This is a genomic window from Streptomyces sp. NPDC091972 (genome assembly GCF_044756385.1).
Classification (GTDB): domain Bacteria; phylum Actinomycetota; class Actinomycetes; order Streptomycetales; family Streptomycetaceae; genus Streptomyces.
Window position 1 is genome coordinate 1 of record NZ_JBIVSV010000011.1, and the last position, 55,983, is coordinate 55,983.

The window sequence follows — 55,983 nt, forward strand, 5'->3', positions numbered from 1 at the left end:
GAGGGGACGGGGTGGGGGGTGTCCGCCCGCAGCGGCCGGCGTCCGTCACCGAGCCCTGCTCAAGAGACCGAGCCGCCGGACCGAGGACGGACACCCCCCACCCCGGCACCGACCCCAACCGCGCCGCACGCGCTGCACAAACCCCCACCAGAGCCGGGCAGGCCGCCGCAGGCATTCAGGGGCGCGGGGAACTGCGCGAAAACGCCCGCCCCCACCCACCCCGCAGACGACCGACAACGAGAGGCTGACCGAACCGTGCGAGACGATCTCACCGCCCGGGCCAGGACCTGGCTCGCCGAGGACCCCGACCCGGACACCCGCGACGAGCTCGCCAGGCTCATCGAGGCCGGGGACGTCACCGAGCTCACCGCCCGCTTCAGCGGCACCCTCCAGTTCGGCACCGCAGGCCTGCGCGGCGAACTCGGCGCGGGCCCGATGCGCATGAACCGCGCGGTCGTCATCCGGGCCGCCGCCGGCCTCGCCGCGTACCTGAAGAAGCACGGCAGCACCGACGGCCTCGTCGTCATCGGCTACGACGCCCGCCACAAGTCCGAGGACTTCGCCCGCGACACCGCGGCCGTGATGACCGGCGCCGGCCTGAGGGCGGCCGTCCTCCCCCGCCCCCTCCCCACCCCCGTCCTCGCGTACGCGATAAGGCACCTCGGCGCGGTGGCCGGCGTGGAGGTCACGGCCAGCCACAACCCGCCCCGCGACAACGGCTACAAGGTGTACCTCGGCGACGGCTCCCAGATCGTCCCGCCCGCCGACGCGGACATCGCGGCGGAGATCGACGCGATCACGTCCCTCAACGACGTCCCCCGCCCCGACTCCGGCTGGCAGACCCTCGACGACAGCGTCCTCGACGCCTACCTCGCCCGCACGGACGCCGTACTGGCCGCCGACTCCCCCCGCACCGCCCGCACGGTGTACACCGCGATGCACGGCGTCGGCAAGGACACCCTCCTCGCCGCGTTCGAACGGGCCGGCTTCCCCACCCCGGACCTGGTCGCGGAACAGGCCGACCCGGACCCCGACTTCCCGACCGTCGCCTTCCCCAACCCGGAGGAGCCCGGCGCGATGGACCTGGCCTTCGCGAAGGCAGCCGAGACGAACCCGGACCTGATCATCGCCAACGACCCCGACGCGGACCGCTGCGCGGTGGCCGTGAAGGAGGACGGCGCCTGGCGCATGCTGAGGGGCGACGAGGTGGGCGCCCTCCTCGCCGCCCACCTGGTGGCCCGCGGAGCGCGCGGCACGTTCGCCGAGTCGATCGTCTCGTCCTCCCTGCTCGGCAGGATCGCCGAGCAGGCGGGCCTCCCCTACGAGGAGACCCTCACCGGCTTCAAGTGGATCGCCCGCGTGGAGGGCCTGCGCTACGGCTACGAGGAGGCCCTCGGCTACTGCGTGGACCCCGAGGGCGTACGGGACAAGGACGGCATCACCGCGGCCCTCCTCGTCACGGAGCTGGCCTCCGGACTGAAGGAACAGAACCGCACCCTCACCGACCTCCTGGACGACCTCGCGGTGACCCACGGCCTGCACGCCACGGACCAGCTCTCGGTCCGCGTGGAGGACCTGTCGGTCATCGCCCGGGCGATGAAGCAGCTGCGCGAACACCCGCCGACCGATCTCGCGGGCCTCGCGATCACCAGGGCCGAGGACCTCACGCAGGGCACGGACAAGCTCCCGCCCACCGACGGTCTGCGGTACACGCTGGACGGCGCCCGGGTCATCGTCCGCCCGAGCGGCACCGAGCCCAAGCTGAAGTGCTACCTGGAGGTGGTCGTCCCGGTCGCCACCCACGCCGACCTCCCGGCGGCCCGCGCCAAGGCAACCGACCTGCTGACCGCGATCAAGCACGACCTGTCGGCCGCGGCCGGCATCTGAGCAGGAGCGGCCGCCGAGCGCCCCCTTCGCCGGCGGCCGCCACCCGAATGAACCGCCCGCTCACCGCGGCCTGCCCAGCGGCCCGGAGAACCTCCGCCGCCCCCACCGGCCCGCCCTGACCGCTGCGCCGCACACCCCGGACGGCGGAACAAACCGCCCGCCCGCACAAAGACCACACCCCAAGACGCGCACACCGCCGAAGACCAGCTGCGTGCGGTGGGGCAGGCCCGATCCCGCTGCTGTCGCTCCTCGCCGGCGCGTGGGTGGACGGACCGCGCACCCACACGGTGATGATCGTGTCGGACGCCGGCCGGGCCCTGGCCCTGGACGCCGCCACCCGCGCTCCTGGGCGCCGAGGCGCAGCGCGAGGTCGGCCTCCCCAAGACGCGCACCCCTACCGCCGCAGACCACGCCCCGAGGCACACACACCGCACCACCAAAGACCACACCCCAAGACGCGCACCCCCACCGTCAGATGCCGCACCCAGAAGCGCGCCCCCCACAGCCAAAAGAGACGCGCACCCCCACCGCCCCCGAACCCCCGCTACCCCACCGCCACCAGGATCGCCAGCAGCACCGCCCCGGCCACCGCCGGTCCCACGATCTCGTACGCCCACCGCACGGAGACCTCGCCCTGGGAGGTCTTCGCCTTCCCCCGGGCCTCCAGCATCTCGCGCAGTTCGTCCATGATCTTGTCGGTCTCGGCGCGGGTGGGCCCCTCGGGGACGGGCGTACGACCGCCGAAGCCGTCCGCCTGCATCCCGCCGCCGAACAGGCCGAGGCCCCTGCCGGAACGGCGGCCGTCGGACGGCCGGGCCGCCTGCTGGGCCGTCTGGCGGGCCGCCTTCTTGCGGCCGCGCAGGGAGACCGGGATCGCCCAGAGCTGGTACTTGGCGCCCGACTCGACGAACACCTCGTTCGAGTAGCCGGAGCGGAACATCTCGACCTGGCCCCACGGCACGACGATCACGCGGAACGGGTTGCGGATGCGCAGCCGGTCGTCGTTGGCGAAGACGGCCGGGCGCAGCGTGAACGCGACCACCAGCGGCACGACGAGGATCAGGACGGCGAGGGCGAGCCACGGGGTGCGGCCGGTGCCGGAGAGGACGGCGTCGACACCGAGCCAGCCGATGATGACGAGGAGGAGGAAGCCGCCGATCAGCGCCATGGGTGAGCGGTAGATGCGGTCCCTGGACTCGGGGGGTGCGGTCGTCATGAGGCCGATCCTAAGCGCCGTCCCGGTTCGCGACCGGGTGCGGGTGCCCGCAGAACCCGTTCTCCGGGGTGTACAGCCGCTACGCGCGTAGATATGCTCGTCTGGTGACCATGCCCACCACTGCATCAGCCGCACACCCGCTCACGGACGTGACCGCGTCCGACAGCACGCTGCGCCGGTTCCTCCACGGGCTGCCCGGCGTCGACGCGGTCGGCCTGGAGGCGCGCGCCGCCTCCCTCGGCACCCGTTCCATCAAGACGACCGCGAAGGCGTACGCGATCGACCTCGCCATCTCGATGGTCGACCTCACGACGCTGGAAGGCGCGGACACCCCGGGCAAGGTCCGGGCGCTCGGCGCCAAGGCGGTCCGCCCCGACCCGACCGACCGGACGACCCCCGCCACGGCCGCGGTCTGCGTCTATCCCGACATGGTGGCCGTCGCCAAGGAGGCCGTCGCCGGTTCCGGCGTGAAGGTCGCCTCGGTCGCCACCGCGTTCCCGGCCGGCCGCGCCGCCCTCGACGTGAAGCTGGCCGACGTGCGCGACGCCGTGGCGGCCGGTGCCGACGAGGTCGACATGGTCATCGACCGCGGGGCGTTCCTCGCGGGCAGGTACCTGAAGGTGTACGACGAGATCGTCGCCGTGCGCGAGGTCTGCGGGACCGACGCCCGGCTCAAGGTCATCTTCGAGACCGGCGAGCTGTCGACGTACGACAACATCCGCCGCGCGAGCTGGCTCGGCATGCTGGCGGGGGCGGACTTCATCAAGACGTCCACCGGCAAGGTCGCGGTGAACGCCACTCCCGCCAACACCCTGCTGATGCTGGAGGCGGTGCGCGACTTCCGTGCGCAGACCGGCGTCCAGGTGGGTGTGAAGCCGGCCGGCGGCATCCGTACGACCAAGGACGCGATCAAGTTTCTCGTCCTGGTCAACGAGACCGTCGGCGAGGACTGGCTGGACAACCACTGGTTCCGCTTCGGCGCCTCCTCGCTCCTGAACGACCTGCTGATGCAGCGTCAGAAGCTGGCCACCGGCCGCTACTCCGGCCCCGACTACGTGACGGTGGACTGATCACCATGACACCCGCATCCGCATTCGAGTACGCACCCGCACCCGAGTCCCGCTCGGTCGTCGACATCGCCCCCTCCTACGGGCTCTTCATCGACGGCGAGTTCGTGGAAGCCGCCGACGGCAAGGTCTTCAAGACCGTCTCGCCGTCCACGGAAGAGGTCCTGTCCGAGATCGCCCGGGCGGGCGAGGCGGACGTCGACCGCGCGGTGGCGGCCGCCCGCAAGGCCTTCGAGAAGTGGTCGGCGCTGCCCGGCTCCGAGCGCGCCAAGTACCTCTTCCGGATCGCCCGGATCATCCAGGAGCGCAGCCGTGAGCTCGCGGTCCTGGAGACCCTGGACAACGGCAAGCCGATCAAGGAGACCCGCGACGCCGACCTGCCCCTGGTCGCCGCGCACTTCTTCTACTACGCGGGCTGGGCCGACAAGCTGGAGCACGCCGGGTTCGGCGCGGCGCCGAGGCCGCTCGGCGTGGCCGGCCAGGTCATCCCGTGGAACTTCCCGCTCCTGATGCTGGCGTGGAAGATCGCCCCGGCGCTGGCGACCGGCAACACGGTCGTGCTGAAGCCCGCCGAGACGACCCCGCTGTCCGCCCTGTTCTTCGCGGACGTCTGCCGCCAGGCCGGCCTGCCCAAGGGGGTCGTCAACATCCTTCCCGGGTACGGCGACACGGGCGCCGCGCTCGTCGCGCACTCCGACGTGAACAAGGTCGCCTTCACCGGCTCCACCGCCGTCGGCAAGGAGATCGCACGGACGGTCGCAGGCACCCGCAAGAAGCTCACCCTCGAACTGGGCGGCAAGGGCGCCAACATCGTCTTCGACGACGCCCCGATCGACCAGGCCGTCGAGGGGATCGTCAACGGCATCTTCTTCAACCAGGGCCAGGTCTGCTGCGCGGGCTCCCGGCTCCTCGTCCAGGAGTCGATCCAGGACGAGCTCCTTGACTCGCTCAAGCGCCGGCTGTCCACCCTGCGCCTCGGCGACCCGCTCGACAAGAACACGGACATCGGCGCGATCAACTCCGCCGAGCAGCTCGCGCGGATCACCTCGCTCGTCGACCAGGGCAGGGCCGAGGGCGCCGAGCCCTGGTCCCCGGAGTGCGAACTGCCCTCCTCCGGCTACTGGTTCGCCCCGACGCTCTTCACGAACGTCACCCAGGCGCACACCATCGCCCGCGACGAGATCTTCGGCCCGGTGCTGTCGGTCCTGACCTTCCGCACCCCGGACGAGGCTGTCGCCAAGGCCAACAACACGCAGTACGGCCTGTCGGCGGGCATCTGGACGGAGAAGGGCTCGCGGATCCTGGCCGTGGCCAACAAGCTCCGGGCCGGTGTCGTCTGGTCCAACACGTTCAACAAGTTCGACCCGACCTCGCCGTTCGGCGGGTACAAGGAGTCGGGCTTCGGCCGCGAGGGCGGCCGCCACGGCCTGGAGGCGTACCTCGATGTCTGACCGACTTTCCGTGCTCAAGACCTACAAGCTGTACGTCGGCGGGAAGTTCCCGCGTTCCGAGAGCGGCCGGGTGTACGAGGTGACGGACTCCAAGGGCAAGTGGCTGGCGAACGCACCGCAGTCGAGCCGCAAGGACGCCCGTGACGCGGTTGTGGCCGCGCGCAAGGCGTTCGGCGGCTGGGCCGGCGCGACGGCGTACAACCGCGGCCAGGTCCTCTACCGCGTGGCGGAGATGCTGGAGGGCCGCAGGGCGCAGTTCGTCCACGAGGTGGCCGACGCCGAGGGCCTGTCGAAGTCGAAGGCGGCCGAGCAGGTCGAGGCGACGATCGACCGCTGGGTCTGGTACGCGGGCTGGACCGACAAGATCGCCCAGGTGGTGGGCGGCGGGAACCCGGTCGCCGGCCCGTACTTCAATCTGTCGTCCCCCGAGCCGACGGGCGTGGTGGCCGTGCTGGCCCCGCAGGAGTCGTCGTTCCTGGGCCTGGTGAGCGTCGTCGCCCCGGTGATCGCCACGGGCAACACCGCGGTCGTGGTGGCGAGCGAGAGGTCCCCGCTCCCGGCGCTGTCCCTGGGCGAGGTCCTGGCCACCTCCGACGTCCCCGGAGGCGTGGTCAACGTCCTGTCGGGCCGTACGGCGGAGATCGCGACCCCGCTCGCCTCCCACCAGGACGTCAACGCGATCGATCTGGCGGGCGCGGACGAGGTCCTCGCGAAGGAGCTGGAGATCGCGGCGGCGGACAACCTGAAGCGGGTCCTGCGTCCACAGCCTGTGGACGACTGGACGGCGACACCGGGCATCGACCGCATGACGGCGTTCCTGGAGACGAAGACGGTGTGGCACCCGACGGGCTCGCTGGGCGCGTCCGGCTCGGCGTACTGACACCGGGCCGCGACACCGCGGAGCCGCGCCCTCCCTCCGTCCGGGGAAGGCGCGGCTCCGTGCCGAAGGGGCCGCGGGTCCGGCTCAGTTGCCGGTCAGCCCCGTGACCAGCCCGACCACCGGCATGCTCCCGAACGACTGCGCCTGCGCGATCGGCCCGGTCACCGCCTGGGACGTCAGCGGCTGGAAGTCCGCCAACTGGGTTCCCAGCCCGTTGTCCAGCGGGTCCACGCCCGTCCCCGCGAGCGGGTTCGGCTTGAGTCCCGCGACCGGGCCGGTGACGTAGCCGACCGTGCCGGTGAGGGAGCGGAGCCCGGCCTGGGGGTCGATGTTGCCGAGCGAGGTGGGCCGGGTGTGCAGCACGTCGACGAGCGGCTCACTGTCCGCGGCGGCCGCCCCGGCAGCTGCGCCGAGTGCGACACCGGCGGCGGCGAGGGCGGTGAGCGTGCGCTGGGCGGTCGGGTTCGCTTGTCGGGCCATCGTTTCTGCCACCTTTTCCGTGCACTGGGTAATCGTGTCGGCACGAAGGGTAGTTGAGGTGTGACGCGCGCTTCAAAGCCAACCCGCGGGGTCGATGAACGGCGGGTGAATGCCTCACACTGGTGTCCCGTGAGTTCCCAACCTCCCCCGTCGACGCGAGTCGTGCTGCTCTGCGGCCCCTCCGGCTCCGGCAAGTCCCTGCTCTCGGCCCGCTCCGGACTTCCGGTCCTCCGGCTCGACGACTTCTACAAGGAGGGCGACGACCCGACGCTGCCGTTGGTCGAGGGGAGCTCCGACATCGACTGGGACCACCCCGGTTCGTGGGACGCGGACACCGCGGTGGCGGCGATCGTCGAACTGTGCCGCACGGGCCGTACGAAGATCCCGGTCTACGACATCTCGCTGAGCGCCCGCACCGGCGAGGAGTCCGTCGAGATGGACGGGACCCCGCTGTTCATAGCGGAGGGCATCTTCGCCGCCGAGATCGTCACCCGCTGCCGGGAGCTCGGGGTGCTGGCCGACGCGCTGTGCCTGAGCCGCGGGCCGGTGCGCACGTTCCGGCGCCGGTTCCTGCGGGATCTGCGCGAGGGCCGCAAGTCGGTGCCCTTCCTGCTGCGCCGCGGCTGGCGCCTGATGCGCCAGGAACGCACGATCGTCGCCCGCCAGACCGCCCTCGGCGCCCACCCGTGCGACAAGGACGAGGCCCTCGGCCGCCTCACCGCGGCGGCGGCGGGCTCCCGGCCGGCGACGACTCCGGCGGCCTGAACGCCGACGGCTGAACGCTGACGGCGCCTTCTCCGTCGTAGGAAGGGACCGCGCCGAGGCCGTCGGCGTCGGTGCCACGCCCTCCGGAGCGCGGCTCATGGAGGTCCGCCGGGAACATGAAGAAGCGGGACTGGACGGACCCCCCGGCCCTCCAGTCCCGCTTCTCGGTGCTCCCCCGTGATCCCCGTCGGTCCCCCCCCACGGGTACCCGCCCCCCAGCCGGTACCCCTGGTCCCCCGTTCCCTTGCCTTCCCCCCGGCCCTCAGGCGACGAGCTCCCCGAAGGCGTTCTCCTCGTCACGGCCGAAGCTGAGGACCTCGTCCTCGCGCAGGCGGCGCAGGGAGCGCCAGATGCTGGACTTCACCGTGCCGACACTGATGTCGAGGATCTCCGCGATCTCCGGGTCGGTGCGGCCCTCGTAGTAACGCAGGACCAGCATCGTGCGCTGGAGTTCGGGGAGCCGGGCGAGCGCCTGCCACAGGACCGCGCGCAGCTCGGTGCCGCGCATCGCGTCCGTGTCGCCGGGCGTCTCCGGCAGTTCCTCGGTCGGGTATTCGTTCAGCTTGCGGCGGCGCCACGCGCTGATGTGCAGGTTGGTCATGGTGCGGCGGAGGTAGCCCCCGACCGCGGCCTTGTCGCTGATCCGGTCCCACGCCCGGTACGTCGAGAACAGCGCGCTCTGCAACAGGTCCTCGGCCTCGAAGCGGTCACCGGTCAGGTGGTAGGCGGTGGCGTACAGGGAGGCGCGGCGCTCCTGGACGTAGGCGGTGAACTCCGCCTCCGACAGCGAGCGACGCTCCCCCGTGTCCTCCCTGTACGACGATCCCCCGTGCGTTTCCCCCGTGATGGTGTCAACCACCGACATGTACGCGGTGTGCTGACGCCCGGTGCCGCGAGCGCACCCCCGCCCGCTCACGGCACCGGACTTCTCGGAACCCCGGGTCACGTCGTGCAGCCGCGTGACCACTGCGCTGGTGCTGATGCTGTGCAGCGTGTTCATCTCGCGCCCCCCGTCGTGGACTTCCGGTGTTCGGTCTGCTCGGGCGGTGCTGCCTTGCCCGTGCCGAAAAGCTTGCCTCCGCACCTTCATGGCCGTGTCCGCCGACTGTCACAGACCTGTCACAGGGCCCGGTCCCAGGAATTGCACAGCGGGCCCACGGACGAGTGCCGTACGGACTGCCGTGTCCCCACAGGTCGAACCGCACCCCCTCCATGGGCCAGAATGAGCCCGTGCCTTCCCTGTTGCTGATCGAGGACGACGACGCCATCCGTACGGCCCTGGAGCTGAGCCTCACGCGCCAGGGCCACCGGGTCGCCACCGCTGCCACCGGTGAGGACGGCCTCAAACTGCTCCGTGAGCAGCGGCCGGACCTGATCGTGCTGGACGTGATGCTGCCCGGCATCGACGGGTTCGAGGTGTGCCGGCGCATCCGGCGCACCGACCAGTTGCCGATCATCCTGCTGACCGCGCGCAACGACGACATCGACGTGGTGGTCGGTCTGGAGTCCGGTGCCGACGACTACGTCGTCAAGCCGGTGCAGGGCCGGGTCCTGGACGCCCGGATCCGGGCCGTGCTGCGGCGCGGGGAGCGGGAGTCGAACGACTCGGCGTCCTTCGGCTCGCTCGTCATCGACCGCGCGGCCATGACCGTGACGAAGAACGGCGAGGACCTCCAGCTCACCCCGACCGAGCTCAGGCTGCTCCTGGAGCTGAGCCGGAGGCCCGGCCAGGCGCTGTCCCGCCAGCAGTTGCTGCGACTGGTGTGGGAGCACGACTACCTCGGCGACTCGCGCCTGGTGGACGCCTGCGTGCAGCGGCTGCGCGCCAAGGTCGAGGACGTGCCGTCGTCCCCGACGCTGATCCGTACCGTGCGGGGTGTGGGCTACCGGCTGGACACGCCTCAGTGACCGAAGCGCAAGGGGGGCTCCGCGGCTGGTTCGCGGCTCGCAAGGGAGTGTGGTCACGGCTGCGTTTCACCAGCCTGCGGCTGCGTCTCGTCGTCGTCTTCGGCCTGGTGGCGCTGACCGCCGCCGTGTCCGCGTCCGGCATCGCCTACTGGCTCAACCGCGAGGCGGTGCTCACCCGCGCCCAGGACGCGGTGCTGCGGGACTTCCAGCAGGAGATGCAGAACCGCGCCGGCGCCCTGCCCGAGGACCCCACGCAGGACGAACTCCAGCAGGCGGCGGGCCAGATGGCCGGCAGCAGCCAGCGCTTCAGCGTGCTGCTCGTGGCCTCCGACGCCAAGGGCCGCACGGTGTACGGCAATTCGGGCGCCCTGGACGGCTTCACTCTCCAGGACGTGCCCGTGTCGCTGCGCGAGGCGGTGAACGAGAAGCAGGAGGTCGACTCCGCCAACAAGTCCGCCTACCACCTGTACTGGCAGCGGACCGTCGACCACGACACCCCGTATCTGGTCGCCGGCACCCGTGTGATCGGCGGCGGCCCCACCGGGTACATGCTCAAGTCCCTGGAGCCCGAGGCAAAGGACCTCAACTCCCTCGCCTGGTCGCTGGGGATCGCCACCGGGCTCGCCCTGATCGGCTCCGCGCTGCTCGCGCAGGCCGCCGCGACGACCGTACTGAAGCCGGTGCACCGGCTGGGGGTCGCCGCCCGGCGGCTCGGCGAGGGCCGGCTGGACACCCGGCTCAGGGTGTCGGGCACCGACGAACTCGCGGACCTGTCACGGACGTTCAACTACGCGGCCGAGGCGCTGGAGAAGCGCGTCGAGGACATGGCCGCCCGCGACGACGCCTCCCGGCGGTTCGTGGCGGACATGAGCCACGAACTGCGGACCCCGCTCACCGCGATCACCGCCGTCACGGAGATCCTGGAGGAGGAGCTGGAGGCCGAGTCCGGTTCGATGGACCCGATGATCGAGCCGGCCGTGCGGCTGGTGGTCAGCGAGACCCGCCGGCTCAACGACCTGGTCGAGAACCTGATGGAGGTCACCCGCTTCGACGCGGGCACCGCCCGGCTGGTCCTCGACGACGTCGACGTGGCCGACCAGATCACCGCGTGCATCGACGCGCGGGCGTGGCTGGACGCGGTGGAGCTGGACGCCGAGCGCGGCATCCACGCCCGCCTCGACCCGCGGCGCCTCGACGTGATCCTGGCCAACCTGATCGGCAACGCCCTCAAGCACGGCGGCTCCCCGGTGCGGGTGGCGGTGCGCGCCGCGGACGACGAGGTGGTCATCGGGGTCCGCGACCACGGCCCCGGCATCCCCGAGGACGTCCTGCCGCATGTCTTCGACCGCTTCTACAAGGCCAGCGCCTCCCGCCCCCGCTCCGAGGGCAGCGGCCTCGGCCTGTCCATCGCGCTGGAGAACGCCCACATCCACGGCGGCGGGATCACCGCGGCGAACTCACCGGACGGGGGTGCCGTCTTCACCCTGCGGCTGCCACGGGACGCCTCGGCGCTGGCGGAACAGCTCACGGAGGCCAAGAAGGACGACGACGGGGCGAAGAAGGGGGAGGCGTGATGCACCGGGACGGACGACGCGCGCGCGGGGCCCGGATGGCGCGCGCCGGGCTGAAGGCGCGGCGGCTGCTGCCGCTCCCCCTGCTCGGTCTGCTGGTCGCCGGGTGCGGGATCCGGCCCACCGAGGTGCCCACCGACTTCGGCCCGGCGCCCTCCCGGGTGCTGTGTTCGCTGTCCGAGCCGGACGCCTCGCAGGAGGCCTCGCACGGTCTCGCCGTGCAGGTGTTCCTGCTGTGCGGGGCGTCGCTGGTGGCGGTCGACCGCAGTCTCAGGGTCCCGGACGGGACCGCCGACTCCGAGCGTCGGGTGCTGGTCGCACAGGGGCTCCTCGACCAGCTCGCCGAGACGCCGTCGACCGCCGAGCGCGAGGCCGGCTACCAGACGTACGTGCGGGGCGGCACGACCGTCAGCGGTCCGCGCCCGGGGGACCCCGAGGACACGCTCCGGCTGAGCACCCCGCCCACCGAGCTCTCCGCCTACGCCCTCGCCCAGGTCGTGTGCACCTTCTCCGACTCGGCCGCGGCCGAGGGCGACGGCTCCGTCATCCTCGGCGGCCCCTCGACCGCACCGCTGCGCCGCTACGACTGCACGGACGAGGTGCGCTCCCAGCCGGGCAGCCACCAGCCGCCGTCGACCGAGGTGACGGGCGGCTGACACGGGGGCGTCCACCGCGTGTGGCGCAGGCCTCACCCAGGTACCTCGGGGGGTTCCGGAACCGACCGTGCCGAGCGGGGCGTCTAGGGGATCGTGCAGCGTCAAGGCTTCGTGGGCGGCAATGCCGCCCTTCGCGTCCGTGTGGCAGGAGGTGCCCTCCTGGTCGCACACCTCGCGTTCGTCGCCTGGCTGACGCTGCGTCCGCTGGACGTGCCCTGGGTCGTCCCCGCCAACCTGCACCCCTTCGCCGGTATCCGCGCCGACCTCGCCCTCGGCGGGCGGGAGGCCGCCCGCCGGATCGGTGAGGGGCTCGCGCTCCTGGCCCCGCTCGGCTTACTGCTCCCGATGGTGCACGGCCGCCTGTGGGCCTCCCCGCTCGGCTCCCTCGTCCGCACCTGCGCCGCGGGCGCGCTGATCTCCCTCGGCATAGAGCTGCTCCAGACCGGCGTCCCCGGCCAGGTCGTCGACATCGACTCGCTGTTCCTGAACACCGCGGGCGTCGCGCTCGTCCACCTCGCGGTCGTGCCGGCGGTGCGCCACTCGCTCCGCCGCAGAACCGAGCGCCGAGGGCGTACGGCCGTCCGCCAGGAGGAGCCGGCTCAGGGTCGGACCCCGACGATTCCCAGGGTCGGGATCGCACCGTAGAGCGACGCTTTGTGCTGTTCGTCTCCGTAGCGTTGAAGACAGCTGGAAAGGGTCACTCGGACCCGGACCGTCGACGCTCACGAAGGAGCCGCAATGTCCCGCCTCGCCCGCCCCACCAACGGCCGCATGATCGGCGGAGTGTGTGCCGCGCTGGCACGGCGCTTCGGCACCTCCGCGACCACGATGCGCGTGATCTTCCTGGTGTCCTGTCTGCTGCCGGGCCCGCAGTTCCTGCTCTACATCGCGCTGTGGATCCTGTTCCCCTCGGAGGAGAAGGCGCAGACCGCCTGGTGACACCCCGGTGCACGTACGCCGGTGGGGCGCACCCCGTGATCTCGGGGTGCGCCCCACCGGCGCGTGCGGGAGGCGGCGGGTCTCAGCCGAGCGGCAGACCGTTCAGGCCGGTGCCGCTGCCGGGCAGGACCTGGCCGATCGGCAGGCCGCCGAGGAGGCCGGCGACGGGGCCGGTCGGGCCGTCGGCGAGGACCTTCTCGACGGCGGGCTGCGCGGCCGAGAGGCCGGTGCCCACCGCCGGCTGGGCCTGCGCCAGCGCCTCACCGGCGCCCGGCAGCGCCTTGGTGACGTTCTCGGTGGGGAGCCCCTGGGAGACGGAGCCGAGCGCCTGGCTCGCGTCCGGCATCGCCGGCGCGGCGTTCGCGGCACCCGCGCCGGCGGCGGCGAAGGCGGCACCGAGGGCGGCGACACCGAGGGTCTTGGCAGCAGACTGCTTCATGAAATGCGTCCTCGAAATGGGTTTACGGGATGTCAGCGGTCCACGACCGTAAACACGGGAACCCGCCCGCCGCAAACATCGAAATGCGGACGGATTGTGAACACCCGCCCGCACTCCGTACCCGAGGTTTTCCCCGGTCAGCCCTCTTCGTCCACAGAACCGCTGGTGGAGGCGGTCTGCTGGAACAGCCATTCGGACTTCAGCTCGGCATATCCGGGCTTGATGACGTCATTGATCATCGCGAGTCGTTCATCGAAAGGAATGAACGCTGATTTCATCGCATTGACGGAGAACCACTGCATGTCGTCGAGCGAATAACCGAACGCGTCGACAAGGTGCTCGAATTCCCGGCTCATGCTGGTGCCGGACATCAGCCGGTTGTCGGTGTTCACGGTGGCCCGGAAGTGCAGGCGCCGCAGCAGCCCGATCGGGTGCTCGGCGTACGAGGAGGCGGCCCCGGTCTGGAGGTTGGAGCTGGGGCACAGCTCCAGCGGGATCCGCTTGTCCCGGACGTAGGAGGCGAGCCGGCCGAGCTTGACCGTGCCGTCCTCGTGGACCTGGATGTCGTCGATGATGCGCACGCCGTGCCCGAGCCGGTCGGCGCCGCACCACTGGAGGGCCTGCCAGATGGACGGCAGCCCGAAGGCCTCGCCGGCGTGGATGGTGAAGTGGTTGTTCTCGCGCTTCAGGTACTCGAAGGCGTCGAGGTGCCGGGTGGGCGGGTAGCCGGCCTCCGCGCCCGCGATGTCGAACCCGACGACGCCCAGGTCGCGGTAGCGGTTGGCGAGTTCGGCGATCTCCAGGGCGCGGGCCGCGTGCCGCATGGCGGTGAGCAGGGCGCCGACGCGGATGCGGCGGCCGCCCGCCCTGGCCCGGCGCTCGCCTTCCCGGAAGCCCTCGTTGACGGCCTCGACGACCTCCTCGAGGGTCAGCCCCTTCTCCAGGTGCTGCTCGGGGGCGTACCGCACCTCGGCGTAGACGACACCGTCCTCGGCGAGGTCCTCGGCGCACTCGGCGGCCACCCGCACCAGCGCCTCACGGGTCTGCATGACGCCGACGGTGTGCGAGAAGGTCTCCAAGTAGCGTTCCAGCGAGCCGGAGTCGGCGGCCTCCCGGAACCAGACGCCCAGCCGGTCCGCGTCGTCCTCGGGAAGCGCGGTGTACCCGGTCTCCCGGGCGAGGTCGACGACCGTGCCGGGGCGCAGCCCGCCGTCGAGGTGATCGTGCAGCAGAACCTTGGGTGCCCGGCGGATCTGGTCCGGGCTCGGGGAGTTCCTCATCCGGTCAGTCTGGCTCGTCATCCTGGCACTGTAACTCCTACGCGCGTAGAGAGCGCGCTGTACGAATCCGCCGATACGTAACGGTGACCGCCCCGCCCCGTGTCGTACACCCCGGCTTCTGACACTGTTCTGTCATGGCACAGCAAGCGACGCCGGTGCGCAGCGCCCGACTGGGCAGGACCCTCGGCCGGGAGCCGGCGGCGGTGAGCGGAGTGGTGCTGCTCCTTCCAAGCGGCGACGAGACCTCTCTGCGCAGACCCGCCTCCATGCGACTGCCCTCCGCCGTACGGGCGTTGGGACGACGGCTCGCCCGCGCGGGGCACGCCGAGGGGCTCGCGGCCCATCTGGTGCACTACCGCTACCGCGGGTGGAACGGCGGCGAGGCGCATCTCGCGCACGACGCGACCTGGGCCGCCGACGAGGTCGTACGGCGTTACGGCGACGTCCCCGTGTCCCTGGTCGGCGTGGGCATGGGCGGGCGGGCGGCGCTGCGCGCGGGCGGGCACGAGGCCGTCAACTCCGTGGTGGCCGTCGCCCCTTGGCTGCCCGAGGAGGACGTGGCGGCCGCCCCCGAGCCGGTCAGGCAGCTCGTGGGGCGCCGGGTGCTGATCGTGCACGGGACCAACGACCGGCAAGTCGACCCCGAGTTGTCGTTCCGGCTCGCGACCCGGGCGAAGAAGGCGAACCGGGAGGTGTGCCGGTTCGAGGTGCATGCCGACGGGCACGGGTTGCACCAGTACCGGGCCGAAGTACAGGCGCTGGCCGAGGACTTCGTGATGGGGGCGCTGTTCGGGCGGGTGCTGTCCCGGCCGGTCCAGGACGCGCTGGCCGCGCCTCCGCCGCTGGGGCTGCGGATGCCGCTCGCCTCCGGGTTCGGGCGGCGGCGGTAGCTCAGGGCAGCAGGTTGCCCCTGCGCGACAGCAGGAACTTCTTGAAGGCGGCCACCGGCGGGGTGTCCGGGTGGCCGTCGAGCCAGGCGACGCCGATCTCGCGGGCGGCCCGGGGAGCCGTGACCGTCAGTTCGACCACCCCCGGCCGGGGGAAGGCCGGCGGCGGGAGCAGGGCCACGCCCAGGCCCGCCGCGACGAGGCCCCGCAACGTCTCCGCCTCCTCCCCCTCGAAGGCGATCCGGGGCTTGAAGCCGGCCTCCTGGCAGAGGTCGTCGGTGATGCGGCGCAGGCCGTAGCCGGGCTCCAGGGTGACGAAGGACTCCTCGGCGGCCTCGGCCAGGCGGACGCGCTTGCGGCCCGCGAGGGGGTGGTCGGCGGGCACCACGAGCCGCAGCTTCTGTTCGTCGAGGCGGCGGGCGACGAGGTCGGGGGCGTCCGGTACCGGGGAGGTCAGGCACAGGTCCAGCTCGCCCGCGCGCAGGCGTTCGATCATCGCCTCGCCGTAGTTCTGGACCAGGCTGAACCGGACGCGGGGGTGGTCGGCGCGGAAGGCCCGCAACAGACCGGGGACCGTCTCGGAGCCCATGGTGTGCAGGAAGCCGAAGGCGACCTTGCCGGTGGCCGGGTCGGCGTCGGCACGGACCTCGTCGGCGGCCCGCCGGATCTCGGCGAGGGCGCGTTCCACGGAGGCGTGGAAGGTGCGGCCGGCGGGGGTGAGGGAGACCGTGCGGCCGATGCGGGCGAACAGGTCGACGCCGAGGTCCTGTTCGAGGCGGACCATGGCCCGCGACAGCGTCGACTGGGGTACGTCCATCTCCTGCGCGGCACGGGTGACGTGCTCGGTGCGGGCGACCCCGGCGAAGTGGGCGAGCCGCGGCGCGAGGAGCGGGACGATGTCTTCTGTGTCACTGGACGGTGACAGGTGAGCCTGTGACCTCTGCTGATGCACCATGGGAACGATTATGGCGAATCCGTGCATTGGACGGATGAGCGGAGCCGTACGTAACTTCGAGGGCATGCCTGCCAGTACCGAGGCGTCCACCCGCGTGGGCGCCGTCTCCCCCGTCCCCGCCCCCGACGCGCGTATGGCCCCGGGCGGCCCCGGCTACCGCCGGATGAGCCTCGCCCTCTTCCTCGCCGGTGTCGCGACCTTCGCGCTGCTGTACTCCACCCAGGCCCTCCTCCCGCTGATCTCGGGCGAGTTCGGGGTCGCGGCGAGCGAGGCGAGCTGGACCGTGGCGGCGGCGACCGGCGGTCTGGCGCTGTTCGTGCTGCCGATGAGCGCCCTCTCCGAGCGCTTCGGCCACCGTACGGTCATGACGGCCTCGCTGGCGGTCGCGGTGACGGTCGGTCTGCTGGTCCCCTTCGCGCCCTCGCTGACCGCGCTGGTCGCACTGCGGGCGGTGCAGGGGGCGGCCCTGGCCGGACTGCCGGCGTCCGCGACGGCGTACCTGGCGGAGGAGGTCCGGCCGAAGGCCCTGGTCACGGCGATCGGCCTGTTCGTCGCCGGCAACAGCGTCGGCGGGATGAGCGGCCGGGTCATCACGGGCTGGGTGGCCCAGGAGTGGGGCTGGCGGGTCGCCGTCGGGGTGATCGGCGCGATCGCGGTGGCCTGCGCGGTGGCGTTCCGGCTGCTGCTCCCGGCGCCCCGGCACTTCAAGGCGGGCTCACTGAAGCCGGCCGTCCTGCTGGGCACGGTCCGCACCCACCTCTCCGACCCTCTGCTGCGCCGCCTGTACGCCATCGGTGCGCTGTTCATGACGGTCTTCGGCGGGGTGTACACGGTGATCGGCTACCGGCTGACCGAGGCGCCCTTCTCGCTCCCCCAGGGCATTGTCGGCTCGATCTTCCTGGTCTACCTGGTGGGCACGGTGTCCGCGTCGACGGCGGGCCGGCTGGTCGGCCGCCTGGGCCGCCGGGGTGCGCTGTACGCGGCGGGCGGCACGACGGCGACCGGCCTGCTGCTCTCCCTCTCCGACTCCCTGGGGCTGGTCCTCCTCGGCCTGGTCCTGATCACCGGCGGCTTCTTCGCGGGCCACGCGGTGGCGTCCTCGGCGGTCAGCAAGACGGCCACCCACGGCCGCGCCCAGGCTTCTGCCCTGTACCAGTCCGCCTACTACATCGGCTCCAGCGCGGGCAGCACGGTCGGCGCGCTCGCCTTCCACGCGGGCGGCTGGGCCGGGACGGTCGGGGTCGGACTGCTGGCGGTGCTCGGCGTGGTCACGCTCACCGTCCTCGGAACGCGTGCGGCAAGGGCCCAGCAGCGGCTCGCGACGGCCTGAGCCGCACGTCCCCCTGTCCCCCCGGTCGAGGTCGGTCGACCGGGGGGATCGGTCTTGCCCCCTGTCACCGGAGCAGGTCCCTGACGGCCACGGGAGAGGACCCTTCGTCGCCGCCCACGCTGAAGGAGCGGCTGCTTCCTTCGATCCGGCCTGCGCCGGAGGAGCAGTTGCCTCCTTTGATCCGGCCGGCGTCGCCGGCGGCAGGCTCCTTCGGCCCGGCCCACGTTGCCGGGCACCTGACTTTTTCGGCCCTGTCAGCGGTGAAGGCACGGCTACCGCCTCGGCCCCTCCCATGTGGAAGACGCCGCTGCCGCCCCTCAGCCCCTCCGGCGTTCGAGGAGCGGGGGGCCGGGGGCCGCGCCCCTGGGGACGGGACGGGTAGGGGCGGCGGGGGCGAAAAGGTCCTGACCTGCACGTTCATCCACTCGGGACGCCATTGTCAGACCCCTGCGGTAGTTTCCGAGTACTGGGCGCAAAGGCGCGACGCAGCACGGCCACAGGGGTGGGTGGACGATGACGGACAGCACGGCGACGACGACAGACCTCGACATCAGGCTCGAGAAGCACCGCACGGAGCTGACGGGGTACTGCTACCGCATGCTCGGCTCCTCCTTCGAGGCCGAGGACGCGGTGCAGGACACGATGGTGCGGGCCTGGCGGAGCTACGACAAGTTCGAGGGCCGCTCCAGCCTGCGCTCCTGGCTGTACCGCATCGCGACCAACGTCTGTCTGGACATGCTCACGGCGGGCAACAAGCGCGCCCGCCCCATGGACCTCACCGAGTCGACGCCCCTCGCCCAGGCCGCCCTCTCCCCCCGCCCGGACCACACCTGGCTGGAGCCGATGCCGGACAACCGCATCCTGCCGACCGTTGAGGACCCGGCGGAGGCAGCCGTCGCCAAGGAGACCGTGCGGCTCGCCTTCATGGCCGCCCTCCAGCAACTGCCGCCCAAGCAGCGCGCGGTGCTGATCCTGCGCGAGGTGCTGGCCTGGAAGGCGAGCGAGGTCGCCGAGCTGCTCGACACCTCCGTCGCCTCGGTCAACAGCGCCCTCCAGCGCGCCCGCGCCACTCTCGCCGAGCGGGAGCAGCACGGCGCCGACGCGGCCGTGTCCGACCCGCTGGACGAGGAGCAGCAGAAGCTCCTGGACCGCTATGTGAAGGCGTTCGAGGGGTACGACATGACGGCGCTGACGGCCCTCCTCCACGAGGACGCCATCATGACGATGCCGCCGTTCGACCTGTGGCTGACGGGCCACGACGACATCACGGGCTTCATGACCACCCTGGGCTCCGCCTGCGAGGGCTCCCGCCTGGTGCCGGTGCAGGTCAACGGCATGCCCGGGTTCGCGCAGTACAAGCCGGACCCGGAGAAGGGCGGTCACACGCCGTGGGCGGTCCAGGTCCTGGAGATCTCAGACGGCCGGCTCACCGGGTTCCACTTCTTCCTGGACACCCAGCGCTGGTTCCCCCTGTTCGGCCTGCCTCTCCACCTCGAAGCGGAGGCCGACGAGATCAAGGAGGGCGTGTAGCCCGGGGTCGGGGTCGCGCAGCCTGATCCGGCCCCCGGCGCGCCGGGCCGCGAGCTGGAGCCGGGCGAGCAGATCGACCGTGCCGAGCCCCGGTGGCCCGAGCCCCGCGACATCGCACACCACGACCCCGGCGCCGGTCGTCCGCAGCAGGGCTTGGACCTGGTCGCTCAGCTCCGTCACCTCGTCCCGGGTGACGGGGCCGGCCAGCACGAGTACAGCGGGTGTCATGGCGTCCACGATCGGTAGACCAGGCGGGCGGGCGTAACTCATCGGCCGGCGCCCCGACCGCGCGGTCAGGATCACGTTGACCTGGCTGCCGCCTGCCCCCGAGGGTTGCCTGTATGCGCCACCCATCAGCACCTCCCTGGATACGCCACGCCCTCCTCACCCCTGAGGAGTCCCCGTGCAGGGAGTGCTGACCGGCTTCGCGGTCATCGCGGTGGTGATCGGGGTCGGCTATCTCATCGGTCTGCGCGGCTACCTCGGCGAGCAGGGCCGCGAGGTCCTGACCAAGCTCGCCTTCCATGTCGCCTCCCCCGCCCTGCTGTTCACCACGCTGGCCCGGGCCGACCTGTCGGTGGTCTTCTCCAGCCGCCTGCTGGTGACCGCGCTCAGCACGGCAGCGGCGGCGGGCGTCTTCGTGGCGGTGGGTGTCGTACGGGGCTGGGGGCTGGGCCGCACGACGATCGGTGCGCTGTGCTCCTCGTACGTCAACTCCGGCAACCTCGGCATCCCCATCGCGGTGTACGTCCTCGGGGACGCCTCGCTGGTGGCGCCGGTGCTGCTGTTCCAGCTCGTGGGGGTGACCCCGGTCGCGCTGACGGTCCTGGACCTGGCGTCGGGCGAGGGCGAGAAGGGACCGCTGTGGCGGCGGCTGCTCACCCCGCTGCGCAATCCGATCGCGCTGGGCTCACTGGCCGGCGTGGCGGTCTCGGCGGCGGGCCTGAAGGTACCGGCCCCCGTGATGGACCCCCTGACCCTGATCGGCGGCATGTCCGTCCCGGCGGTCCTGCTCGCCTTCGGCATCTCCCTGTGCGGCAGCACGATGCCCGGCCGGGGCCCGGACCGCGGGCTCGTCCTGCTCTCGGTCGCGCTGAAGTCGGTGGGGCAGCCGGTGGCGGCCTGGGCGCTGGCGGCCGGCGTCTTCGGCCTCCACGGAGCCCAACTCCTCGACGTGGTGGTCACGTCGTCCCTCCCGGCCGCGCAGAACCTGTACACCTACGCCTCCACCTACGGCGTGGGCGAACGCCTGGCCCGCGACTCGATCCTGGTGTCGACGGTGGTGTCGGTACCGGTGCTGGTGGTCGTGGCGGCGCTGCTGGGGTGACGGAGTCAGCTGAGCGGGAAGGCGCCGGTATCGATGACCACCTTGAACGGCGCGGGCAGAGTCAGCTCCTCGCCGTACTCCACCGAATCAAGCACTCGGTATGTGCCATTCTGCGGTTCCCCGTAGAGGGTCGCCGTGGGACGTCCTGACTGCCAGGCATCCAGCAGGAGGTAGAGCGGTACGCCTGCCACAGCGTAGCCATGGGCCTTCTTGATGCGGTCGTGGTTCGCGTTGCTCTTGGACGTGACCTCGACAACGAGTTCGGCATCGCCCGCATGCACGCGCGTTCCGCGGCGCAGGGCAGCCCTCGGCACCACGCACAGGTCGGGGATGAAGAGGCCACCTGTCTCCGGGCACCTGAGACCGAGTGTCTGATAGACACCCCAGTCGTCTGGAATCGCTGTGTACAGGCGACGCTGAACCAGCTCAGAGGTGTCGTTGTGCTCTTCGGATGGCGGAGGCGACACGGTGACGATCCCTTCGATGATCTCCACCTTGCTGCCCTCGGGAGCGTCCGTCTCCTCCCAGACACGGACGATCTCGTCCCAGTCCGTGCCCTCAGGGGTTCCGGACTCGGCGGCGAGTGCGCTCATGGCGGTCTCCGTTCGTTACGTCACCGATCCCAGCATGCCGAACGGGACCGGCGATGGTCCACCGATCCCGTTCACCCGAATGAGGAAGCTCCAGCTCAGGCGATGCGCTCCAGCACCACCGGCGACGCCGTGAAGTCCGTCCCCGCCGCCTCGATGTCGTAGGAACCCTCGATCGACTCGAGGGCGTACTCGAAGCGTTCCGGGGTGTCCGTGTGGAGGGTCAGGAGGGGCTGGCCCTCGGTGACCGTGTCGCCGGGCTTGGCGTGCATCTCCACGCCCGCGCCCGCCTGCACCGGGTCCTCCTTGCGGGCGCGACCGGCGCCGAGGCGCCAGGCGGCGACGCCGACGCCGTAGGCGTCGAGGCGGGTCAGGACGCCCGAGGACGGGGCCTTGACGACGTGCTGCTCGCGGGCGACCGGCAGTTCCGCGTCCGGGTCGCCGCCCTGCGCCGCGATCATCCGGCGCCAGACGTCCATCGCGGAGCCGTCGGCCAGTGCCTTCGCCGGGTCGGCGTCGCGGATGCCCGCCGCCGCCAGCATCTCGTGGGCCAGCGCGACGGTGAGCTCCACGACGTCCGCGGGGCCGCCGCCCGCCAGGACCTCCACCGACTCGCGCACTTCGAGGGCGTTGCCCGCCGTGAGGCCCAGCGGGGTCGACATGTCGGTCAGGAGCGCGACCGTCCGCACGCCGTGGTCGGTGCCCAGGCCCACCATCGTGGACGCGAGCTCGCGGGCGTCCTCGATGGTCTTCATGAAGGCGCCGGTGCCGACCTTGACGTCCAGGACCAGGGAGCCGGTGCCCTCCGCGATCTTCTTCGACATGATCGAGGAGGCAATCAGCGGGATCGCCTCGACCGTGCCGGTGACGTCACGCAGGGCGTACAGCTTCTTGTCGGCCGGGGCCAGGCCGTCGCCCGCCGCGCAGATCACCGCGCCGGTGGTGTCGAGGACGTTCAGCATCTCCTCGTTCGACAGCAGCGCGCGCCAGCCGGGGATCGACTCCAGCTTGTCGAGGGTGCCGCCGGTGTGGCCGAGGCCGCGGCCCGACAGCTGGGGCACGGCCGCGCCGCAGGCCGCCACCAGGGGCGCCAGCGGCAGCGTGATCTTGTCGCCGACACCGCCCGTGGAGTGCTTGTCGGCCGTCGGACGGGACAGGGACGAGAAGTCCATGCGCTCGCCCGACGCGATCATCGCCGCCGTCCAGCGGGCGATCTCGCGGCGGTTCATGCCGTTGAGCAGGATGGCCATCGCGAGCGCGGACATCTGCTCGTCGGCGACCTCCCCGCGGGTGTACGCGTCGATGACCCAGTCGATCTGCTCGTCGCTGAGTTCGCCGCGGTCCCGCTTGGTGCGGATGACGGAGATGACGTCCATGGCCATGCAGGGCTTTCCTTCCGGGAATTACTTGGTGAGGTGCTCAGGGCCGAAGGCCTGCGGGAGCATCTCGGACAACGGCACGATCCCCGCCGGGGTCTCCAGGAGGAGATCGGGGCCGCCGAACTCGTAGAGCAGCTGGCGGCAGCGGCCGCACGGGACGAGGATCTCGCCCTTGCCGTCCACGCACGTGAAGTGCGTGAGACGGCCGCCTCCGGTGTTCTGCAGCTCCGAGACCAGACCGCACTCGGCGCACAGGCCGAGGCCGTAGGAGGCGTTCTCGACGTTGCAGCCGGTGATGGTGCGGCCGTCGTCGACCAGGGCGGCCACGCCGACCGGGTAGCCGGAGTACGGGGCGTACGCCCGGGACATGGCGTCCCGGGCCGCCGCCCGCAGTGCCCCCCAGTCGACGCCCGTCACTTGCCCTGGCCCTTCCGGTAGCGCATGCCGTCCGCCTTGGGCATCCGCAGACGCTGCGCGGACAGCGACAGCACCAGCAGGGTGACGACGTACGGGGTGGCGCCCACGAAGTCGCTCGGGACCTCGTCGGTGGTCAGGTACCAGACCAGGACGCCCGCGGCCACCAGGAGGCTGATGCCGCCCTGCCAGTGCGCCTTCTTGTAGAGCTTCCAGCCTGCCATCGCCAGCAGCAGCACGAACAGCAGGAGCAGCAGCGCATGAACGGTCTCGCCGCCGTTGCGCAGCTGGAGCGCGTCGGAGTAGCCGAACAGGCCCGCGCCCATGGCGAGGCCGCCGGGACGCCAGTTGCCGAAGATCATCGCGGCGAGACCGATGTAGCCGCGGCCGCCGGTCTGGCCCTCCAGGTAGGTGTGCGAGGTGACCAGCGCCAGGAAGGCGCCACCGAGACCGGCGAGACCGCCGGAGACGGCCACGGCCATGTACTTGTACTTGTACACGTTGACGCCGAGGGACTCCGCGGCGATCGGGTTCTCACCGCAGGAGCGCAGCCGCAGACCGAACGGGGTGCGCCACAGCAGCCACCAGCTGCCCACGAACAGCACGACCGCGAGGATCGTCACCACGGACAGGTTGGTGACCAGACCGCCGAGGATGCCGGCGATGTCGGAGATCAGGAACCAGTGGTGGTTCTCGATGGAGTGCAGCCCGCTGGACAGGCCCGGCACGTCGAAGTTGGGCAGGGAGTCCACGGGCGGGGACTGCTTGGGGTTGCCGCCCTCGTCCGCCGCCTTGCCGTCCACGAAGAACAGCTTGGCGAGGTACTGGGTGGTGCCGAGCGCCAGCAGGTTGATGGCGACACCGGAGACGATGTGGTCGACGCCGAAGGTGACGGTCGCGACCGCGTGCAGCAGTCCGCCGACGACGCCGAAGCCGACACCGCACAGCAGGCCGAGCCAGGGGCTGGACTGCCAGCCGATCCAGCCGGCGCCGAACGTGCCGAGGATCATCATGCCCTCGAGACCGATGTTGACCACACCGGACCGCTCGGACCACAGACCGGCGAGGCCCGCGAGGCCGATCGGCACGGCGAGGCTGAGCGCGGCGGAGACCTGGCCGTCGGAGGTGAGCTGGTCGGAGCCGGAGATGACACGCACCGCCGCGACGAGCAGCAGCGCGCCGGCGACGATCATGAGGATCTGGCCGAGCGAGCGGCCCGACCGGGTGGCGGTGTCCGCCTTGGGCGCCGCGGGGGGCGGCGTGTCGGTCATCGTGGCAGTCATCACGCCACCTCCTGCTTCTGGGTCGGGGCTGCGGCCTGGGCGGCGAGCTCGGCGCCGACCCGCTGCTGCTGGCGCTTGAGTCCGTAACGGCGTACGACCTCGTAGGCGATGACGACGCACAGGACGATGACGCCCTGGATCACGCCGAGGATCTCCTTGTCGTAGCCCTCGAACTCCAGGTGGTTGGTGGTGCGCTCCAGGAAGCCCCACAGCAGGGCGCCCAGCGCGATGCCGACCGGGTTGTTGCGGCCTAGCAGGGCGATGGCGATACCGGTGAAGCCGATGCCGGTCGGGAAGTCGTTGCTGAACTGGTGGCTGTCGTTGAGCAGGGTCGGCATGCCGATCAGACCGGCCACCGCGCCCGAGATCACCATGCTGGTGGCGACCATCTTCTTCACCGAGACGCCGCTCGCGGCGGCGGCGGACTCGGACTGGCCGACGGTGCGCAGGTCGAAGCCGAACCGGGTGCGGCCGAGCACGAACCAGTACGCGATGCCGACGATCACGGCGATGACGATGAAGCCCCACAGCATGCCCGCGGCACCGGTGTCGATCTGGAAGAAGTACGACGACTCGGGCAGCGGCTTGGTGGAGACGACGGTGCCGCCGGCCTGGAGCTCCGCGAGCTTCCCGGGCTGGAGCAGGTAGGCGATGATCGCGGTGGCGATCGAGTTCAGCATGATCGTGGAGATGACCTCGCTGACCCCGCGCGTCACCTTGAGGACGCCCGCGATGGCCGCCCACACGGCGCCGGTGCCCATGGCGCACAGGATGATCAGCGGGATGGAGATCCAGCCCGGCGTGGTCAGCGCGCCGCCGAGGACGGCGGCGAAGAACGCGGCGATGCGGTACTGGCCGTCGACGCCGATGTTGAACAGGTTCATCCGGAAGCCGATGGCCACCGAGACGCCCGCCAGGTAGTACGTGGTCGCCTTGTTGAGGATGTAGACCTGGCTGTCACTGGCGGAGCCGTAGGTCAGCATGTCGCTGAAGGCGGCGCCCGGGTTCTTGCCGGTGGCGAGGATCACCAGGGTGGTGACGACGAGCGCGGCGACGACCGCGAGCAGCGGGGCCGCGATGCCGAGGAGCAGCCGCTCCTTGTCGATGCGTTGGGTCAGCTTGTTCATCGGGCGTCGTCCTCGTCGTCCTCGGCGGAGACCGCGGCGGAGGCCTCCGCGGAGCCCTCTGCGTGCTCCAGGTGGCCGGTTGCCGCACCGGTCATGGCGGAGCCCAGCTCCTCGGGGGTGATGGTGGCGGGGTCGGCGTCGGCGACCAGTCGGCCGCGGTACATCACCCGCAGGGTGTCGGACAGGCCGATGAGCTCGTCCAGGTCGGCGGAGATCAGCAGCACGGCCAGGCCCTCGCGGCGGGCCTCGCGGATGTGGTCCCAGATCGCGGCCTGCGCGCCGACGTCCACACCGCGGGTGGGGTGGGCGGCGATGAGCAGCTTGGGCGAGTGGCTCATCTCGCGGCCGACGATCAGCTTCTGCTGGTTGCCGCCGGACAGGGAGGCGGCGGTGACGTCGATGCCGGGGGTGCGGACGTCGTACGCCTGGATGATGCGCTCGGTGTCGGTGCGGGCGGCCTTGATGTCGAGGAGCTGGCCGCGGGAGTTGGGCTTCTCGGTGACGTGGCCGAGGATGCGGTTCTCCCACAGCGGGGCCTCGAGGAGCAGGCCGTGGCGGTGGCGGTCCTCGGGGACGTAGCCGACGCCGGCCTCGCGGCGCTGGCGGGTGGGGACGTGGGAGATGTCGGTGCCGTCGAGGACGATCGTGCCGGTGTTCAGGGCTCGGATGCCCATGATGGCCTCGACCAGCTCGGACTGGCCGTTGCCCTCCACGCCGGCGATGCCGAGGACCTCGCCCTTGTGGATGGTGAAGGAGATGTCGTCGAGGATGATCCGCTCGACGCCGTCGAGGTCGGTCTGGGCCAGGCGCAGACCGTCCAGCTTCAGCAGCGGGACGTCCGTGACCGTGGACTCCTCGGTCTCCGGGGTGGGCAGTTCGCTGCCGACCATCAGCTCGGCGAGCTGCTTGGTCGTGGTGCCGGCCGGCTGCACGGTGCCGACGGTGGTGCCCCGGCGGATGACGGTGATCTCGTCGGCCACCGACAGGACTTCGCCGAGCTTGTGCGAGATGAAGATGACGGTGAGGCCCTCGGCCTTGAGGTCGCGCAGGTTGGCGAAGAGCGCGTCGACCTCCTGCGGCACCAGGACCGCGGTGGGCTCGTCGAGGATCAGCGTCTTGGCGCCGCGGTAGAGGACCTTGAGGATCTCCACGCGCTGGCGGTCGGCGACGCCGAGCTCCTCGAGGAGGACGTCGGGGCGGATGTTCAGGCTGTACGCGTCGGAGATCTCCCGGATCTTCGCGCGGGCCTTGGCGCCGATGCCGTACAGCTTCTCCGCGCCGAGGACGACGTTCTCCAGGACGGTGAGGTTGTCGGCGAGCATGAAGTGCTGGTGCACCATGCCGATGCCGCGGGCGATGGCGTCGGCGGGGGTGTGGAAGGTGACCGTCTCGCCGTTCACCGTGATGGTGCCCTCGTCCGGCTGCTGCATGCCGTAGAGGATCTTCATCAGGGTGGACTTGCCGGCACCGTTCTCACCGCACAGGGCGTGCACGGTGCCCGTGCGGACGGTGATGTCGATGTCCTTGTTGGCGACGACGCCGGGGAATCGCTTGGTGATGCCGCGCAGTTCGACGGCAGCGGGAGGGCTGGACGCGTTGATGGCGCACTCTCCTCGGGGAAAAGGGGCTGCGTAGGGGAGGGCAGGCGTCGGCGACGCTAGCGCGGCAACTCCATGCTACACGCGTAGAGTTGACACATTGTTATGGCTCGACGAGGGGGTCTGTCGAGGCCCCCTCGCCGAGCCCGGGTTCCGGCGGGAACCGTCAGGTCAGCTGGTCTTGACCGTGATGGTGCCGTCGACGATCTTCTTCTTCGCCTCGTCCAGCTTGGGCTGGATGTCGTCGATGAAGCCACCGCTGGTGGAGAGGCTGACACCGCCCTTGGCGAGGGAGTAGATCTGGTTGCCGGTCAGCGGCTTGCCCTCGTGGACGGACTTGATGAAGTCGTAGACGCCGACGTCGACGTTCTTGACCATCGAGGTCAGGATCGAGTTCTTGAACTTGGCCAGACCCGGGATGTTGTACTGGTCCGAGTCCACGCCGATGGCCCAGGCGCCCTTGACGCCGGAGATGGCCTCGATCGAGCCGTTGCCGGAGGAGCCGGCCGCGGCGTAGATCACGTCGGCGCCGTTGTCGAGCATGCCGGACGCGGCTTCCTTGCCCTTGGCGGGGTCGGCGAAGCCGGAGAAGTCCGAGCCGTGGGTCAGGTACTGGACGTCGACCTTGACCTTGGGGTTGGTGTCCTTGACGCCCTGGGCGTAGCCCGCCTCGAACTTCTTGATCAGCGGGGTGTCCACGCCGCCGATGAAGCCGACGTGGTCCTTCTTGGTCTTCAGCGCCGCGGCGACACCGGCCAGGTAGGAACCCTGCTCCTCGGTGAACGTGATGCTGTCGACGTTCTTGGCCTTCGCGACCGCGTCGATGAGACCGAAGCTGACCTTCGGGTACTTGGCGGCGACCTTGTCGACCGAGGTGGCGTAGGAGAAGCCGACGGCCACGATCGGGTTGTAGCCGGCGTCGGCCAGGTCGGTCAGGCGCTGCTCGCGGTCGGCCTCGGTGTCGGAGCTCTTGGCGGTCAGCTCCTTGAGGGAGCCGCCGAACTCGTCCTTGGCCTTGTCGGCACCGCGCGCGGCGGAGTCGTTGAAGGAGCGGTCACCACGGCCGCCGACGTCGTAGGCGAGACCGATCTTGATGCCCTTGCCGCCGTCCGCGGACGAGGAGGACGAGCTGTCGTTCTCGGAGGAGGTGCTGCCACACGCGGTGGCAGTCAGTGCGAGAGCTGCGGTCGCGATACACGCAGCGGAAAGCTTGGCTACCCGGCGCACGGGAGGCTCCTTCACCTGACCTGAGCGCCTCGTCGGCGCTTTATGTGAGCACCATGCCAGTGCTCGGGCCTGCACGCCCCTGCGGCGTCGGCTTCGCGGCATCGTAACGCGCGTAGATGTCGGAAACAGACCTCTTCCGAAGCCGTTATCGATTCGAGGCAAACAGCGTCTGAACTGAGGGTCTGCGGCCCTGGCACACCAGGATTGCGAAGAGCGCACGATTGGCTTACGACCATGTTGCGCCGGTCGGCGGAACGGCCCTCACGGGGCCGTTCCGTCACGCTCGGATCACTGGGCGGCGTCGAGCAGGGCCGCCGCCGTGAACATCTCCACACCTACGGTGATCGCGGACTCGTCGGCGTCGAAGTCGCCCTGGTGGAGGTCGCGCACGGTCCGCTCCCCCGGGGTGCGCACGCCGAGGCGAGCCATGGCGCCGGGCACCTGCTGGAGGTACCAGGAGAAGTCCTCGCCGCCGAGGCTCTGCTCGGTGTCCTCGACGGACTCGGCGCCGCGCCGGGCGGTCATGGCCTGGCGGAGCAGCTCGGTGACGTCGCCGTCGTTGACGACGGGCGGCACGCCCCGCACGTAGTTGATCTCGGACTTGGCCCCGTGCAGGTTGGCGACCTCGTCGATCGCGGCCACGACCACGTCCGGGGCCTGCCGCCAGGTGTCGAGGTCCAGGCAGCGCACGGTCCCGGAGAGCTCCGCGTGCTGCGGGATGACGTTCGGGGCGTGTCCGGACTCGATCCGCCCCCAGGTCACGGCGAGCCCGGCGCGGGTGTCGACGCGCCGGCCGACGATCGCGGGGACGTCGGTGACCACGCGGGCGGCGGCGGTGACGAGGTCGGTGGTGAGGTGCGGCCGTGCGGTGTGCCCGCCGGGCCCGTCGAGCGCGATCTCCAGCCGGTCGCAGGCGGAGGTGATGGGGCCGGTCCGCAGCCCGATCCGCCCGGCGTCGACCCGCGGGTCGCAGTGCACGGCGAGGATCTTGCCGACCCCCTCCAGCACCCCGCAGTCGATGGCGTCGGCGGCGCCGCCGGGCAGCACTTCCTCGGCGGGCTGGAAGACCAGCCGCACCGGCCGCGGCAGCAGCCCCTGCCTGTCGAGCTCGGCGAGGACGAGGCCGGCTCCCAGCACCACGGTGGTGTGCACGTCGTGCCCGCAGGCGTGCGCCCGGTCGGGCACGGTCGAGCGGTACGAGCACTCGGTCTTCGTGTCCGGGATGGGCAGGCCGTCGATGTCGGCGCGCAGGGCGAGCATGGGCCTGTTGCCGTCCCATTCGCCGATGTCACACACGAGCCCGGTCCCGACGGCGAGGACCCGGGGCTTCAGCCCCGCCCTCTCCAGCCGCTCCTTGATCGCCGCGGTGGTTCGGAACTCCTGGTTGCCGAGCTCCGGGTGCATGTGCAGGTCGCGCCGGAAGTGGACGAGCTCGGCGTGCAGCGCGTCGCTCAGCCCGCCGGGGAGCACGGCTTCCCCGGGCAGTTCGACCTCGGACTCCAGTGACATCAGTTGCTTCACCCTCTAAAGGGTAGGACGCCGGGGCGACCAACCGACCCGCGATCAACAAAACTTCAACCCGCAGCGGGCAGAAAATATGGCCGCTCGACGCATGGATGTGATGTGAGGTGGGTAAGAACCTCTTTTCCCACACATACCACGCCGGGCTCGCACCCGGCGGTTCTGTTCATCTTTCGAAACGGCACGGGGACACGGTGGGCGCGGTGGGGATGGGGCGCGGGACAGGGCGAACGAACCGGCCCACGGCCCGTCCCGGAGTCACTTCATCTGCCGGCGGGCTTGTTTCACCTCGCCGTCGACGGCCCAGGCGTCGGCCACCGGTCCGAGGTGGCCGAGCTTGTCGGGGTTGATCACCGAGCGGATGGTCTGGATCTGCCCGTCGAGCACGTCGAGGGCCAGGGCATGGAGGACCTTGCTGTCCCTGTCCCGGAAAATGGCGCCGGGCTGGCCGTTGACCTCGTGCGGCTCGAACGTCACGTCGATCCGTGCCAGCAGCGGGAAAACGGAGGCCAGCAGCCGGGCCACGTTCTCGGCGCCGATGACGGCCCTGGCCAGCTGCGGGGCCTTGCCGCCGCCGTCCCCGACCATCTGCACGTCGGCGGCCAGCAGATCCCGCAGGCCGGCGACATCGCCTTCGCGGAGGGCGTCGAAGAACCGCGTCGCCAGCTCCTGCCGCTCCTGACGGTCCGCTTCGAACCGCGGCCGCCCGGCCTCCATGTGCCGCCGCGCCCGTACCAGCAGCTGCCGGCACGCCGCCTCCGAACGCCCCACCGCCGAGGCGACGTCGTCGAACCCGAAACCGAACACCTCCCGCAGTACGAACACCGACCGCTCCAGCGGGCTCAGCCGCTCCAGAAGCAGCAGCGCCGCCATCGACACCGAGTCGGCCAGCTCCGCCGAGCGCGCCGGATCCTGATACGGATCCCTCAGCAGCGGCTCGGGGAACCACGGGCCCACGTACTCCTCCCGCCGCACCCGCGCGGAACGCAGCACGTCGATCGAGATCCGCGTCACCGTGGCGGACAGAAACGCCTTGACGGACGTGGGAAGGGTCGTCGAGCCGTCGAAGCGCAGCCATGTCTCCTGCACCGCGTCCTCGGCCTCGCTCACGCTGCCCAGGATTCGGTAGGCGATCGAGAAAAGCAGTGGCCGCAGTTCCTCGAACTCGTCGACCTTGTTCACGCCGCATCCCCCTTGAGATCTTCCCGTCCGGCGGGATCTCCCGGCCGCATCTGCTCGGCCGGGCCAGTTCCGCTGATCTTGTGGTCCGTCAGCGGGGCCGTGCAACGCGCCGGCGCCCGTGCCCGGGGTGACAGTTGCCCCGGGCGGCTCATCGATGGCCCGGTCAGTGGAACTGCCCGACCTTGTAGTCGCCGGCCGGCTGCTGGGCGATGATGTTCAGCCGGTTCGCCGTGTTCAGGAAAGAGATCAGGACCGCCAGGGCGGTGAGCTGCTCCTCGTCGTAGTGCTTCGCGGCGCGCGCCCAGACCTCGTCGCTGACCCCGCCGGCCGCGTCCGCCACCCGGGTCCCCTGCTCCGCCAGCTCCAGCGCGGCCCGCTCGGCCTCCGTGAACACCGTGGCCTCTCGCCACGCCGCCACCAGGTTCAGCCGCACCGAGTTCTCGCCGGCCGCGGCGGCCTCCTTGGTGTGCATGTCGATGCAGACAGCGCAGCCGTTGATCTGGCTCACGCGCAGGGCCACGAGTTCCTGCGTCGCGGCCGCCAGCGGCGCGTCCTTGAGGGCCTTGCCCGCCGCCATGAGGTGCTTGAGGGCTTTCGCGGCGGTCGGGCTGGCGAAGTAGTTCAGTCGCGCGTCCATGGTGTGCTCCTCCGTGCTCGTCGGTGGCTACACCCCCGAGACGAGACAGCCCGACCCCCTGTGACACGGACGTGCGTGATCCACGTCTCCCCGAACTCGGATGTTCCACGAGAAGGGTGCCCTGCTCCACCCCCCGGTTCGCTGAAGCACGACACTGCGAAAGGAGTGGGCCAATGGCTGCCACCCCCACAGATCAGCACAGGCCTTGACCAACGCCAGCCCCCGACGACCACCGGGCAAACTCCACACGGCGCCCCAAGCCACCCCGCTAGGGTGCGGCGCGTGAACGCCGAGAACCCCGACTTCATACGGGCCACCCAAACCGCGTACGACACGATCGCCGAGCCCTACAGCGAGCAGTTCTCCGACTGGGCCGGCATCCCCACATTGGACAGAGCCCAGATCACCGGCTTCGCGGAACTGGTCAAGGAGCAGAACGCGGGCCCCGTGGCCGACATCGGCAGCGGCCCGGGCCATGTGACCGCGGCGCTCCACGCACTCGGCGTCCGGGTCTTCGGCGTGGACGTTTCCCCGAGGATGGCCGAACTGGCCCGCAGAGCCCACCCGGAGCTCCGCTTCCACGTGGGCTCGATGACGTCGCTGGACCTGCCGTCCGAGACCCTGGGCGGCATCACGGCCCTCTACTCGATCATCCACGTCCCGGACGACCACCTGCCCACGGCCTTCGCCGAGTTCCACCGCGTCCTCGCCCCCGGCGCCCACGCCCTGATCGGCTTCCAGTACGAGCCCGGCGGCACCCACATGCACCTCGACGAACGCTTCGGCCACAAGATCTCCCTGGACTACTGGCTGCGCACCCCGGAGGCGGTGGCCGAGCCCCTGACCGAGGTGGGCTTCCAGGTGATCCTGCGAGTCCTCAGGGAGCCCCTGGGCGAGGAGAAGCTGTCCCGGGCGTACCTCGTGGCGAGGAAGCCGACGTAGGTACGGGTGGCGCCAGGACAGCACCGGTGCCCGGCTCAGACGGTTGGAACAGTGCCGCCGTCGATGACGTACTCCGCGCCCACAATGGCTGAGGCTCGGTCCGACACGAGGAAGCCGACCAGGTCCGCGACCTCTTCCGTCGTTGCGAACCTTCCGATGGGAATTCCCCCGAGGGAATCCATCAGGCTCTGCTCCGCCTCCTCTCGGGTCAGTCCGTTGCCCTTGGCGAGCTGGTCGATGAAGCCCGCATACGCTCCGGTCTGAATCCCCCCAGGGCTGACGGCGTTCACTCGCACGCCTCGGGGGGCCAGTTCGTTCGCGAGACCCTTGCTGTACGTACGCAGGGCACCCTTCGCTGACGCGTACGGCAACGTCGCGTCGTGCAAGGGCATCTGACGCTGGATCGACGTGACGTGGACAACTACTCCTGATCCCGCCTCCACCATTGCCGGCAGCAGTGCTCGATCCAGTCGGACAGCTCCCAGGAAGTTCAGGTTGAGCTCCGCCAGCCAGTGCTCCTCAGTCGCTGCCGCGAATCCGCCAGGCGGGGTTGACGATCCTCCGACAACGTGCACCAGGATGTCCAGCGCACCGCCCTCAGAGATCTTGGACACGACAACCTCTGCACCGCCCACCGTGGAAGTGTCCGCCTCGATGAACCGGTCGGGGCGCTCGTAGCCGCCGGGCATGGTGCGTGCCGTGGTCCACACGTCGGCACCCATCTCTCGCAGTCTCTCCACGACGGCCTTGCCCGAGCCCTTCGAGCCGCCCGTGACCAGCGCCCGGCGACCGTTGAGACGATCGCGATCCGAACTAGACATTTTTCTCTCCACTGAAGATTGAGGTGGTGCGGGTTGGGTCAGGCCGGGTGGTTGGCGATGACGAGTTCGGCGATGAGGTCGTCCCGCAGCGCGAACCGGTAGTCGAGCTCGGCGACGCCTCCCGGGAAGGTGCCTTCGAGCCGCACGGTCACCACCCAGTGGGTGTCATCGACGCGGTGAGCGCCGGTCTGCTCGGTCGTGTATGCGAACTCGGACCCGGCGTCCCGCAGGAACGCGTAGGTCTCCTCCCGGCCGTGGAAGGTCTCGTCCTGGTCGACGATCACCGCATCCTCGGCGAGGAACGACGAGGCGGTGTCGGCGTCGCGGACGACGTGGGCGGCCAAGAACCGGCGCACGGCGGTCGGGAGTAGATCGGACGGAAGATCGGTGTGCTGTGTCATGAGCCCACCGTGGGACCTCGCCGCGCGGGAGGGTCAAGCCGTGGACCCTCCCCCAGGGGGAACGTTCAGACTGAGGGGATGCTGACCATTGGCGAGTTCTCGCGGCTGACCCACTTGAGCGTGCGGACCCTGCGCCGGTACCACGAGGCGGCCCTGCTGGAACCTGCCGTGGTGGACGAGACCACCGGTTACCGCTACTACGGCGTCGATCAGATCCCGACCGCGCAGGTCATCCACCGGCTCCGCGAGCTCGACGTCCCCCTGAGCGATGTGCAGCAGATCCTGCGGACCCCCGACCCCGGTGTCCGGGCGGCGCTGGTCGCCGAGCACCTGCGACGCCTCGAGGATTCACTCGCCCGCACCCGGGCCGCAGTCGTATCGCTGCGCCGCCTCCTCCGGCCCGACCCGGCGCCCATCGACGTCGAGCTACGTGCGGAGCCCGCACGGACGGTCGCGGCGGTGGAGGCCGTAGTCGGGCATCACGACATCGAGACCTGGTACGCAGGCGCGATGGCCGAATTGGAGGCGACCGTCGCCGGCGACGTGACCGGACCGCCGGGCGGCAGCTACGACAACGCCCTTTTCGAGCAGGAGCGCGGTCACGCGCTCGTCTACCTGCCGTGCGCTGCGCCACCTCGCACCGGACGCGTGCACCCCGTGACTCTGCCGGCCGCGGAACTTGCGGTCACTACCCATGTCGGCGAGCACGACGGCATCGAGGTCACCTACGGCGAACTCGGGACCTGGGTGGTGGAGAACGCGATGTCGGTGGCCGGGCCGGTGCGGGAGGTCTACGTCGTCGGCCCCCGTGACACGAGCGATCCCGCTGCGTGGCGCACCGAGATCGGCTGGCCGGTCTTCCGTGTCACCTGAGGCGGTCAGTGCGGTGCCGAGTCCTGGAACGACGGGGGGCACACGTTGAGTCGAACTTCCACAGGTGTCCGGCGCGTTCACGGAGCGCCGGTTCGCTGCCGTGGATCAGTTTTTTCGGGTCCTCGGTTCAGGCCGTCCGCCGCGCTCTCCAGACCGTCGCCCAAGTCGTCGATCAGGTCCCCGAAGCCCATCAGCCCTCACTCTCCGAGGAGTCCGGAGAGGGCGGCCCGCCCAACTGCCGGTCCGTGCGCGGATCGAGGAACGCGTCCGGTGTCACCGTCGAGGTCGGGAGTCAGATACGGATTGCCGGTGCCGGCCGTCCACGGCCGGGACGACCTGGTCCGGCAGCCGCGCCCCGTACACCGGAACCCAGTCGGGCACGGTCTCGCCCCGCGCCTCCGCGAACCGTTCCGGCGCCGCGCGTTCCGGTGAACGCGAACAGCCAGCGCATGCCACCCGCCTCCGCCGACAGCAGCGAGCCGTCGACCACCGGCACCAGGACCTGACTGCGCCGGAACGGCCGCCCCCCGTCGTGGACCTCATCGAGCGTCGCACAAGTGAACGATGATGCTGGACGATGGAGTTGAGAGCCGCCCTCGGTGTTTCAGACAACCGGTATCGCCGACACCGCGGACAGCCGGTGCACGTCCCGGGCCGTCCCGGTGACCCCGGACAGGAAGCCCTGGGCGCGGGGGGACGCCGTCGCGGTGAGCCAGTCGGGGTCGATGTCGCAGACCGCCACGCGGACCTCCGTGCCGGCGAGCGCGAGCGGCAGGGTGTGGACGACCGTCGAGGGGAAGCTCAGGATCGTGCGGCCGATCGGGCCGCGGCGGGCGATCAGTTCCAGCGGGAGGTCGGGGCGGACGATCTCCAGGCCGGTCTCCACGGCCAGCCGGTGGAGCTTCTCCGTGGCCTCGCGGCGGTGGGCGAAGTAGCGGGTGGCGCCATGGGTCTTGGCCAGGCGGGTCACGGCCTCCAGGTAGCGGTCGGCGTCCACCACGCCCGTCTCGACGAGGGACGTGCCGACCATGTCCGCGCCCTTCGTGATGCGCGGCGGGCCGAAGCGTGCCCGGGTCCAGGCGAAGGAGTTCACCGAGACCGTCACGCCCGTCGGCGTCTCCTCCATCGGCATCGAGGAGAAGATCTCGACTCCGCGGCCCTCCCCCGGTGTCAGGCGCTTGCGGGCCGCCGCCGAGACCGGGGCGAAGGCGAGGTCGCGGGGGCTGGGGCGGCCGCCCTTGCGGTGCCAGCGCACGAGGCGTTCACCGCGGGCCAGTTGGGCCACGAACTCCATCGTCGCCGTGCCGTCGTCGACCACGACCAGGTCGGGGGCCCTGGTGATGGTCAGCAGCAGCTGTACGTAACGGGAGAACGGGTCGCCCAGGACGATCCGGTCAGCCCTGCGGAGCATGCCCGCGAGGCCGCCGATGGTCTGGAAGGGGGCCGCGGCGCCGCCCCTCGCCTCCTCCCAGCGGACCTCGTGGCCCTCCTCGCGGGCGAGTTCCGCCATCCGGCGCAGCTGGCCGCGGGTCATGGGGTCGGTCGGGGACAGCACGACGAGGGTGAGCTCCGCGCCGGACGCGTGCGCGTGCGCCCACTCCAGCACGTTCAGGAGCTGGACCGGGCTCTCGACGAACGCGAGAGTGTGGGGGCCGGTGTTCCCGGCGCGGGGGCTCATCGACGTACGACCGTCCCGTCGTAGGGCGCTCATGAGGGGCGCGTAAGCGGAAGACGCGCCGGGTCCTCGGATGGGTGTCGTCCGAGGACCCGGGGCCTGGTGACTCAGACCGAGACCGGCTCGCCCGCGGCCGCGGCGATCTCCGCCTCGGCGACGACGCCCGTGACGCGGCGCAGCTTCTTCATGGGGCCGAGCTCGGAGTCGTAGACCTTCTTGACGCCGTCGCCGAGGGAGGCCTCGATGGTGCGGATGTCGCGGACCAGGCGCTGGAGGCCCTGCGGCTCCACCGACGCGGCCTGGTCGGAGCCCCACATCGCGCGGTCCAGGGTGATGTGGCGCTCGACGAACACCGCACCCAGCGCCACGGCGGCCAGCGTGGTCTGAAGGCCCGTCTCGTGGCCGGAGTAGCCGATCGGGACGTTCGGGTACTCCTCCTGGAGCGTGTTGATCACGCGCAGGTTGAGCTCCTCGGCCTTCGCGGGGTACGTCGAAGTGGCGTGGCAGAGCAGGATGTTGTCGCTGCCCAGGACCTCGACCGCGTGGCGGATCTGCTTCGGCGTCGACATGCCGGAGGAGAGGATGATCGTACGGCCCGTGGCGCGCAGGGCGCGCAGGAGCTCGTCGTCGGTGAGGGAGGCGGAGGCCACCTTGTGGGCGGGGACGTCGAACTTCTCCAGGAAGGCGACGGCCTCGGTGTCCCACGGGGAGGCGAACCAGGCGATCCCCTTCTCCTTGCAGTACTCGTCGATCTGGCGGTACTCGTCCTCGCCGAACTCCACGCGGTGGCGGTAGTCGATGTAGGTCATCCGGCCCCAGGGGGTGTCGCGCTCGATGTCCCACTGGTCGCGCGGGGTGCAGATCTCGGGGGTGCGCTTCTGGAACTTCACGGCGTCGCAGCCGGCCTCGGCGGCCACGTCGATGAGCTTGAAGGCGTTCTCCAGCTCGCCGTTGTGGTTGATGCCGATCTCGCCGCAGATGTAGACGGGCTGGCCGGGTCCTGCGACGCGCTCGGTGCCGAAGGTGCGCAGACGGGAGTTGCTCATGGCGGGGAGGTGTCCTTACTTGTCGAGGGAGTCGAGAGAGGGGCCGAGGATCCAGCTGGCGATCTCTCGGATCGCGCCGTCGCCACCGGGGACGGTGGTGACCGCACGGGCGGCGCCGCGTACCACGTCGTGGGCGCTCGCGACCGCCACGGGCCAGCCCACGAGGGCGAAGCACGGGAGGTCGTTGACGTCGTTGCCGACGTAGAGCACGCGCTCGGGCGCGATGCCCTGCTCCTCGCACCACTGCTTCAGCGCGAGGTCCTTCCGGTCGATGCCGTGCAGCACGGGGATCTGGAGCTTGCGTGCGCGGGCGGCGACGACCGGGTTCTGCTCCGTGGAGAGGATCAGCATCTTCAGGCCCGACCTGCGCAGGGCGGCGATGCCGAGTCCGTCGCCGCGGTGCACGGAGACGAACTCCTTTCCGTCGGCGTCGATCAGCACCCGGTCGTCGGTCTGGGTGCCGTCGAAGTCCAGGACGACCGCGTCCACGTCCTCGAAGGAGGGCTGGGCGCCCGTGTCGAGCAGGGGGGCCAGCGCCCGCGCCCGGGCGAGGTCATGGGGGTCGTCGATCTCCAGCACCCGCGCGGGGTCGGTCCGTACGAGTTCGGTACGGCCGAAGAAGCGGTGCTGGTGCTTGCGGAAGCCGGCCGCGTCCATCGCGTAGGCGGCGCCGGTCTCCAGGAGGTCCTGGGGGCGGTCCTGGCGGCGGGGGCGGTAGGACTTGTCGTGGTTGACGCCGTAGCCGCCGGTGGCCGCGGTGGCCTCCGTGCCGGTGCCGGCGGCGGTCTCGTCGTCGGCGTCGCGCCAGACGAAGCCGTGGAAGGGGGCGACGGTCACGGCGGTGTCGGCGCCGTTCTCGACAATGGCGGCGGCGACCCCGTCGATGTCCTCGCGGACCACGAACGGGCTGGTGCACTGAACGAAGACGACCACGTCGACGGCCGCGCCGTGCAGGGCCTCGTGGGCGTCCACGGCGTGCAGGACGGCGGCCTCCGAGGTGGCGGTGTCACCGGCGATGGCGGCGGGCCGCGGCACGACCTCGGCGCCCGCCTCACGGGCTGCGGCGGCGATGGCCTGGTCGTCGGTGGAGACCACGACGTCCGTCACCAGCCGGGCGGCACGGCACTCGCGCACGGCCCGGGCGACCAGCGGCACGCCCCCGACGGGGGCGAGGTTCTTCGCGGGCACGCCCTTGGAGCCGCCGCGCGCGGGGATCACCGCGAGCACCCGGCGCACGGTGTGCGGGTGGGACATGGGGTCTTCTCCTCGATACGTGGTCACAGCTCCCCCATCCGGCGGATCACGGGCGCCACGCGCTGCACGCCGTGCCGGTAGGCGCCCCGGGCCGCGCGGCGCACGATCTGCCGGACCGGGCCCGGCTCCCTGTCGTGGGCGGGGGCGCCGGGCAGCGGGGTGCCGTCGGGGCCGAGGTGGTGGCGGGCGAGGATGCCGGGCAGGTAGCCGGGGGCGGTGACGGGTGTGTAGTACGGGGTCAGCGGGGGCCGTTCGGGAGCGGCCAGCAGCTTGGTGATGCGCTCACGGGCCGCGTCGAAGGCGTGCGCGTACGAACCGTCGGCGACGACACCCTGCCGGGCGACCCACTCCTCGTCGGGCAACGGCCGGTCTCCGGCGTCGAGTTGGTCCCAGGAGGCGAGGCAGCCGGAGCCCACGAAGTGGTGGTTGCCGAGGACCTCGCGGATGCCCAGGTCGGTCAGGACGGCCGTGGGGATGCGCCGGTGCAGTGACTCCAGGGCCGCGGTGGAGCTGATGGTGACCAGCAGGTCGGTCCGGTCCAGGACCTCGCCCATGTTGCCGTACACCAGACGGAAGTTGGCCGGCGGATCGAGCCGCTGGACCAGCTTCTGGTACGGCAGCTCCTCGATGTGGGTGGTGTGTTCGCCGGGCCTGGAGCGCAGCTTGAGCAGCACCTCGCGCTCGGGGTGCAGCCGGGCGTGCCGGATGAGGCGGTCCAGCAGGTACACCCGGTCCCGGCGGTTGTCCGGTACCGAGGGCTGGACCGCGAACACCACGGTGTACGGGTCGTGTTCCCCTTCGTAGGCCGCACCGCCCAGGAACGGGAGCGCCACCTCCGTGACCGACGAGGCGTCCGCGCCCACGCCCTCGTACACCGCGCGGAAACGCTCGGCGTCCTGGCGGGAGTTGGCGAGGACCAGGTCGGCCCCGTGTCGCAGGAGCAGGCCGTCGGCGAGCTTCTCGTAGACGACGCCGACATAGCCGGTGACGACGACGGGACGCTTCTCCAGGCCGTCCCAGACCCGCGCCAGGCCGTGCAGCATGGCCTGGACTCCGCCGCCGACCAGGGCCAGCACGACGATGTCGTACGACGTCCCGGCCACGGCGCGCAGGAACTCGACGGCGGTGACCTCCCGCAGGGAGTCCGCGCGCACGCCGACCTCTTCGAGCTGGCGTGCGGTGGGCGTGGCCCGGCCGCGCAGCAGGTATCCGTCCAGCGCGAGGTCTGCTTGCGCTCCGCCCCGCGCTCCGGATTCCATGGACGGAACCGGCGCGATGCGGTCGGCGGTCAGCGCACCCCATTTCCAGCGGGTGTCGGAGTCCGCGAGGACGGCGATTCGAAGGGACTTCGTTGTACTTGGCGGCACGACGACGACGCTAGGAAGCAATTTCTAGGTCCGGCCCAACCGCGAATCAACGAAAAGTTAACAACAGCCCACCGAGAGCCGAACTGGCTCGCCGAGGACCGGGAAGTACACGGGATGCACCGTTCCGACACATCGAGTTCACCCGCAGTCCTCTTGCCGGAAAGTTCCGCTGCCGGACCGCCTTCTAACGTTTCTCGGGTGCCAAAGCTCTCCGTCATCGTGCCGTTCTACAACGTGCAGCAATACGCCCCGGACACCCTCCGAAGTCTTCGCTTGAATGCGCGGAGAGATTTTGAGTTCGTGCTGGTGAACGACAAATCAGGGGACGAAACTCCGGCGATTCTCGACCGTGCGGCCGAGGAACTGTCGGACGTCGCCCAGGTGCAGGTCATCCACCACGAGACGAACGGAGGGCTCGCCACCGCGCGCAACACCGGCCTGGACGCGGCGCGCGGCGAGTACCTGACCTTCCTCGACGGCGACGACTGGCTCGCGCCGGGCTATCTCCCGGAACTGCTCGCCGCCATCGAGGGGTTGGGCTGCGACTTCGTCCGCACCGACCATGTGCAGACCGTGGCGCGGGCCCGGACCGTGCACCGGGTGCCGATCGGGCGGCGGAACGAGGTGATGAACCCGCGGGAGGCGATCCTGCCCGCCGACCGCTCCACGTCCGTGGACTACGCGTACGCGTGGGCCGGTGCCTACCACCGCCGGCTGCTGGACAGGGGTCTGCTGCACTTCACCGACGGGCTGCGCACCGCCGAGGACCGGCCGTGGATCTGGAAGCTGCACCGCGAGGCCGAGTCGTTCGCCGTGGTGAGCCTGCTGGGCGTGTTCTACCGGCGCGGGGTGGCCTCCTCCCTCACCCAGATCGGCGACGCCCGCCAGCTCGACTTCATCCGCGCCTTCGACCAGGTCGTCGAGGAGACGGCGGCGGACCGGGACGCCGACCGGCTGCTGCCCAAGGCGGTGCGCACCTACTGCGCGATCATCGCCCACCATCTCTCCGACGAGTCCAAGTGGGAGCCGTCGGTGGCCAAGCAGCTGCGGGCCATGAGCGCGGCGGCCATAAAGCGGATGCCGCAGGACATGCTCGGTGACGTGCTCGACACCATGGACCTGCGCCGCTCCGCCAAGCTGCGGCGGCTGCGGCGGCGGGGCACCACTGCGAAGGCGGCCGCGTGATGTCACCGACCGGTTCCCGTACCACCCAGATCTTCTGCGCGTCCACGCTGTACGGCGCGGTCACGCTGGCCGCCGCGATCGACTCCGACCTCTTCGAGGAGCCCGAGCGCCGGGTGCTGCTGGTGTTCAACAACACGGCGACACCGGAGACCTCGGTGCCGCTGGACCAGATGCCGGGCTTCGCTCCGCTGCGCGACCACTTCGACGAGGTGCTGTCCTGGAACGAGGCGATCCGCCCCTTCCACCCGGGCTCCTGGACGCCCCGCCCGGACGACATCCCCCTGTTCGAGCGCTATCTGCGGCTGCTGTGGGACCTCGGTGAGGACCGGGTGGAACTGGTCCTGGAGTCCATCCAGGTCGCCCCCGCCCTCACCGTCGCCCAGATCTTCACCGGCGCCCCCGTCGACGTCTACGCCGACGGACTGATGAGCTACGGCCCCACCCGCAACAAGCTCGACCCACTGGTCGGTACGCGCGTGCGCCGCCTGCTGCACCTGGACCTGGTCGCCGGTCTCACCCCGCTGCTGCTGACCGAGTTCGGCGTGCCGCCGGTCGTGGTGCCCACCTCCGCCTTCCTGAAGGCGATGGGTGAACTGACCGCCGCTGTGCCGGAGTTGCCGCCGCTGCCGGAGGACGCGGCGCTGCTGCTCGGCCAGTACCTCTCCGCGCTGGACATCCTCTCCCCCACCGAGGAGGAGGAGCTGCACGTGCGGATGCTGAAGGGCGCGGTCGCCCAGGGGCACCGCTCGGTCGTCTTCAAGCCGCACCCCAGCGCGCCGGCCCGCTTCGGCCGCGCCCTGGAGGCCGAGGCGGAGCGGCTCGGCGTGGCACTGACCGTCCTCGACACCCCGGTGCTCGCCGAGGTGCTGTTCGAGAAGGCGCGGCCCGCGCTGGTCGTCGGCTGCTTCTCCACCGCGCTGTTCACGGCCTCCGCCCTCTACGACCTGCCGGCCGCCCGCATCGGCACCGAGCTGCTCCTGGAGCGGCTGACGCCGTACCAGAACAGCAACCGCGTCCCGGTGGTGCTGGCCGACGCGGTGCTGCCGGACCTGGAGGGCCGGGAAGGGCAGGAGGCCGTTCCGGCGGACAGGCTCAACAGCCTGATCACGGCGCTCGGCTTCACCCTCCAGCCGCAGATCCACCCGTCGCTGCGTCCGGCGGCGGAACGCTACCTCTCCCGGCACTTCGGTCCGCGCACGCGACGCTATTTCCGGAAGAGGCGCCTGACGGCACTGGGGCTGCCGGGCGGGATCCCGGAGCGACTGACCTTCCTGCCGCGCAGTTCCACCGCGCGCCGGGTGGTGCGGCGGGCGCGGGCGCTGAAGAAGGCTGTGAAACGCTAGGCGGAACACCGGGTGAACCACGGGAAACCCGTGCGCGCCCCTTCGGAAAAGGCCAGGTCATACGCTCGTGACCTGGCCTTTTCGGGTTTTGTGGGACCTGTGACAAGTCCGCGGTGCGCCCCTACGATCGCGGGATGCGTATCCCCCAGCTCGAAGAAGCCAACGCCCGCATGCTGGCGCACGCACCATCTGTCCGGCCGGTCGCCACCAGCGACATCATCCGCACCCACCGGAAGAAATTCCCTTATCGCGGCTATGTGGAGATCGACTCCCCTTATTGCCCGCCTTTCGTGATGTTCTGCGTGAACGACGACGCGGTCGGCCTGGACACGGTGTGGAACGGCCGGTTCGGCTACGAGCCCGGCAGCCTCGCCACCTGGTCCCGGCTCGCCGCGAAGAGCACGACGATCGCCGATGTCGGGGCGCACGTCGGCTACTTCTCGATGATCGCCGCCCTCGCCAACCCGATGGCGAAGGTGCACTCCTTCGAGCCCGTGGACCAGATCCACGCCCGGCTGTCGGTCAACGTCCGGTCCAACTCCGCCCAGAACGTGCGGCTGTACCAGGCGGGTGTCTCCAGCGAGGCGGGCTGGGCCGAGATCAGCGTCCGCTTCGCGGGCAACCTCCTGTCCACGGGCTCGACCCTGGAGGGCGGTGCCGCCGACGCCGAGCAGAAGCGGATCCGGCTGGTGTGTCTCGACGAGGTGTTCGCCGGGACCAGGCTGGACCTGGTGAAGATCGACGTCGAGGGCCATGAGCTGTCGGTCCTCCGGGGGGCCCGCCAGGTCCTCAAGCGGGACCGGCCGACGGTACTGCTCGAAGCGCTGCGGGACGCGGACATGCAGGATCTCCTCGCCGAGTTCGATCCGCTCGGCTACGACTGCCACTGGGTCACCGAGCACGACGGCACGCTCCTCCCGTGGTACGCGCCCAGGCCGCACAGGACGCGGAACCTCCTGTTCACGCCGCACGACTGACACCTCGGCCGCCCGGGGGCGAAAGGGAAGCGAAACAGGGCGGACGGCTTCCGGCCACAGCCAGTTCGGCGGACGTTCACAGACCTTCCATAGCTTCTCCGAATGCCCCAGCAGGACATCCGACCTCGCATACCCGACGTCGTCCCGGCAGAACTGACGCAGCCGGGACCGGAGCCCGTTCGCCGCTCCCTCGTCTCGTACGTCCTCCCGGTCTACAACGAGGAGGACGGAATCAAGGCGTTCCACGCCGAGCTGACCACGGCACTCGGTGAACGTCCGGAGTTCGACTACGAGTTGGTGTACGTCAACGACGGCTCCGGCGACGGTTCCCTGACGATCCTGAAGGAGCTCGCCAAGGACGACGAACGGGTCCGGGTCGTCGACTTCGCCCGCAACTTCGGGCACCAGATCGCCATCACCGCCGGTCTCGACGTGGCCCGGGGCGACGCGGTGATCGTGATGGACACCGACCTCCAGGATCCGCCGCGGGTCAGCCTGGAGCTGGTGGACGCCTGGCGGGAGGGCGCCGAGATCGTGCACGCCCGTCGGCGCTCGCGGCAGGACACCGCGTTCAAGCGGGCCACCGCGCACCTCTACTACCGGGTGCTGCGCTCCTCCACCGACGTGGACATCCCGCTGGACACCGGGGACTTCCGCCTGCTGGACCGGCGGGTCGCGGACGAGCTGCGCAAGTACCGCGAGCGCAGCCGGTTCGTCCGCGGGATCGTCGCCTCGATGGGCTACCGGCAGACCGAGGTGGCCTTCGACCGCGACGAGCGGTTCGCGGGCGAGACCAAGTACCCGCTGCGCAAGATGGCCCGCCTCGCGATCGACGGCGTGACCAGCTTCTCCACCGCCCCGCTGAAGGCGATCACCCGGCTCGGCTTCGTGGTCCTCGCGCTGTCGCTGCTCGGCATCGTCTACGCGCTCGCGATGAAGTTCTTCCGCCCCGACATCACCGTCTCCGGCTGGACGATGATGATGTGCGTCGTGCTGTTCCTGGGCGGCACGCAGATGCTGTCGCTGGGTGTCATCGGCGCGTACGTGGGGCGCATCTACAGCGAGGCGCAGGGCAGGCCGCTGTATCTGGTGCGCAATGTGATCGGCGGCGACGGTGACCGTTGACACCACGGCGCCCGAGGCCACCCCCGCTCCCGCCCGGCGCCCGCTCTCCCACCAGCTGGTCAGCTATACCCTGATCGGCGGCAGCGGGGTGGCCCTGGACCTGGTCGTCTTCCTGCTGCTGCACAACACGGCCGGGATGGACGAGCAGTTCGCCAACGCGCTCAGCACCACGCTCGGCATCGCCAACAACTTCGTGCTGAACGCGCGGTTCACCTTCGAGCGCCGCGACCGTCTCGTCGTGCGCTTCCTGCGGTTCTACGCCGTCGGCCTGACCGGCATCGTCCTGACGAACCTGCTCTTCCTCGCCTTCACCGACGGCCTGGGGATCGACGCCGACCTGATCAAGGCGGCCTCGCTGCCGCTGGTCCTGGCGCTCCAGTTCGTGCTCAACAGAAAGTGGAGCTTCGCATGAACCTCGGCATCATCGGCGCGGGCGCCACCGGCCTCACCGCCGCCTGGGACGCCGTACGCGCCGGCCACCAGGTCACCGTCCTGGAGGCGGCGGACGAACTCGGCGGTCTGGCCGCGTCCCTGGAGGTCGGCGGGGTTCCGCTGGAGCGCTACTACCACCACATCTTCCGCAGCGACAAGGCGATGATCGCGCTCATCGAGGAGCTGGGGCTGGGTGACGCGCTGCGCTTCCACCGGCCGACCACCGGCATCTACCGCGGCGGCGAGCTGATCGACTTCACCACCCCCCTCGACATGCTGCGCTTCCCGGAGTTCGGCCCGCTCGACGCCGTGCGCTTCGCCGGTTCGTCGGCACTGCTGAAGGCGGTCCGCAAGGGCGACCGCTACAACGACCTCACCGCGCTGGCCTGGCTGCGCAAGTGGGCCGGGAAGAAGGCCACCGCCGCGGTCTGGGAGCCGCTGCTGCGCGGCAAGTTCGGGGACCGTGCCGAACAGGTGTCGATGGCGTGGCTGTGGGCGCGGATCCACTGCCGGACCTTCGAACTCGGTTACGTGGACGGCGGGTTCGAGCGGGTGTACGCGGCGCTCCGGGACGGGATCGAGGAGCGCGGCGGGAAGGTGGAGTTCGGCAAGGCGGTCGAGTCGATCCGGCAGGACGGGGCCGACGAGGCCGTCGTGACCTGCGCGGACGGGTCGTCGTACGCCTTCGGGCGGCTGATCGTCACCACCCCGCAGCCGGCGTTCGCGAAGGCGGCCGGGCTGCCCGACGACAGCGCGGTGTGGAAGAACCAGTACCTGGGGGCCACCTGCTTCGTCCTGGAGCTGGACCGCAGCGTGATCCCGTACTACTGGCTCAACATCAACGAGCCGGACTTCCCGTTCCTCGCGGTGGTCGAGCACACGAGGATGATCGACCCGTCCGTCTACGGCGGCCGTCACATCCTCTACGTCGGCAACTACGTCGAGCGCGAGGACCGGCGGTTCACCACGGACCCGGGTCAGCTGCTCGACGAGTTCGTGCCGTACCTGAAGCGGATCAACCCGGCCTTCGACAGGTCCTGGATCCAGACCTGGCACTTCTCGAAGGCCGGGTTCGCCCAGCCGGTGGTGACACCGGAGTACCGGGCGCTGATCCCGGCCCACGAGACGCCCATGAGCCGGGTCACGCTGGCCACGATGGCGCAGATCTACCCGCAGGACCGGGGGCAGAGCTACTCGGTGGCGATGGCCCGCGAGGTCACCGCCGCGCTCGGGCTCAACGCCTGACGCACAGCACCAGCCGCTCGCCCCGGTTCCCGGGCGGGCAGTCGTACACGGCGGTGATCCGGCGCCACAGTGCCGGGTCCACGCGGCCCGGCTGGAACCAGGGCCGCTCCAGCACCGCGTACGGGGCGGGGTCGTGGTCGACGCAGTCGGCGTTCTCCTTGAACGACTTCAGGTCGGCCACGTCCGGCAGGTAGCGGGTGCGCTGGAGGAAGGTGGCGATCGGGTAGCGGCACTGCGCCGGGTGGTCTAGGTCGTACGCCGTCTCACCGAAGGCGAGGTAGAGCACCGGGGCGCCCGGGGGCAGTTCGGCGGCGATCCGGTCGACCTCCTCGGCCGTGTGCCGCTGCTGCTCCAGGTAACCGGAGCCGGTGACGGTGACCTTGCCGCGCAGCACCAGGTGCGGGGAGCCGGGCCAGACGCTCGCGGCCAGCAGGACCACACCGGACAGGGCGACCAGGACGGCCGACCGGTTCCGCAGCCGCTTCGCCGGCAGCACGTCCAGCGCGGCCGCGAGCAGGGCGACCAGTGCGGCCGCCCAGACCTCCCACGGCCGCTGGAACCCGCCGGGCAGCTGGGCGTACACCACGGGCAGCACGCCGTACAGCAGGGAGACGGCTCCGAACCACCACGGCGGGGACCTGCGCGCCCCGCCCACCGCGACGCCCCAGACGACCGCCGCCACCACCGGCATCTGTGCGCCGTGGTACAGGAACCAGTTGCCCTGCACGACCACGACCGCCTGCGCGGCGAGACCGATGAGGGCGGCGATCACGAGGAGTTCGGTACGGCGCAGCCGGCCCCGGACCCGGGTCAGGACGAGCAGCAGGGCGCCCGGCGCGAGGAGCAGCACGGGGCTGGTGACCGCGCGGTGGGCCAGGAAGTCCACCGTGCGGCCGAGGATGAAGTGCGGGCGGACGCCGGTCCGGCTCAGTGCGGACTGGTTGATCTGCGGCATGTCCTCGGTCCACTGCCACTCCCGGGTGCCCGCGAGGACGCTCAGGCCGAACAGCGCCACTACGGCCGGAATGCCGGCCAGGGTGACGCGTACGGCCCGGCCGCGGTCGACGGCGTAGACGAGGAGCACGCCGATCGCGGCGGTCGCGGCGGTGGAGTACTTCATCATCACCGCGAGGCCGAGCGGGAGCGCGGCGAGCAGGGCGGCGGGCCAGGGCCGCCGCGGGCCGAGGGCGGCGGCGACGGCGAACACGGTGAGGACGACGGCCGTCCACTCCGGCTGGAGGAAGTCGTTGCGGGGGGCGAGGGCGAGGGCGAGCCCGGTGGCACCGGCCGTCAGCGCGGCCTCGCGGGACGTGGTCCGGCGCAGCAGTGCCGTGTACAGGGCACAGGCCGCGGCGGCGGCGAGCAGGACGCCCGCCGCGTTCGTCACCGCCTCGCGCACCGCCGTGTCCCCGAAGAAGGCGAGCCGGTCGAGCAGGGCGACGAACCACCGGTAGAAGAACGGGCGGTGGGTGAAGACCTCCGACGGGGAGTATCCCGCCGCCCGGCCGGTGCGCAGGGCGGCCAGGACGTAGTGGAGGTCGCCGGTGAGACCGCGGGTGAGCACGGTGTACACCACGGCGGCCGCGGACGGCCCGGCGACCGCCGCCCACCAAAGGGGTGAGCGGCGGCCGCCGGGCGCGGTGGGCCGTACGGAGGTGTCGCCGGCCAGGGTCGTCGTCATGGAGTGCTCAGCCGCCCAGCAGGACCCGCAGGTCGGCCGCGTTGGCCTCGGTGACCTTCCACAGCTCCTGCTGGCGGCCGTGGACGTCGGCGACGGTCCTGTCGTGGTCGGCGAGCAGTTCCCTCGACCGCTCCACCAGCCGGTCGGCGAGGTGCCGGTCGTGGACCGAGACGCCCCACTCGGGCCGCTCGATGTCCCGCAGGAAGTACGCCATCTTCGGGTGCGAGATGAGGCTGATGATCGGGGTGCCGCAGCCGAAGGGGATCATGCCCGCGTGGCCGCGCATGCCGATGACCAGCTTGGTGCGGGCGTAGAGGTCGAGGATCTCCTTGTTCTCGAAGTCGTACATCGGGATGACGGGCATCGAGATGCCGTGCTCGCGCCGCAGGTCGAACACGATCTTCTCGTCGTCCAGGGAGTGCGCCACGCACTGGACCTCGGCCAGCTCGCCCAGATCCCGGACCGCCTTCGCCATCTGGGCCAGGAAGTAGCCGTAGTCGTGGCCGAAGCGCAGGCCGGCCCGGTCGTAGGCGGCGTTGACGAGGATCGTGTCGTCGCGCCTGCCGGGGTCCTGCCAGCCGGGGACCAACTGCCGGGTGACCGTGGTCGGACAGGGCTGGAAGCGGATCTTGTCGTGGAGGTGGGACGGGACCATGGCCCGCACCTTCTCGATGGAGCCGTGGTTGCGCAGTCCGAAGAAGGAGGACCGCTCGACGAGCAGCCGGAGCGAGTCGCGGAAGCGGTTCGCCCGGTAGGACTGGCCGTCGAAGGCGTTGAAGCCGACGGCGAAGACCGCGATGGGCACGTCGATGCGCTTCAGGAGCTCGTCCGGGACGTTCCACTGCCAGGCGCTGTTGCCGTTGGGCATGGTGTCCGGGATGAACAGGCCGCCGCCGCCGATGACCAGGCCGCGGCGGCGGTTGACGCGCTGGAGGGCGCCCTCGTCGAAGAGGCGGTGGGCGTGCACCGAGTGCCAGCGGCGGGAGCTGGTGTCGGGGCCGAAGGCGGAGCGGACACTCTCGGGCAGGAGCTTGTCGCCCGCGTTGCCCTGCCGGTCCATGTAGAAGGCGACGTGCGCCAACTGGTCCTCGGGGGCGCCCAGTTCCTGGGGCGGTACGACGGCCGCGCGCTGCGCCCACAGCCGGCTGGAGCGGTGGGTGGGGTCGACGGACATGCCGGCCGTGGCGTACCGCAGGGCCTCGGTGTTGTCGCCGTGCACCCACGCCATCTGGGCGAGGCGGGCGTAGGCGGTGGCGGCCCGGTTGGGGGCGGCGGCGGCCAGCAGGAGCTGGGTCCTCGCCTCGTCGTAGCGGGAGACGCTCATCAGGGCGTGGCCGAGGACCTCGTGCGGCCAGGCCTCGTCGAGCGGGATGCGGACGCTGCCGAGGATGTCGACGGCGTCCTGGTAGTCGCCGGTGGAGATGTGGGCGGCGGCCACCTTGCGGGCGGCCTCGACGTCCCCGGTGCGTGCCACGTGCGGGGTGCCGTAGTGGACGATCAGGTCGTGGTGCAGCCCGCCCTGCCGCTCCATGTAGGCGGCCTGGAACTCGGCGTCGGACAGCTCGAACTCGCGCCAGCGCTCCTCGGCCCGGCTGTACCCCGCCTCGCCGCCCTGCCAGGGCTTGTGGCGGCCGGTGAAGTGCAGGATCGCGGTGTCGTCGGGGACCGGCAGATCGCCCGAGAGCCGCCGCTTGACGAAGTTGTAGCGGGCGTCGAGGCGCACGAAGTCACCGTCCAGGACGGCGTTGAGGATGCCCTGGTCGTGCTTGTCCAGCTCGTAGTCGCCGGAGCGGCCGCACTTGTCGAGCCGGGCGCAGAAGGCGTCGCTCAGGTACTCGCGCTGGATGACCAGCAGACCGGAGTTGAGCTTGTGCTGCCCGTAGAAGAACTGCGGGACGGCCGCGAGTCCCTCGCGCAGCCGGAGGAGTTCACCGAGGTCGCCGAGCACGACCATGTCGGTGTCGAGCGTGATGATCGTGTCGTACTCGCGGATCCTGAAGACGTCCAGGATGAAGTACGCCTTGCGGACCAGGTAGTTGTCCTGGTCGCCCTTCTTGTACGAGTCGTAGTGGTCGGCGTCGACCCGCCGGAGGACGATCCTCGGGTGCAGCGCGCGTATCCGGGCGATGGAGCCGGGCTTCAGGTCGTCGTAGAGGACGACGAAGTCCTCGCAGACACCCGGGTTGGACAGCGCGAGGCTGCGCAGCAGGACGAGGAAGCCGGGCAGGTAGTTCTCGTCGACGAAGCTGGCGAAGGCGATCTTCCGCCTGCCGGTGAGCGCGTGCGCGTCGGTCACCGGGGCCAGGGGGGCGGCGGTCCCGGTAAGGGAGTTGGTGGTCATCGCAGGGATATCCTCATGTCGGTCACGCTCTGGGCCCGCTCCATGACCCATGCCTTCTCGCTGGTGTACTCGTGCACGGAGGTGATGGCGAGCTTCATCGCTTCCTGGACCCGGTAGGCGCCGCTCTCGTAGAAGTCGAAGCCGATCAGGTCGAGCTTCGGACTCACGTCGAGGAAGTCCAGCAGCCACAGCATGTTGAAGCCGGAGGTCGGGATGCCGGACCAGACGTCGGTGCCGACCTTGCCGATGTTGCGCAGGGGCCAGCGCAGCGACTCGTCGCCGAGGTAGGTCTGGGCGCCGGGCACCAGGCGGTTGCGCAGCGAGTACTTCCAGTCGCCGGAGACGCCGCCGAAGACGAGGCGGGTGGTGACCTGCTGGTCCCAGTTGAAGCCGTGCTTGTGGATCGTGACGTGGATGTCGGTCCTGGCGCCGGTGTGCCTGGGGTCGATCCGGTACGAGTTGAAGCGGACGACGAGGTCGTACGCGTCGATTGCGGTGCCCATCGAACTCGCGCCCACCCGGCCGGAGTTGGCGATCAGGCAGATCGACTTGCCGGCGATCTGGTTGCGGAACTCGCCGAGGGTGATCCACTGCACGCCGCCGACGGTGGGGTCGGCGACGGGGCCGCGCATGCGGTTGCGGCGCTGCTCGGCGTAGAGCTCGACGGCCCGGGTGAACGCCGCGCCGTCGGTGTCCTCGGTGGAGCGCAGGTCGAGGTACTGGCTGAGCAGTTCCTGCCGTTCCTGCACCGGGGCGTTCTCGTCGTACAGCGCGAGGAGCGCTCCCACCAGCCGGGGCTCGGCCTCGGTCCAGTCGCCGACGGCGTGTGCGGCCAGGCCCTCGGCCCACACGTCGGTGGCGGGGCGGCCGGCGAAGGCGCGGGCGCCGGGGATCTGGCGGCCGAGGAGCCCGAGGAGTTCGCGCTCCTTCTTGCCCGCGATGCGCAGGCCGGCGATCCGGGCACGGACGCCGAAGCCGTCGTCGTCGGTGAGGCTCAGGTACTTCTCGTACGCCTCCAGGGCCTCGGCCTCCTCGCCGAGTGCCTCCAGGAGGCGGGCGCGCAGCCGCCAGCCGGCGCGGGAGTTCCTGCGCTGGGCGAGGACGGTGTCGCTGATGACGAGGGCGAGGTCCAGCTCGTCGTCGTAGCCGCACTCCAGGGCCTTGTTGCCGACGGCCAGCAGGGCGTCGAGGAGTTCGGCCGGGATGTGCGACGCGGGGGCCGCGGTGCCCTTGACGGCCCGCTTCAGCAGGGCGGTGGCACCGGAGGGGGCGGGGGTCGCCGGGGTGGCCGTGGCGGTGGTGCCCCAGACGACGAGCAGCTTGCGCAGCTGTTCGCCGAGCTCGACACGGCGGCGGTCGATGCTGCCGACCACCTTGCCGCTGTGCGCCGCGCAGGCGCGCAGGCACTCGTCCAGCTCCCCTCCACGCGCGCGTGCACGCCTCTTCTGGACCGTCGTCATGGCACTCCTGTTGTTTTCTTGCCGAAGCAAAGGCAAGTTCATGGGTTTACTGCGACGTGGGGGGATTCTGGGCGAACTTAGGAAGCCAAAACGACGTACAGGTGAACTCACCGGTACCAGAAGGCCAATCGTTGGTCCGGCGAGTAAGACATCACCGTGATTCGGACTAACGTGCTGGGGCGCATCCACAGGAGTGACTTAGGCTCTTCAGAGCTTGCGAAGGGGATTTCCGTGACCAGCATGACCGTCCGGCCGGCACCCGACCTGCCCCGGCGGCCGGAAGGGCCACCGCCCGCCCCGCGCCCCCGCGAGACCCGGCTGCGAGCCCTGGACGGACTGCGGCTGGTGGCCGCGCTGATGGTGGCCGCCTACCACTACGGCGGACGCGGCGGCGAGATCACCCAGTCCTGGGGAAGTTCCGCACAACGCCAGTTCCCGACGCTGCACACCTATTTCTCCTACGGCTGCCTCGGCGTCCAGGTCTTTTTCGTGATCAGCGGATTCGTGATCTGCATGAGCGGCTGGGGCCGGCCCCTGAAATCGTTCTTCGCCTCCCGGGCGTCCCGGTTGCTGCCCGCCTATTGGGTGGCCGTGCTGCTGGTCACGGCGGTGTTCGCGTTGCCGGCGGTCGCCTACGAGGCGCTGTCGCCCAGCGACGTCCTGGTGAACATGACGATGCTTCAGATGCCGCTGGGCGTCGACCGGGTGCTCGGCGTCTGCTGGACGCTGTGGGCGGAGGTCCGCTTCTACGCGCTGTTCGCGCTGTGCGTGGTCCTGCCCGGGGCCTCCCGGCGCCGGGTGATCATGTTCTGCGCCGGCTGGACGCTGGCGGCCGCCCTCACCCAGGCCGCGCACCAGCCGCTGCTCGACGTGGTGTTCATGCCCGAGTACGCCTCCTTCTTCATCGGCGGTGTCGGCCTCTACCTCGTCCACCTCGACCGGCGGGACGTGTACGCGTGGGGCATCGTCGCGGTCAGCTTCCTGATCGGGCAGCACTACGCGGTGAAGTCCCTGTGGAACGTGTCCGACCCGAACGCCTTCGCCCACCGCACCTCTCTGGGCATCGTGGCGGTCGTCGCCTTCGGGTTCGTCGCGGTCGCGGCGATCGCGCTGGGCTGGCTGCGGTGGGCGGACTGGCGCTGGCTGACGGTGGCCGGGGCGCTGACGTACCCCTTCTACCTGGTGCACGAGCACCTGGGCTGGGTGGTCGTCCGCGCCCTGCACCGCCACCTGGGCGTTCCGGCGTCGGTGACCTTCGCGCTGACGATCGCCTCGATGCTGGCGCTGGCCTGGTTCCTGAACCGGCTCGTCGAGAAGCCGCTGACCCCACGGCTGCGCGCGGCGCTCCTGCGCTGACCCAAGGCGTGCGGAGCTGTTCACCCGGCGTTCGTTTCTCCGCCCGCGCGGCAGCCGCCGGGTGAGCAGACTGGTCTCATGGGTGACGCACAGCAGACGTACACGTGTCCCGGTGAACTGAGCGACGTGCCCGGGTGGTTCCCGCCGCTCGACCAGATGCTGTTCACCTGGTTCCTGGAACGCCAGGAGGAACCGGGCGACCTGCTGGAGCTGGGCGTCTACCTGGGCAAGAGCGCGATCCTGCTCGGGCACCACCTGCGCCGGGGCGAGCGGTTCACCGTCTGCGACCTGTTCGGCGGCGAGGCCCCGGACGGCGCCAACCGCGCGGAGACCATGAAGTCGTACGCCTCCCTCACCCGGCAGGCCTTCGAGCGGAACTACCTCTCCTTCCACGACACCCTGCCACGGGTGATCGAGGGGCCCACCTCGGTCGTCCCCGGCGAAGTGGCGCCGGGCACCTGCCGGTTCGTCCACATCGACGCCTCCCACCTGTACGAGCACGTCCGCGACGACATCGGCGCGGCGCGCGAGATCCTGCGGCCCCGGGGGCTGGTCGTCCTGGACGACTTCCGTTCGGAGCACACCCCGGGCGTCTCGGTCGCCGTGTGGGAGGCGGTGCTGAACCGCGGGCTGCGGCCGGTCTGCCTCAGCACCCAGAAGCTGTACGGCACCTGGGGTGATCCGGAGCCGCTCCAGGAGGAGCTGCTGGCGATGCTGCGGGAGCGGGCGGACGTGGGCCTGAGCGTGCAGGAGGCCGCCGGTCACCGTCTGGTGCGGGCGCGGGCGCAGAAGATGCAGCCGCCGCCGTTCCCCCGCTCACGGCACTACGTCCCGCCCGCACCGGCCCCGGGCCCGGCTGTGAGGCCGCGCAGGTCCCCGGCCCGGCGGATCGCCGTGGACCTGCTGCCGCCGGTGGTCACGCGTGCGGTGCGGAAGGTCCGGGCCCGGTAGGCCCGTACCGTCGTTCGATGCCCTCCAGCACCAGCGCCAGCCCCTCCTCGTAATGCCGGTCGAAGTCCTGGAAGATCTCCGCGCCCGCCGCCGCCGACAGCGGGAAGCCGGCCATCATGCGGGCGCGTTCGGCCACGTCGAAGCCCTCCCGGCGCTCGCCGGGCAGGGGCACCACGCCCTGTTCCTCCGTGACGAAACCCAGGGTGTAGAGGTACGACGTCGACATGGCCCGGACCGCCTGGGCGAGGGTGAATCCGGCGGCCGTGCAGAGGCGCAGGGTCTCCTCCATCTGCTCGACGTGGACCAGGCCCGTGAAGCGTGAGCCGCTGTAGACCTTCGCGCCGTCGCGGTAGCCGAGCAGGGCGGTGCGCAGTGCGCGGTTGGACTTGAGGAGCCGTTCGCGCCAGGTGTCGGACGGGTCGAGGCCGGTCCCGGCGACCATCCGCCGGTACATCTCCGTCGCCATCTCGTCCAGCAGGGCCTGCTTGTCCTTGAAGTGCCAGTACAGGGCCGGGGCCTTGACGTCGAGTTCCCTGGCGATGGCGCGCAGGGTGAGGCCGTCGAGGCCCACCTCGTTCAGGAGCTTCAGGGCGGTGGCGGCGACCCGGGCGCGGTCGAGGGGCGGGCGTTTCTCCGTACTCACGCTTGACAGCTTAACAGCGTTAAGGGCACTCTCGGAGCCGACGGCACTTAACAGCGTTAAGGAGAATGGTCATGAACACGGACGTACTGATCGTCGGCGCCGGGCCCACGGGCCTCGCCCTCGGGATCGACCTCGCCCGGCGGGGCGTGGACGCGCTGGTCGTGGAGAAGGCGGACCGGCTGTTCCCGGGCTCGCGCGGCAAGGGCCTCCAGCCGCGCACCATGGAGGTCTTCGACGACCTCGGCGTGCTCGACGCGATCCTCGCGGTGGGCGGGACCTACCCGGTCGGCATGGTCTGGCAGGACGGCGAGCGGGTCGGCGAGCACCACATGTTCGAGCCGGCCGAACCCACCGAGGACTCGCCCTACAACGCCCCCTGGATGGTCCCGCAGTGGCGCACCCAGGAGGTGCTGTCCGCACGGCTGCGGGAGCTCGGCGGGCAGGTGGCCTTCGGCCGGGAGGTCGTGGGGATCGAGCAGGACGCCGACGGGGTGACCGCGCGCTTCGCGGCGGGTGGCGACGTCCGGGCCCGGTACGTGGTCGCCGCCGACGGCGGCCGCTCGGCCGTGCGCCGGACCCTCGGCGTCGGCATGACCGGCGAGACGGTCGACCCCAACCCGCTGCTCGTCGCGGACGTCCGGATCACTGGCCTCGACCGGGACAACTGGCACATCTTCCCGCCCCGCGGCGATGCCGGCTACCTCTCGATCTGCCCCCTCGCCGGCACGGAGGACTTCCAGGTCGTGGCCCAGTTCCCGGAGGGCACCCGGGTGGACCTGTCCCCCGACGCCGTCCGCGAGGTCGTCGCGGTCCGCTCCCACCTCGCCCCCGAGGCGGTGACCGAGGTCCGCTGGGCCTCCGACTTCCGGCCCCGCGCGGCCCTCGCGGACCGCTTCCACTCGGGCCGGGTCTTCCTCGCCGGCGACGCGGCCCACGTGCACTCCCCCGCGGGCGGCCAGGGCCTGAACACGAGCGTCCAGGACGCCTACAACCTGGGCTGGAAGCTGGGCGCGGTGCTGCGCGGCGGTGCCCCGGCCGCGCTCCTGGACACCTACGAGGAGGAGCGCCGCCCCGTCGCCGCGCAGATGCTCGGCCTCTCGACCGGCGTGCACCGGGGCGAGGTGCGCCGGGGCGAGGCGACCCGCCAACTGGGCCTGGGCTACCGGGACTCGTCTCTCACGGAGGAGACCCGCACGGCACCGGCCGGGCTCCGTGCGGGCGACCGCGCCCCCGACGGGAAACTGGCGGGCGTACGGCTCTTCGACGCGTTCCGCGGTCCGCACTGGACGCTGGTGGCGGTCGGGGTCGAGGCACCGCGACTGCCGGAGCCGGTGCGCGT

Annotated in this window: 52 protein-coding genes and 1 pseudogene (1 of these 53 only partly in view); 26 read left to right on the top strand and 27 right to left on the bottom strand. The window is 70.9% G+C overall.

The features are described 5' to 3' along the window. Positions 1-255 precede the first annotated feature (255 nt). Positions 256-1,887 carry a phospho-sugar mutase gene (locus ACIQJT_RS28780; RefSeq protein WP_402648363.1) on the top strand — a complete coding sequence of 544 codons (1,632 nt, stop codon included), beginning with the start codon at positions 256-258 and terminating at the stop codon, positions 1,885-1,887. A gap of 218 nt (positions 1,888-2,105) precedes the next feature. Continuing rightward, positions 2,106-2,231, top strand: a pseudogene (locus ACIQJT_RS28785) (MFS transporter); the annotation flags it as partial. Positions 2,232-2,431: 200 nt separating this feature from the next. On the opposite strand, the gene ACIQJT_RS28790 reads toward ACIQJT_RS28785, so the two are convergent. Beyond that, the gene (locus ACIQJT_RS28790) at positions 2,432-3,103 is read right to left on the bottom strand and encodes a PH domain-containing protein (RefSeq protein ID WP_402648366.1); all 672 of its coding nucleotides are present in this window, start codon (positions 3,101-3,103) and stop codon (positions 2,432-2,434) included. 110 nt (positions 3,104-3,213) lie between these two features. Between ACIQJT_RS28790 and deoC the strand changes: the two genes are divergently transcribed. The 3 genes from deoC to ACIQJT_RS28805 are packed head-to-tail and all read left to right on the top strand — an operon-like array spanning position 3,214 to position 6,501. Then, positions 3,214-4,173, top strand: a complete 960-nt coding sequence (gene deoC / locus ACIQJT_RS28795; protein ID WP_365456201.1) for a deoxyribose-phosphate aldolase — start codon at positions 3,214-3,216, stop codon at positions 4,171-4,173. 5 nt (positions 4,174-4,178) lie between these two features. Beyond that, positions 4,179-5,621: an aldehyde dehydrogenase family protein gene (locus tag ACIQJT_RS28800; RefSeq protein WP_402648369.1), complete on the top strand. Its 1,443-nt coding sequence runs from the start codon at positions 4,179-4,181 to the stop codon at positions 5,619-5,621. Further along, on the top strand, positions 5,614-6,501 hold the full coding sequence (locus ACIQJT_RS28805; RefSeq protein WP_402648372.1) for an aldehyde dehydrogenase family protein: 888 nt from the start codon (positions 5,614-5,616) through the stop codon (positions 6,499-6,501). The genes ACIQJT_RS28800 and ACIQJT_RS28805 overlap by 8 nt, the downstream gene beginning before the upstream one ends. A gap of 84 nt (positions 6,502-6,585) precedes the next feature. On the opposite strand, the gene ACIQJT_RS28810 is transcribed toward ACIQJT_RS28805, so the two are convergent. After that, positions 6,586-6,981, bottom strand: a complete 396-nt coding sequence (locus ACIQJT_RS28810; RefSeq protein WP_402648374.1) for a hypothetical protein — start codon at positions 6,979-6,981, stop codon at positions 6,586-6,588. A gap of 60 nt (positions 6,982-7,041) precedes the next feature. Here ACIQJT_RS28810 and ACIQJT_RS28815 point away from each other — a divergent pair, with 60 nt between their 5' ends. Next, the gene (locus tag ACIQJT_RS28815) at positions 7,042-7,746 is read left to right on the top strand and encodes a uridine kinase (RefSeq protein ID WP_402648377.1); all 705 of its coding nucleotides are present in this window, start codon (positions 7,042-7,044) and stop codon (positions 7,744-7,746) included. A gap of 262 nt (positions 7,747-8,008) precedes the next feature. On the opposite strand, the gene ACIQJT_RS28820 is transcribed toward ACIQJT_RS28815, so the two are convergent. Then, on the bottom strand, positions 8,009-8,746 hold the full coding sequence (locus ACIQJT_RS28820; protein WP_053851937.1) for a SigE family RNA polymerase sigma factor: 738 nt from the start codon (positions 8,744-8,746) through the stop codon (positions 8,009-8,011). A 230-nt stretch (positions 8,747-8,976) separates the two neighbouring features. Between ACIQJT_RS28820 and afsQ1 the strand changes: the two genes are divergently transcribed. The 5 genes from afsQ1 (at position 8,977) to ACIQJT_RS28845 (ending at position 12,820) form a co-directional block, all read left to right on the top strand. Further along, the gene (afsQ1, locus tag ACIQJT_RS28825; RefSeq protein ID WP_053851936.1) at positions 8,977-9,654 is read left to right on the top strand and encodes a two-component system response regulator AfsQ1; all 678 of its coding nucleotides are present in this window, start codon (positions 8,977-8,979) and stop codon (positions 9,652-9,654) included. Then, complete coding sequence (locus ACIQJT_RS28830; RefSeq protein WP_365455597.1) at positions 9,651-11,228, top strand: HAMP domain-containing sensor histidine kinase; 1,578 nt, start codon at positions 9,651-9,653, stop codon at positions 11,226-11,228. Before afsQ1 ends, ACIQJT_RS28830 begins: the two co-directional genes overlap by 4 nt. Next, a complete protein-coding gene (locus ACIQJT_RS28835) occupies positions 11,228-11,881 on the top strand; it encodes a hypothetical protein (RefSeq protein WP_402648861.1) in 654 nt (217 codons plus the stop codon). Before ACIQJT_RS28830 ends, ACIQJT_RS28835 begins: the two co-directional genes overlap by 1 nt. Before the next feature lie 93 nt (positions 11,882-11,974). Continuing rightward, positions 11,975-12,526 carry a VanZ family protein gene (locus ACIQJT_RS28840; RefSeq protein WP_365455600.1) on the top strand — a complete coding sequence of 184 codons (552 nt, stop codon included), beginning with the start codon at positions 11,975-11,977 and terminating at the stop codon, positions 12,524-12,526. Between the two features lie 93 nt (positions 12,527-12,619). Beyond that, entirely contained in the window at positions 12,620-12,820 is a 201-nt protein-coding gene (locus tag ACIQJT_RS28845) for a PspC domain-containing protein (protein ID WP_020141249.1), read from the top strand. Between the two features lie 82 nt (positions 12,821-12,902). Here ACIQJT_RS28845 and ACIQJT_RS28850 read toward each other — a convergent pair whose 3' ends face one another. After that, a complete protein-coding gene (locus ACIQJT_RS28850; protein ID WP_053851933.1) occupies positions 12,903-13,259 on the bottom strand; it encodes a hypothetical protein in 357 nt (118 codons plus the stop codon). Between the two features lie 137 nt (positions 13,260-13,396). Beyond that, entirely contained in the window at positions 13,397-14,560 is a 1,164-nt protein-coding gene (locus ACIQJT_RS28855) for an adenosine deaminase (protein WP_402648384.1), read from the bottom strand. Positions 14,561-14,673: 113 nt separating this feature from the next. On the opposite strand from ACIQJT_RS28855, the gene ACIQJT_RS28860 reads away from it, so the two are divergent. Continuing rightward, a complete protein-coding gene (locus ACIQJT_RS28860; protein WP_365455607.1) occupies positions 14,674-15,429 on the top strand; it encodes an alpha/beta hydrolase in 756 nt (251 codons plus the stop codon). A gap of 1 nt (position 15,430) precedes the next feature. Here ACIQJT_RS28860 and ACIQJT_RS28865 read toward each other — a convergent pair whose 3' ends face one another. Then, entirely contained in the window at positions 15,431-16,381 is a 951-nt protein-coding gene (locus ACIQJT_RS28865; RefSeq protein ID WP_402648386.1) for a LysR substrate-binding domain-containing protein, read from the bottom strand. 64 nt (positions 16,382-16,445) lie between these two features. Here ACIQJT_RS28865 and ACIQJT_RS28870 point away from each other — a divergent pair, with 64 nt between their 5' ends. Together ACIQJT_RS28870 and ACIQJT_RS28875 are read left to right on the top strand one after the other, a co-directional pair. Further along, complete coding sequence (locus ACIQJT_RS28870) at positions 16,446-17,711, top strand: MFS transporter (RefSeq protein ID WP_402648389.1); 1,266 nt, start codon at positions 16,446-16,448, stop codon at positions 17,709-17,711. A gap of 513 nt (positions 17,712-18,224) precedes the next feature. Then, positions 18,225-19,241, top strand: a complete 1,017-nt coding sequence (locus tag ACIQJT_RS28875) for a sigma-70 family RNA polymerase sigma factor (protein WP_402648392.1) — start codon at positions 18,225-18,227, stop codon at positions 19,239-19,241. Here ACIQJT_RS28875 and ACIQJT_RS28880 read toward each other — a convergent pair. Further along, the gene (locus ACIQJT_RS28880) at positions 19,125-19,511 is read right to left on the bottom strand and encodes an STAS domain-containing protein (RefSeq protein ID WP_365456209.1); all 387 of its coding nucleotides are present in this window, start codon (positions 19,509-19,511) and stop codon (positions 19,125-19,127) included. The two genes, ACIQJT_RS28875 and ACIQJT_RS28880, sit on opposite strands and share 117 nt — an antisense overlap. 133 nt (positions 19,512-19,644) lie before the next feature. Here ACIQJT_RS28880 and ACIQJT_RS28885 point away from each other — a divergent pair, with 133 nt between their 5' ends. Next, a complete protein-coding gene (locus ACIQJT_RS28885) occupies positions 19,645-20,568 on the top strand; it encodes an AEC family transporter (RefSeq protein WP_365455619.1) in 924 nt (307 codons plus the stop codon). A 5-nt stretch (positions 20,569-20,573) separates the two neighbouring features. Here the strand turns inward: ACIQJT_RS28885 and ACIQJT_RS28890 are convergent, their stop codons facing one another. The 10 genes from ACIQJT_RS28890 to ACIQJT_RS28935 form a co-directional block, all read right to left on the bottom strand. Next, positions 20,574-21,161 (bottom strand): Uma2 family endonuclease, encoded by a 588-nt coding sequence (locus tag ACIQJT_RS28890; RefSeq protein WP_402648396.1) that lies wholly within the window; start codon positions 21,159-21,161, stop codon positions 20,574-20,576. Between the two features lie 95 nt (positions 21,162-21,256). Continuing rightward, positions 21,257-22,540, bottom strand: coding sequence for a thymidine phosphorylase (locus ACIQJT_RS28895; protein WP_365455622.1), 1,284 nt, complete (start codon positions 22,538-22,540; stop codon positions 21,257-21,259). A 21-nt stretch (positions 22,541-22,561) separates the two neighbouring features. Further along, complete coding sequence (locus ACIQJT_RS28900; RefSeq protein WP_402648399.1) at positions 22,562-22,954, bottom strand: cytidine deaminase; 393 nt, start codon at positions 22,952-22,954, stop codon at positions 22,562-22,564. After that, positions 22,951-24,234 carry an ABC transporter permease gene (locus ACIQJT_RS28905; protein WP_402648402.1) on the bottom strand — a complete coding sequence of 428 codons (1,284 nt, stop codon included), beginning with the start codon at positions 24,232-24,234 and terminating at the stop codon, positions 22,951-22,953. The genes ACIQJT_RS28900 and ACIQJT_RS28905 overlap by 4 nt, the downstream gene beginning before the upstream one ends. Then, positions 24,234-25,361: an ABC transporter permease gene (locus tag ACIQJT_RS28910; protein ID WP_365455630.1), complete on the bottom strand. Its 1,128-nt coding sequence runs from the start codon at positions 25,359-25,361 to the stop codon at positions 24,234-24,236. The genes ACIQJT_RS28905 and ACIQJT_RS28910 overlap by 1 nt, the downstream gene beginning before the upstream one ends. After that, entirely contained in the window at positions 25,358-26,929 is a 1,572-nt protein-coding gene (locus ACIQJT_RS28915; protein ID WP_365456212.1) for an ABC transporter ATP-binding protein, read from the bottom strand. The genes ACIQJT_RS28910 and ACIQJT_RS28915 overlap by 4 nt, the downstream gene beginning before the upstream one ends. A 201-nt stretch (positions 26,930-27,130) precedes the next feature. Further along, positions 27,131-28,186 carry a BMP family ABC transporter substrate-binding protein gene (locus ACIQJT_RS28920; protein ID WP_365455633.1) on the bottom strand — a complete coding sequence of 352 codons (1,056 nt, stop codon included), beginning with the start codon at positions 28,184-28,186 and terminating at the stop codon, positions 27,131-27,133. Positions 28,187-28,474: 288 nt separating this feature from the next. Continuing rightward, positions 28,475-29,695, bottom strand: a complete 1,221-nt coding sequence (locus tag ACIQJT_RS28925) for a M20 family metallopeptidase (protein WP_365456215.1) — start codon at positions 29,693-29,695, stop codon at positions 28,475-28,477. Between the two features lie 270 nt (positions 29,696-29,965). Beyond that, a complete protein-coding gene (locus ACIQJT_RS28930) occupies positions 29,966-30,889 on the bottom strand; it encodes an RNA polymerase sigma-70 factor (protein ID WP_402648405.1) in 924 nt (307 codons plus the stop codon). Positions 30,890-31,052: 163 nt separating this feature from the next. Then, positions 31,053-31,526: a carboxymuconolactone decarboxylase family protein gene (locus ACIQJT_RS28935; RefSeq protein WP_402648408.1), complete on the bottom strand. Its 474-nt coding sequence runs from the start codon at positions 31,524-31,526 to the stop codon at positions 31,053-31,055. Between the two features lie 282 nt (positions 31,527-31,808). Between ACIQJT_RS28935 and ACIQJT_RS28940 the strand changes: the two genes are divergently transcribed. Continuing rightward, positions 31,809-32,468, top strand: coding sequence for a class I SAM-dependent methyltransferase (locus ACIQJT_RS28940; RefSeq protein WP_402648410.1), 660 nt, complete (start codon positions 31,809-31,811; stop codon positions 32,466-32,468). A 35-nt stretch (positions 32,469-32,503) separates the two neighbouring features. Here the strand turns inward: ACIQJT_RS28940 and ACIQJT_RS28945 are convergent, their stop codons facing one another. Continuing rightward, on the bottom strand, positions 32,504-33,289 hold the full coding sequence (locus tag ACIQJT_RS28945) for an SDR family oxidoreductase (RefSeq protein WP_365455645.1): 786 nt from the start codon (positions 33,287-33,289) through the stop codon (positions 32,504-32,506). Positions 33,290-33,327: 38 nt separating this feature from the next. Further along, entirely contained in the window at positions 33,328-33,690 is a 363-nt protein-coding gene (locus ACIQJT_RS28950) for a nuclear transport factor 2 family protein (RefSeq protein ID WP_402648413.1), read from the bottom strand. Positions 33,691-33,768: 78 nt separating this feature from the next. Here ACIQJT_RS28950 and ACIQJT_RS28955 point away from each other — a divergent pair, with 78 nt between their 5' ends. After that, positions 33,769-34,563 (top strand): MerR family transcriptional regulator, encoded by a 795-nt coding sequence (locus ACIQJT_RS28955; protein ID WP_365455651.1) that lies wholly within the window; start codon positions 33,769-33,771, stop codon positions 34,561-34,563. A gap of 604 nt (positions 34,564-35,167) precedes the next feature. On the opposite strand, the gene ACIQJT_RS28960 is transcribed toward ACIQJT_RS28955, so the two are convergent. The 4 genes from ACIQJT_RS28960 to ACIQJT_RS28975 all read right to left on the bottom strand — a co-directional run bounded on the left by ACIQJT_RS28960 (position 35,168) and on the right by ACIQJT_RS28975 (position 39,905). Further along, entirely contained in the window at positions 35,168-36,241 is a 1,074-nt protein-coding gene (locus ACIQJT_RS28960) for a hypothetical protein (protein ID WP_402648865.1), read from the bottom strand. Positions 36,242-36,345: 104 nt separating this feature from the next. Continuing rightward, positions 36,346-37,284: an N-acetylneuraminate synthase family protein gene (locus ACIQJT_RS28965; protein WP_365455654.1), complete on the bottom strand. Its 939-nt coding sequence runs from the start codon at positions 37,282-37,284 to the stop codon at positions 36,346-36,348. 15 nt (positions 37,285-37,299) lie between these two features. After that, positions 37,300-38,538, bottom strand: a complete 1,239-nt coding sequence (locus ACIQJT_RS28970; RefSeq protein WP_365455657.1) for an N-acylneuraminate cytidylyltransferase — start codon at positions 38,536-38,538, stop codon at positions 37,300-37,302. Positions 38,539-38,561: 23 nt separating this feature from the next. After that, entirely contained in the window at positions 38,562-39,905 is a 1,344-nt protein-coding gene (locus tag ACIQJT_RS28975) for a DUF6716 putative glycosyltransferase (RefSeq protein WP_402648418.1), read from the bottom strand. A 198-nt stretch (positions 39,906-40,103) separates the two neighbouring features. On the opposite strand from ACIQJT_RS28975, the gene ACIQJT_RS28980 reads away from it, so the two are divergent. The 6 genes from ACIQJT_RS28980 to ACIQJT_RS29005 all read left to right on the top strand — a co-directional run bounded on the left by ACIQJT_RS28980 (position 40,104) and on the right by ACIQJT_RS29005 (position 46,212). Then, the gene (locus ACIQJT_RS28980) at positions 40,104-41,090 is read left to right on the top strand and encodes a glycosyltransferase family 2 protein (protein WP_402648421.1); all 987 of its coding nucleotides are present in this window, start codon (positions 40,104-40,106) and stop codon (positions 41,088-41,090) included. Next, positions 41,090-42,433, top strand: a complete 1,344-nt coding sequence (locus ACIQJT_RS28985; protein WP_402648424.1) for an alpha-2,8-polysialyltransferase family protein — start codon at positions 41,090-41,092, stop codon at positions 42,431-42,433. The genes ACIQJT_RS28980 and ACIQJT_RS28985 overlap by 1 nt, the downstream gene beginning before the upstream one ends. Before the next feature lie 134 nt (positions 42,434-42,567). Next, positions 42,568-43,410 (top strand): FkbM family methyltransferase, encoded by an 843-nt coding sequence (locus tag ACIQJT_RS28990; RefSeq protein ID WP_402648427.1) that lies wholly within the window; start codon positions 42,568-42,570, stop codon positions 43,408-43,410. Between the two features lie 102 nt (positions 43,411-43,512). Beyond that, positions 43,513-44,535, top strand: a complete 1,023-nt coding sequence (locus ACIQJT_RS28995; RefSeq protein ID WP_402648430.1) for a glycosyltransferase family 2 protein — start codon at positions 43,513-43,515, stop codon at positions 44,533-44,535. Then, positions 44,525-44,947, top strand: coding sequence for a GtrA family protein (locus ACIQJT_RS29000; protein WP_402648433.1), 423 nt, complete (start codon positions 44,525-44,527; stop codon positions 44,945-44,947). Before ACIQJT_RS28995 ends, ACIQJT_RS29000 begins: the two co-directional genes overlap by 11 nt. Then, positions 44,944-46,212, top strand: coding sequence for an NAD(P)/FAD-dependent oxidoreductase (locus ACIQJT_RS29005; protein ID WP_402648436.1), 1,269 nt, complete (start codon positions 44,944-44,946; stop codon positions 46,210-46,212). The genes ACIQJT_RS29000 and ACIQJT_RS29005 overlap by 4 nt, the downstream gene beginning before the upstream one ends. Here ACIQJT_RS29005 and ACIQJT_RS29010 read toward each other — a convergent pair. The 3 genes from ACIQJT_RS29010 to ACIQJT_RS29020 are packed head-to-tail and all read right to left on the bottom strand — an operon-like array spanning position 46,202 to position 51,694. Further along, positions 46,202-47,893, bottom strand: a complete 1,692-nt coding sequence (locus ACIQJT_RS29010; RefSeq protein WP_402648439.1) for a hypothetical protein — start codon at positions 47,891-47,893, stop codon at positions 46,202-46,204. The genes ACIQJT_RS29005 and ACIQJT_RS29010 overlap by 11 nt on opposite strands. A 7-nt stretch (positions 47,894-47,900) precedes the next feature. After that, positions 47,901-50,234, bottom strand: a complete 2,334-nt coding sequence (locus ACIQJT_RS29015; protein WP_402648442.1) for a glycosyltransferase — start codon at positions 50,232-50,234, stop codon at positions 47,901-47,903. Then, complete coding sequence (locus ACIQJT_RS29020; RefSeq protein ID WP_402648445.1) at positions 50,231-51,694, bottom strand: glycosyltransferase family 29 protein; 1,464 nt, start codon at positions 51,692-51,694, stop codon at positions 50,231-50,233. Before ACIQJT_RS29020 ends, ACIQJT_RS29015 begins: the two co-directional genes overlap by 4 nt. 240 nt (positions 51,695-51,934) lie before the next feature. Here ACIQJT_RS29020 and ACIQJT_RS29025 point away from each other — a divergent pair, with 240 nt between their 5' ends. Further along, entirely contained in the window at positions 51,935-53,050 is a 1,116-nt protein-coding gene (locus ACIQJT_RS29025) for an acyltransferase family protein (protein ID WP_402648867.1), read from the top strand. Positions 53,051-53,128: 78 nt separating this feature from the next. Beyond that, positions 53,129-54,001: a class I SAM-dependent methyltransferase gene (locus ACIQJT_RS29030; RefSeq protein WP_402648448.1), complete on the top strand. Its 873-nt coding sequence runs from the start codon at positions 53,129-53,131 to the stop codon at positions 53,999-54,001. Here the strand turns inward: ACIQJT_RS29030 and ACIQJT_RS29035 are convergent. After that, on the bottom strand, positions 53,967-54,644 hold the full coding sequence (locus tag ACIQJT_RS29035) for a TetR/AcrR family transcriptional regulator (RefSeq protein ID WP_365455693.1): 678 nt from the start codon (positions 54,642-54,644) through the stop codon (positions 53,967-53,969). The genes ACIQJT_RS29030 and ACIQJT_RS29035 overlap by 35 nt on opposite strands. 71 nt (positions 54,645-54,715) lie before the next feature. On the opposite strand from ACIQJT_RS29035, the gene ACIQJT_RS29040 reads away from it, so the two are divergent. Continuing rightward, positions 54,716-55,983, top strand: partial view of an FAD-dependent oxidoreductase gene (locus ACIQJT_RS29040; protein ID WP_402648451.1) — the 5' portion only. 130 nt of this gene lie beyond the right edge of the window; only the first 1,268 of its 1,398 coding nucleotides appear in the window; its start codon is at positions 54,716-54,718; the stop codon falls past the right edge of the window.

Excerpts from the sequence above, each read along its gene's own strand:
- ACIQJT_RS28790 (WP_402648366.1), bottom strand. The coding sequence starts at position 3,103 with ATGACGACCGCACCCCCCGAGTCCAGGGACCGCATCTACCGCTCACCC.
- deoC (WP_365456201.1), top strand. The coding sequence starts at position 3,214 with ATGCCCACCACTGCATCAGCCGCACACCCGCTCACGGACGTGACCGCG.
- ACIQJT_RS28800 (WP_402648369.1), top strand. The coding sequence starts at position 4,179 with ATGACACCCGCATCCGCATTCGAGTACGCACCCGCACCCGAGTCCCGC.
- ACIQJT_RS28805 (WP_402648372.1), top strand. The coding sequence starts at position 5,614 with ATGTCTGACCGACTTTCCGTGCTCAAGACCTACAAGCTGTACGTCGGC.
- ACIQJT_RS28810 (WP_402648374.1), bottom strand. The coding sequence starts at position 6,981 with ATGGCCCGACAAGCGAACCCGACCGCCCAGCGCACGCTCACCGCCCTC.
- ACIQJT_RS28820 (WP_053851937.1), bottom strand. The coding sequence starts at position 8,746 with ATGAACACGCTGCACAGCATCAGCACCAGCGCAGTGGTCACGCGGCTG.
- ACIQJT_RS28835 (WP_402648861.1), top strand. The coding sequence starts at position 11,228 with ATGCACCGGGACGGACGACGCGCGCGCGGGGCCCGGATGGCGCGCGCC.
- ACIQJT_RS28845 (WP_020141249.1), top strand. The coding sequence starts at position 12,620 with ATGTCCCGCCTCGCCCGCCCCACCAACGGCCGCATGATCGGCGGAGTG.
- ACIQJT_RS28850 (WP_053851933.1), bottom strand. The coding sequence starts at position 13,259 with ATGAAGCAGTCTGCTGCCAAGACCCTCGGTGTCGCCGCCCTCGGTGCC.
- ACIQJT_RS28855 (WP_402648384.1), bottom strand. The coding sequence starts at position 14,560 with ATGACGAGCCAGACTGACCGGATGAGGAACTCCCCGAGCCCGGACCAG.
- ACIQJT_RS28860 (WP_365455607.1), top strand. The coding sequence starts at position 14,674 with ATGGCACAGCAAGCGACGCCGGTGCGCAGCGCCCGACTGGGCAGGACC.
- ACIQJT_RS28865 (WP_402648386.1), bottom strand. The coding sequence starts at position 16,381 with ATGGTGCATCAGCAGAGGTCACAGGCTCACCTGTCACCGTCCAGTGAC.
- ACIQJT_RS28870 (WP_402648389.1), top strand. The coding sequence starts at position 16,446 with ATGCCTGCCAGTACCGAGGCGTCCACCCGCGTGGGCGCCGTCTCCCCC.
- ACIQJT_RS28875 (WP_402648392.1), top strand. The coding sequence starts at position 18,225 with ATGACGGACAGCACGGCGACGACGACAGACCTCGACATCAGGCTCGAG.
- ACIQJT_RS28880 (WP_365456209.1), bottom strand. The coding sequence starts at position 19,511 with ATGAGTTACGCCCGCCCGCCTGGTCTACCGATCGTGGACGCCATGACA.
- ACIQJT_RS28890 (WP_402648396.1), bottom strand. The coding sequence starts at position 21,161 with ATGAGCGCACTCGCCGCCGAGTCCGGAACCCCTGAGGGCACGGACTGG.
- ACIQJT_RS28895 (WP_365455622.1), bottom strand. The coding sequence starts at position 22,540 with ATGGCCATGGACGTCATCTCCGTCATCCGCACCAAGCGGGACCGCGGC.
- ACIQJT_RS28905 (WP_402648402.1), bottom strand. The coding sequence starts at position 24,234 with ATGACTGCCACGATGACCGACACGCCGCCCCCCGCGGCGCCCAAGGCG.
- ACIQJT_RS28910 (WP_365455630.1), bottom strand. The coding sequence starts at position 25,361 with ATGAACAAGCTGACCCAACGCATCGACAAGGAGCGGCTGCTCCTCGGC.
- ACIQJT_RS28925 (WP_365456215.1), bottom strand. The coding sequence starts at position 29,695 with ATGTCACTGGAGTCCGAGGTCGAACTGCCCGGGGAAGCCGTGCTCCCC.
- ACIQJT_RS28935 (WP_402648408.1), bottom strand. The coding sequence starts at position 31,526 with ATGGACGCGCGACTGAACTACTTCGCCAGCCCGACCGCCGCGAAAGCC.
- ACIQJT_RS28945 (WP_365455645.1), bottom strand. The coding sequence starts at position 33,289 with ATGTCTAGTTCGGATCGCGATCGTCTCAACGGTCGCCGGGCGCTGGTC.
- ACIQJT_RS28950 (WP_402648413.1), bottom strand. The coding sequence starts at position 33,690 with ATGACACAGCACACCGATCTTCCGTCCGATCTACTCCCGACCGCCGTG.
- ACIQJT_RS28955 (WP_365455651.1), top strand. The coding sequence starts at position 33,769 with ATGCTGACCATTGGCGAGTTCTCGCGGCTGACCCACTTGAGCGTGCGG.
- ACIQJT_RS28960 (WP_402648865.1), bottom strand. The coding sequence starts at position 36,241 with ATGAGCCCCCGCGCCGGGAACACCGGCCCCCACACTCTCGCGTTCGTC.
- ACIQJT_RS28965 (WP_365455654.1), bottom strand. The coding sequence starts at position 37,284 with ATGAGCAACTCCCGTCTGCGCACCTTCGGCACCGAGCGCGTCGCAGGA.
- ACIQJT_RS28970 (WP_365455657.1), bottom strand. The coding sequence starts at position 38,538 with ATGTCCCACCCGCACACCGTGCGCCGGGTGCTCGCGGTGATCCCCGCG.
- ACIQJT_RS28985 (WP_402648424.1), top strand. The coding sequence starts at position 41,090 with ATGTCACCGACCGGTTCCCGTACCACCCAGATCTTCTGCGCGTCCACG.
- ACIQJT_RS28990 (WP_402648427.1), top strand. The coding sequence starts at position 42,568 with ATGCGTATCCCCCAGCTCGAAGAAGCCAACGCCCGCATGCTGGCGCAC.
- ACIQJT_RS28995 (WP_402648430.1), top strand. The coding sequence starts at position 43,513 with ATGCCCCAGCAGGACATCCGACCTCGCATACCCGACGTCGTCCCGGCA.
- ACIQJT_RS29005 (WP_402648436.1), top strand. The coding sequence starts at position 44,944 with ATGAACCTCGGCATCATCGGCGCGGGCGCCACCGGCCTCACCGCCGCC.
- ACIQJT_RS29010 (WP_402648439.1), bottom strand. The coding sequence starts at position 47,893 with ATGACGACGACCCTGGCCGGCGACACCTCCGTACGGCCCACCGCGCCC.
- ACIQJT_RS29015 (WP_402648442.1), bottom strand. The coding sequence starts at position 50,234 with ATGACCACCAACTCCCTTACCGGGACCGCCGCCCCCCTGGCCCCGGTG.
- ACIQJT_RS29020 (WP_402648445.1), bottom strand. The coding sequence starts at position 51,694 with ATGACGACGGTCCAGAAGAGGCGTGCACGCGCGCGTGGAGGGGAGCTG.
- ACIQJT_RS29025 (WP_402648867.1), top strand. The coding sequence starts at position 51,935 with ATGACCGTCCGGCCGGCACCCGACCTGCCCCGGCGGCCGGAAGGGCCA.
- ACIQJT_RS29030 (WP_402648448.1), top strand. The coding sequence starts at position 53,129 with ATGGGTGACGCACAGCAGACGTACACGTGTCCCGGTGAACTGAGCGAC.